Source organism: Clostridium beijerinckii (assembly GCF_036699995.1).
Taxonomy (GTDB): domain Bacteria; phylum Bacillota; class Clostridia; order Clostridiales; family Clostridiaceae; genus Clostridium; species Clostridium helianthi.
Genome location: NZ_CP144906.1, coordinates 3465687 through 3523357, shown reverse-complemented (window position 1 = coordinate 3523357; position 57671 = coordinate 3465687). Strand labels below are relative to the sequence as shown.

The following is a 57671-nucleotide window of genomic DNA, read 5'->3' as shown; positions in this document are numbered from 1 at the left end:
AATCAGGGAAAGTAATTGAGAATACAAAGTCAGATAAAAAAGGAGAATGGATAAGTGTAAAAAATTCATATACATACAATCGATGGTATAGAATAGGTGATTCTTGGGCTACTGGGTGGCAAAAGATAGATGGAAATTGGTATTATTTCAATTCAGATGGCTCTCCAGCAGTAGCTACACCAGAGCGAGGGAGTAGTTGGAAGCAAATAGACGGAAAGTGGTATAGCTTTGGTGCAAATGGAATTATGAAATCTAATTCAATAATAGTTGATTATCCTGATGAATATTATGTTGGAGCAGATGGAGCACTAACTCAAATGCCTACAAGCGGATGGGTAAAAAAACAGAATGCTCTTTTTGATAATTGGAGGTATAGGATAGATAATGCATGGGCAAAAGGATGGCAACTAATAGATGGAAAATGGTACTATTTCTATGTGAGTGGAGATATGATGACTAATTGTACTAAAGATGGATATCGTGCAGGAGAAGATGGTGTATGCGTACCAGTTTAAAGTGTGAACTATATAAACAGGGTTATATAATTATTTAACTAATTGCAATAATTTAGAAAACTTGGCAATGAGTTTTGATCAAGTAACTGATTTTTCTGCTTTTGAAAAATTAAATAATTTAAAGAAAATTTATATAATGGATTCAAAGGAAGAAGAAAAAGGTTTTCAAGAAAATATTAAGAAATATTTAAAATCAGATGATGTCAAATTTGGCTACTTTGATTAGATATCGGATTTTGTTGATTTCAAATTAAAGAATAATCATTTTTGAAAAAGTATATTCATGCATGGATGATGAAGGTGTATATGGAAAGCTTGGTTATTATGAAAATGGACAGACTGTTACTTAGTTATCCATGTAATAATTAAGTAAGAAAACAAAATAATGATGTTAAAGGGGAAATAATTAATGAAAACTACAAAATTAACAAAAATAATAGAAGGTTCATTAATTGCGCTTTCAGTATTGGCATTAAATTCAATAGGAGCAAGTGCGCAGTGGAGAGAAAATTCTACAGGTTGGTGGTATTCAGAAGGTAGCTCATATGCTAAAGGATTGACACAGATAGATGGAAAAAGTTATTATTTTGATTCTAATGGTTATATGAAAACTGGATGGATAAATGATAGAAATAAATATTATGATAATTGGTATTATTGCTATAGTAATGGTGAGATGGCGAAAGATACAGTAATTGATGGATATGTTATTGGAATATATGGAGAATGGGTAGAAGGTGTAACAAAAGATGAAGTTGAACAGTATAAGAAATTAATTTATGAAAAGATGGATATTAAATCTAATCAGGAAGTAAAAGTTAATTCATCCGGGAAAAACATGAGTATTGATTGGTATAAAGATTTTCATATAAATGATGGTATTTGTTTTAAACTTATAGAAACTCCACAAGATTATGAGCCTAGCACAATTTTTATTGACAAGGATAATAATAAGGTTTATGAACTAGATGGTGGGAGAAATTTGGTGGAATGGAGTAATAAGGAGAGAATAAAGAATTTTAAATATACTGACTAATCTTACAATACTATATTACAAACATATCTAATTAAGTCCTAGTGGATATATAGTTGCTTTTACGGCATTAAATCTAAGTTTTAAGTTATATTAAAATAGAAACCTGACTTTATTATAAAAGAAGGTTAACGTGAGTAAGGAGGATAATTCATGAAAAGATTAAAGTTAACAAAAATAATAGCAAGTGCATTAATAGTAGCTTCAGTATTAGCATTAAATCCAATAGGTGCAAGTGCACAGTGGAAAAGCGATTCTAAAGGTTGGTGGTATACAGAAGGTAATTCATATGCTAAAAATTGTTGGAGCTTAATAGATGGAAAATGGTATTATTTTGATTATGATGGTTATATGCTGCATGACATAATTATTGATGGATACTATTTAAATTCAAATGGAGCATATATTAATGAGCCTTCAGAAGAAATAAAGAAATATGAGAGTTTATTAAGTGATAAAGATTGGATTAAAAAAACTACAAATACAACTTCAATATATAACCCTATAATTTTGGATATAAATCAAGATGGTACTTCAGAGATGTTATTTAACTCAGAGTGTGGTTTGGGATTAGCTGGGGAATCATTATTTGTAGTTACATATGATAATGGAAATGTGAACGTAGAACAAATAGAAAATTCTCATGGTGGTTATTATGGATATAGTAGTTCAGAGAAAGTATTTTTCATTTGTGGTGGAAATCAAGGAAGTAATTATGCCAGAGGATATAAATTAGAAAATAATAAATGCAAAGAAGTATATTCATGTTGGGATAATGCAGGTAGATTTATAAATGGAGGTGCAACTTATTATGTAAATGGACAGGAAGTTTCTAAAGATGAATATGATTCTTCATTAAAAAGGTTTGGAAAAATAGATAAAGGGCAAGGCGCAGAGGGAATAGTGACAGCCAATATGGATGAGTTTGAATAATAATTAGCTGCATCATAAATGAAAAAGGTGCAAGCTGTAACAAGGCATTAGACTAATCCTTCATTTGGATGACCGATGGCGCATAAGGCTTCACTTATATTGGATAAATTACTTAAGTATGGTGACATTAAAGATACAAATGATGAATTTGAACTTAATCTGGAAGAATAGATTAATAGGATATAATTAAACAAATTTAAAGGCAATAAACATTGAAAATTAATGAAGTGTCCCCCAAAATATTAGAAATATGATACACTCATATTTAATATTTGGAGGGCACTTCATAATGTTTATTGCCTTTTTCTTAAGCTACGTTATGAGAATCATCATTAGGACTATCAGTATCAATAGCTACTCCAAGTTTAGCTGATATTATAGTATTTAACCTATTAATTGATGAGGATAAGTTATCAATTTGTCTTTCTAAGCGTATTAGCAAATATGCTGCTACAGCTATAGCAAAGCCATTGTTAGCCACAAGATTAATTAAATCAGTTACCTGCATATATATCCACCTCCTTTTAATGGATATATGAATGTACATAAACAATTTTAAAATAGTTAATGAAATTATTATATATACGTTGCAAAAATAATTCTTCATCATAATTATAAAAATATTACAAGAATTTTAGCCGCAATTGTGAATTGTGAAATGTGCATTGTGAATTGCAATATATATAAATAATTAGATATAAAATAAATTATTGAGCTTCACGCAGCTGATGGATACAACAAATAGTGAGAAGAAATGAGCATTATAGATAACTCAACTATAATATACTTATGCGTATGCATCACCGAAATCATAAATATTTTGTTCCGAAAAGCTATGAAAATATATTTATAATTTCTAGTAAAGATATGAACTCAAGTTTTAACAAATTTGTAAATGCATATTATATAATAGGTAAATATTATTAAAAGGAATACTTAAAGCAATAAGAGCTTTTGGTATTCTTTTTTTATTTTTATGAATGTACTAAGCTGCTAAGCAATAGGGCGCAAGAATTTTCATAAGGCTTTGTAAAATTTAGAGAGATATTTAAAACAAGCTCAAAACATTTAGTCAATATTCTTATATGGTAAAGAATATATATTCTCCACCATATTTATTCTTCAGAATACTAGAATATATATTCTGATATTCTAATATTCTGAAGAATATGCTGGAATAATACGGGTTTGAAGGCTGTTGGCTTAAAAAAGTTCGATTTTTATGTGGTTTAAGATAGGAAAATACGTCTTAAATATTAGTGGAGAAAAATTTTAATCGCGTAATGAAATTATAGAGTGTGTTTGTTAAATGATTAGGAGTGAAATAAGAATTGAATTAAAAAAGAGAGAAGACTTTTGTAAAAAATAGATGGATCTGTAATATTTATTATAGCCTTTGGATTGATAGCAATGGTTATTTTTTCAATAAACGTAGGTTACGTATTGTGATTACATTACATTTGATGGGGGAGGGCTTGGGATAATGAAAACAGTTTTGAAATTTGATTAACATGTATATTATTAAAACAGTAAATTATAATTGAGGAAAATATAGGAAAAATAATAAAAAATTGTAGTATAATAATGATATGATATTCTAGTACTATTCTGCGAAAAACATAGGTACTTTTTTTTCTCTAAGATAGGGTAATTATATCCATCAAATCTAGAAAAGGCAACATTGGTAGCTTTAAGTTTTATGTCATATAAGCTTAGATCAAGTAATTAAGAAAAATCTATGAGGTGATGTTATGAATACAAAGAATTATGTTTTGGATGCAATTGAATATTTAGAAAAACACTTGCTTGAGGGAGTTTCATTAGAACAACTTGCGAAGCAGTTTAATTTTTCTAAATTTCACTATGCTAGATTATTCAAAGCAGTGTTGGGAGAGAATATTGGGGATTATCAAATGAAGCGTAGGCTTACAATTGCAGCGATGAGATTATTAGAGACAAGAGATAGTATATTGAATATAGCTATAATGTGTGGATATAGTTCTCAGGAAAGTTTTACCCGTATGTTTAAGGCATATTTTGGTATTACACCAAGGGATTATCGTGACAATAAGATTGAATATTTAAATTTATATAAATATTCAATTACACAGGAAGACATCGAGAGGGTGATGTCATATGAAACAGCAACAGAATATCAAATAATACATAAAAATTCTTTTGAGATAACAGGATTATTGTATCATGGGGATAATAAAAAACATGATGTTGCACGTATTTTTAATCAAACTGCTCAAAAAGTGCAATTGGATAAAATATATAATCAAATTGATGGGGTTTACGGATTGGATTTTTGTAAAAATGAAGAAGTGAGGAGTTATGAGTTCGATTTTATCGCTGGAATTGATAGTCGATATTTTAGTCAGATTGACAGGAAAGATGCTCAATTAGTACATAAATATATACCGGAGAATGATTATGCAGTATATTCCTTAACAAATATAATCGAAAAGATACAGATTCAGATACAGAGAAACTGGTTTAGCTTACTTAATGATGAATTGTATGTCCCGTGCGATAATTACGCATATGAGTTTTATCCCAATGGTTTTGTACCTAATCAAAAAAATATTGATGCATATCTTTTTATTCCGATAACAGCAAGATAGGTCAAAAAATCTTTTACGCGGATTGTTATAATAAAGAAAAGTAAGAGGAGGTAATAATATGACTGAACTTGAAAATTTTATTCTGGAAGGTAGTATCAAAAAATTACTCTTTAAGTTTTCTATTCCTGCTATAAGTGTATTTTTAGCTAATGTATTGTATAACATTATTGATGCAATTTTTATAGGTAATCAGCCTAATGGTAGCTTGGGAATTGCAGCTTTAACTATAGTCTTTCCTATTCAGCAAATAATACTGGCGCTTTCTCAAATGATAGGAGTTGGAATTGCTTCTATAACGTCTAGAAGTCTTGGAGCAGGAGATAAACTAAGAGCAGAAAAGGCTGTGGGGACCGCATTAACATCCTCTGTTTTATTAGGAATTTTAATTATGGTTATAGGACTCGTTTTCATAAGACCTATGTTATATATCTTTGGTTCCTTGGAAAATATACTACCCTATGCTGTAACATTCTTTAGAATTACTTTATATTGCAGTGTTTTTTTCGTTTTTAGTATTGTTGCCAATAGCATCATACAATCAGAGGGACATGCTAATATTGCTATGATAAGCATGATAATAGGGCCTGTAATTAATATTCCGTTAGATTATATATTAGTTACAAGACTTCAATATGGGATAAAAGGAGCTGCAATTGCTACAGACATTTCGCAAATAATATGTTTCATATTTTTACTAGTATACATCTGTTTTAATAGCAAAATTTTAGGGGTGAAAGTTAAAAATTTAACAATTAATATAAAGTTATTAAAGGAAGCGATTTCCTTAGGATTATCTACGTTTATGACTCAACTGGCTTATGGAATTCTAGCCATAGTATTAAATAATTCATTAAAAGTTTATGGCGGATCTGACTTATATGTTTCTGCAATTGGTATATATAATCGTGTATTTGGGTTTATTACCATTACTATGTATGGAATTAGACAAGCCCTTCAGCCTATTATAGGATTTAATTATGGTGCTAAAAAATTCGATAGAGTAAAACAAAGCTTAAAGCTTGCAATTTTAGCATCAGTTATAATTTCATTGGTATTTTTAATTATAATTATTAGTTTTACAAATAAAATAGCGGGTGCTTTTACATCTGATAATCAATTAATAGCATTGACTGTTCCTATTTTAAGAGTAATGATATTTATGAGTCCTTTAGTAGGTGTTCAAGTAATTGCTTCAAGCTTTTTTCAGTATATTGGAAAACCTAAGCCAGCATTATTTTTATCAATAATGAAACCATTTTTGTTTTTAATACCATTAATTTTAATCATCCCAATATTTCTTAAAATCACTGGTATTTTTGTATCTGTTCCATTAGCTGATTTTCTTGCTGCAATGATATCTTTAATTTTTATATATCGTAAGATAAAAAAGATGAATAAATTAAACTTAATTCAAGGAGAAAATAAAAATTCACATTCCAAGCTTGGTTGATATTATGGTATTAAGTTTATTGTTGAAGCCCATAATCCATTAATTTGTTTTCTATTGAGTACCGCCTTCATTTACAATGTGATTATGGTAATAATCTATAGCAATATTAACTATGGTACTGACACATATGTTAATGTCTGGATGAATACTTTTTAATTTCATTTATAGCTTTAGCAATTAGAAATTCTACTTTTCAGGATGAGTTAAAATGTTCTTTGTTAGAGAATGGGATACTAGATAAATGTCAGGGCTGTAGCCTTAGATATATTTGTGATGGAATTGATCAAGTGGTTGATAGCTATGTGGAGGAAACTACTGAAGTTATAAATAATTTTAGTTTTGAATAAAGTGTATATTTAATATTTAAAACTATTGGAATATAATATAAATCACATTGTAATAATAACAGCTCCAAGGATAAAAAATTAACCTTGGAGCTGTTAGACGTTTAGCTTTAATAATAAAATGAAATATTATTGTGGATTTTTCTTAGAATATTTTTCTTTCTTACAATAGCAGTAGAATAGCACATATTTTTTATATGGGCATAATCCAGAACTGTATAATTTTTAAAGAATACAAAATCTATAAGTTCTTTCTCATCTTTAGTTAAATTTTTTAGAGCTAGTCTTAAGTCTTCATAATCACACATTTCACATAATGAAGTCTCAGGAGAGATTTCTTGTGACGGGATGTCCTTTTCAAAATTATCATGCAAACTTAGAGCATTATTACCTTCAGTAGAGCTTCTGGTTTTAATTCTCTTAATCAAATCATTTATATTATTTTTAATCGCATTGGTAGCATAAGCAACGAATCTATGCTTGTCTAAGTTATACATAGAAATAGATTTAAAAAGTGATTGATAGCACTCCTGAATAATATCATATGAGTTATATCCATCAATGAAAGTTCTTTTTGAGATATTATAAATTAATGGCCTAAATTCTTCAGCTAATTTTTCTTTTGCTCCTTCATCATTATCCTTGCACCTAGTAACTAAAGCTTCGATATAATTAAAATCCATATAAACCTCCTTCATACATAAAATCTATAAATTTAATGAATTATTTTACACATATTGTGTTTAATGTTAAATTGACCTCTACATATAGTATATATGGTTAAATTCTATATAACGTATATATGAAAGCAATTTGGAGAAGAAAAATTATTATAAAGGAAGTGCTAAGAATTGATAACGGTAATAGTTATGGTTGTGATTAGTGATATGAAATAGAAGATCAAGCTAATGAAATAACGAAACAAAAGATAGAAAACTTTATGTGGGAATTCATATTAATGTGGGGGGAGATAGTAGGTCAGAAGTATTAGTTTGGAAAAGATAAATTACGAAGGTACTGCTCGAGGCAAGTGAGAGATTGATGAAAGTAAGTTTGGATAAAATGATTAATTTTAATTGAGTTAGTCATAGAAATAATATATCCATATAATACAAGAAGGCAGCAGAGTATATATTTTATGATATTTGCTTTTTGGGATTTTAATTAGCACTTATTTATGAATAAAGTTGATATTGTAGAAAAATATAGAAAAAGTATATATAATTGTATAATGAGGGGGAGTTAAAGTGGATGACAAAATGGTAAGTTACTTGTTAGAAATAATAAGTAATGAAAATTTAATAAATATTGCTAAGAATGTTAAGTTAAAAATAAAAGGATTTAGAACAATACAATATAAAAATGGAGTTATGACACCTCCAAAAAAGCTAATAATTAAAGAGCTATCAAACGTTGAATATAAAGCTTCGATCAATGAATATTTTAGCAATGATTCTAAAGAAAATATAGAATTGGAAATAGAAGAAGCTAGTAGTTTAAATATTATGAGTAAAGAAGATAAGATTAAGATGGCTAAATTATTAGAGCAAATTCTATCTTTTAGCAGCAGTAATAAATTAAAGATAGGAGGCCGTGAAACTGATTTAGCAACAATTAAGGATATATTATTAGAAGATAATCAATTAGAAAAAGCGCAACTTAGAGAAGATAAAAATAACGAGAAATTAATAAATAATGATTATAGTGAACAGATAGAAAAATTAAATAAAGATATGGATGTTTTAAAAAAGAAAGTTCTTGAACTAGAAAAAAAACGAGCAACATTAGAGGATAATAATAAAAAAATGACATCTGATATAAAGAATTTAAAAAAAGAAAAAACAATGTTACAAGAAGAAAATGAAAAAGTAAAAAAAGAAAATCAAGTTAATATTAAAGAAAATGAAAAGTATCAAAATGAATTTTATAGTATTAAAAAGAAATATGATGAGCTTAAGGTAATAAACGCATCTCAAGAAAGAGATATAAATAGAAATTTATCTACGATAGAGCTTTTAAAGGACGCCAATGAGAAGTTAAAAACTAAGTTGAATCTTTTAGAAAATATTGAACAGGAAAGACGGAAAAAGGAGATAAAGAAAGTTGTAGTTTTTGGAGAAATATATTCAAAAGAAATAAAAGAAATAGATAATTATGATATTTGTACAGTAGAACCAAATAAATTAGAAAATTTTAAAGATATTATTAATAAGTGTAATGAGGTTTGGGTATTATCGTATGATATATCTTATTTAGATAAAATAAATGTTGAAGAAAAAATTGACTCAAATAAGATTAAAGAATTTACTTCGTATAAAAAATTAAGAGAATATTTGAAAAAGGAGAATTAAATAGATGAATAAAAATTGGGATATATACATGGTAGGAACTTTAGCAGATGCTGAAGAAATGTATGGAGGGGCGTGGAAGGATAGTGTTTTTATAAATAAGTATAATTCTTTACAATTTGCTATAAAGTTAATATCAGATCAACCAGAGAGTTTCCCAAATAATAGGTATTTTACAGTATATACATCTGATATACAAGATTGTGACTTTGAAGACGATATAACACTTTCAGAGGAAGAGAGAGTTTACCGATTAAAAAATTTCTTATCAACAAGATTATTAATATTTAAACCAGTCCAAAAAGGAGAGAATTTTGTAGTTAAAGATGTTAAACAAGTAAAAAAGCCTACTAATTATAAAAATGCTTCAAAATATATTCCGGTGCCATTATTTACTGTAAATAATTTTTACAGGAAATTTGATGAATTTATAAATTCAGTTAGTAGGAAGGAATTTATAGATCAGCTAGATGGAATTTCTAATGAAGTGTCAGATACACCATCAATAATTGCGTGGAAAGATGAACAAGATGTGAAGGTAATAGGGAATTTTAACGGTCATGTTTATTCAAGAGGAAAGGTTAAATTTGAATTTGAATATTTAAAGCATGCTGATATAAATCAGGAGCTTTTTTTGAACATAATCCAAAGTCCGGAAATTAGGAATATATTATTTGTTGGTACAGATGTTTACTTGGAAATGGAGCGTGCAATAGAACAAGGAATAGCATTTGAAGAGGAAATAGAAGAAACTAAAGTAAATTTAGAAGAAGAGCAAGAAGAGAAGGTAGAAGAAAAAAATTTTATTAACAATTTTATTAAGAGAACTAAAGAGGCTGGATTAGTATATTATGAAAAAGATTTAATTAATTTTCATACAGCTATGAAATCTTCTAACTTGGTAATATTATCTGGAATGAGCGGAACAGGTAAAAGTAAATTAGTACAAATGTATGGAGAAGCACTAGGATTAGATTCTTCTCAACTAAACATAATACCAGTTAGACCATCGTGGTGTGATGATAGAGATTTATTAGGATATGTAGACTCTATTCATAATGTATATAAACCAGGTGATGCAAGTTTAATTGATACATTAGTACAAGCAGATAAGAATATTGATAAGATTTATATTGTTTGCTTTGATGAAATGAATTTAGCTAGAGTAGAATATTATTTTTCTCAGTTTTTATCTATTTTAGAGATGGATTCAGCGAAAAGAAAAGTTACATTATATAATAGCGATTTAGAAAATAAATTATATAATGCAGATAAATATCCATCGCAGATTACAATAAGAGATAATATTTTATTTGCAGGAACAGTTAATATAGATGAATCAACATATCATTTTTCAGATAAGGTTTTGGATAGGGCAAATGTCATTACTTTAAGTGCACAAGAACTTACTAAAATAAAAGATGTGAAATTTGAAAAGCAAATAAGAAGTCCTGAAATTATGTTTACTGAATATAATCAATATAAAGTAATTCAATCAGAAGTTACATTAAAAGAGAGAGAATTAGATTTATTAAATATATTAAATATAGAAATAAATAAGACTAATAAAAATTTAGGTGTAGGTTTTAGAATAGTAAGGCAAATCGATTTATATTTGAAAAACATTCCTAATGATAGTATTTTAACTAGAGAAGAAGCATTTGATTTACAAATATTACAAAGGGTTTTAACTAAAATTAGGGGTTCACAAGAGCAAATGCAGGAGTTAGTGGGCACTTATAATAAAAATGATGATAATATAAGCAATAGCATAATTATTGATAAGCTGGATGAATATGAGGAAATATCAAATTTTAACAAATCTAGGAATTGTATAAAGCAAAAGGCGAAAGAGTTGAAAATTTATGGATATACAATATAAAGATAATAATGAATTTTTAATAGAAATTACACAAAATAACAGTCCACAACAAGCAAAATTTTTTGATCAAGAAATGGATTTTTATAATTTGGAAGATGCAATAGTAATAAAGGAGAATGTTAGTACTAAATTACTATTTAGATGTGAAGATAATAATGCCAAGCTTTATATTGATGGAATAGAAACACTTAATAATGATATTGTAAAAGAAGATGATGGGGATGTATATATAGAACCTTCTAATAATTTAATTGATCTATATACTGTTGATAATTTTCCATTAATACCTGGAACATTTAGAATAATTGTTGAAATACATAATAAAAAGTTTTATTCTAAAATGAAAGTAGATCCTAAATTATTTACAGAAAAGGAACTAGAAATAGTTAAGGATGATTTAGAAGAAGAAATTAATGGACTTGCATTTGAATTAATTAAAAAAAATATATCAATTGGTGAAGTTTTTATAGATGATTTGCCTATAGATTTGTACAAATTTTTTATTATAGAAAGCAAATTTTTTAATGTAATGGCAGCTTTAGAAGATTTGAAAATTAAACCGAATTATAAAATAAAAAAAATATATAAAACTGTAAGAGAAGATGAGGCTAAATCTATTGATGAGATAACTATAAGGGGTTATTTGCAAGGAGATTTAGAGGAAGGATTTTTAAAACAACCGACAATTGAATTGAATTATGACTTACCTGAGAATCAATGGATAAAAAAAATAGTTATAGAAATTGGAATGTTTTTAAAAGATTTTATTGAGGCCAGTGAAAATTTTGTATATAAAAAGAAAATCAATATAAAAAAATTAGAAAGATACAAAAATAATGAGAATAAAATAAAAGACGAAGAAAGAACTATTGAATATGTAAAAAAGTTAATGAATTTAGCCACAAAAATGAAGAATTCAATTAGTATATTAAATTCTGTAGAATGGTTCAAAAGTGTCTCAAATAAAATTGAAATTAATCTTCCACATACATTGTTTTTTGATTCAAGATATAATTTAATTTATAAATTATACCAACAATTAAAAGGAAATGAATTTACTATTACTTTAGATAATAAATTTGCATTTCAATGGAAAAGAACAGATAAATTATATGAAATGTGGTGCTTTGTGAAGATAAGTAGAATTCTAATAGGAGAGAAACTTGGATTTAGAATAGATAGTGGATGGTTATTTGATCAAACTATTGAATCCAATAAAGTTTTAATACCCGAATTAGAATCAAGTACAAGGCTTTCATTTAAAAAAGATGATATTTATATGAACTTAACATATGATGATAGCATGCCAAATTACAGTAGTGAATCATCAATATATAAAACACCATTATATATTACAGCTAGTAATAGACAACCAGATGGAAGAATAGATGTTTATAAAAGCGATGTCTATATAGGAAGTATAATTTTAGAGTTTAAATATAGAGATAGAAAAGGTCTTTGGGCTACAAAGTATATTAAATATCAAAGAGAAGCAAATTCAAATGTTATAAAACAATTAACAGCTTATGGAGATAATTGCTCAACACGATATTTATTTATAAAAGAAGGAGAAAAAGGATCTAAATATAAAAATTCTATTAGGCCAGTTATGAGAGTGTTGATATTTTATCCTAGAAGAACAGATCTAGATATTGAAATTGATGAAGTAGAAGATCATAATTTGAAATTTGTGAGATTTACTCCTGAAGTATTAAAAAATGCAGAAGAAAGTTTAGAGTTAGCTATACTCGAATTATTAGAACGTGCAGAAGAATATGGTATTAATTAAATTATTTTTTATGAGGCAGTAATCAAGGAAAAGATTATTGCCTCTTTTACTTTAATTTAAGATTTGATTTATTCTTAATGAAAAAGGGTCACAAAAAATATCTAAGTTATGACTTAATAAATTTATTCAACACACTCATCACATTGAAATAATAGAGAAATTAATAAGCAAATTATATTATGTTTTATTTTATAATTTGAAAAAATCTATATCTAAAGGCATAGGATTTTTTATGTTATGAAAATTTTATTTTTTAAAATTCATACTGACAGTTAATGTCAGTATAACAAAGTATAATTAAAGAAAAGTTTACAGTATAGAAATATTAAAGCAGAGATGTTAAGTGAAGTATGAAAATATAGACAAAGAAACTCTTATCAAAATTTTGATACAAAAGGATAACATTTTAAATAAACTGTATTTAGAAAAAGAAAAATTAAACTATTATGCCAGTACAGATGTGATGACTGGAGTATTAAATAGAAGATCAGGTTTATAAGTGTTAAGTGAAGAGTTTTACTCATCAAAAAGCAATGGGAAAAATATTGTATTGTGCTTTGTTGATGTAGATAGATTAAAGATTGCAAATGATACTTTTGGCCACGAAGAAGGGGACAACTTGTTAATAAATGTAACAAATATTCTAAAAGAGAGTATAAGAAAAACTGATTTCATAATCAGGTTGGGAGGAGATGAATTTTTGATAGTTTTCCCTAATATAACAATGAAAGAAGTCAATAATGTATGATATAAAATTTGTAGAGCTGTAGAGATGAACAATAAAAATAATGATAAATACAATTTAAGCTTAAGTTATGGATTTTATGAATACAGTCGAGAAATAAAAAAAGAAATGTCTATTAACGATTTAATAAGAAAGGCTGATGCAGAAATGTACAAAAATAAGATAAGGATTAGGAGATTTAAGGAAAAAGTGAATAATATACTATAAATAGCATATTATCATCAAATATGAGATGATATAATTTATCATAGAAAATAAATTGGTAAATTATGTTTCACCACACATGATGTAGAACTTTGGACAATCTGTGGCAAATTAGTAATGCGATAGAAAATCAAAAGATATTAAAGATAGGATATTGTAAGCCAGGTATAGATAAAAAGATGCAAGAAGAAATAGGAAAAGTTTATAGGTAATATTCTAATAGAGGTAGTGATGATGTGAATATGAGAAGTAATATGAATAGTCAAGAAAATGATCTTGATAATATTAATGAAGAAGCAGATAAGGAATTTATTGAAATCTATAATTTATACCAAAAGAATAATATAGATGCAAAAATGGAACAAGTTATTAAATTAAAATGTATGAATAACTATAGAAAGAAAAAAATACTCGAAAGGATTTTATTAAAATACTCTTTCTATGAAAAATATATACCATTATCAAGTCTTGGGTTATTCGTTGATTTTGTAGATTGCTATCTGTTAGGTAAGGAAGAAGAGTGTAATTGGAAGTGTCATTATATTGCTAATATATTGGCTGGAATGGATTTTTATAATACTGAATTTGAAGGTAGTAGTATTATATCATTTTTATATGAACTAGCTAAAAGCTTGAGAAATGAAATTTATCAGTATGTTTCTGAATAAGTGTAGAAGAAATGATTTTACAGATGAGAATTTTGCCATGTATAGGAATGAGTAAGATTTATGATATGGATAATCATTTAGAAGCTGCTCAGGATGCTATTGGAAACTATTTAAAAGAAAAAGATTATGGAATATTTAGTATGTCAATAATCATTAAATCGTATGAATATTTAAATTTTAGTAGAGTAAATGAAATTTTTGAATTAATTCAAGGTAAATTTAAATGTGAAGAGATATGCTGTAATATGAAGGAAGTGAAAGATGAAATTTTAAAAGATAAAATCGAAATAATTCTAATTGGAGAATAATTTAAACAAAGTATATACAGAAAATTAATAATTTAAGATATAAGGAGACATTATTATGAACCATATAAAAAATTTGGGTGAATTATTTGAATTATGGGAAAGAGAGTGGCAAAAAGAAGGAAGGGACAGAAATGTCTATGATGTTGAAAAATATGTTAAAGACGGAATAGTTGATAATGATACATGGGATGAAACAGGGAAGAAAATATTATTTATTTTGAAAGAACCTAACGGTGAGCAAGAAAAAGATGATGATGGAAATATGAATTTAGCTTTTGGGTTAAGAAAAGATGTTAAAAAACTAAATCAGTATGCTACCTGGAGAAATATATTTTTATGGTCACAAGGACTATTAAATACAGATATTAATAATATAACTGATTTTAATGAAATACATAAAAAGATAGAAAGTGGTAATTTAAAGAATATTGCTATATTAAATTTGAAAAAAACATTTGGAGCATCTGTATCAAATATGTCAGAGATTGAGGATTTTGCAAAGAAGGACAAAGATTTGATTTTGAAGGAAATAGAATTAATTAATCCTGATATTATTGTGACAGCTAATGTAATGTATATACTAGAAATGCTAATACCAAAAGAGCAATTGAACACAAATCTTAATTTAGATAAATACAATGATTGGATCAATGAATGGAACGTAGGACATAAGTCAATATGTATAATAAAGCATTATCACCCTCAGTGCTGGAATTTTAAAGATGAAACGAAGTATAATGATTGTTGCTTAAGCTATCAACAATATTTAGTAAAGAATAATAATAGCAGGATATGATGGTATTAATACTACAGTAATTATAACTTAAAATTTATCGAATAAGTTTTAAATAAGGATTTATGTTATTACATATACATCAAGTTATAAGAAATAATGCAATTAGGATTATTGATATTACTTAATTAATGAAATGATTATAGAAATTGAAAAGTTCACCATTATCATTAACATCAATAATACGGTTCATATTATTCAAAATACAAAAAAGATAGTAGTCTAAAGTAGAAGTTTATAGTTAAATAATTCTACTTTAGATTTTTTTATTTTTCTAATTCACACTGACAGTTATTGTCATCGCATTGTGTATAATTAAAGGTAAAGTTTAGCAAATATCAATGTTGAGGTAGGGATTTTGATTGGATTATGAAAATATGGATAAAAAAGCACTTATTAAATTATTAGTACAGAAGGATGAGATATTAAAAAGACTATATTCGGAAAGAGAAAAGCTAAGTTATTATGCAAATACAGATGTGATGACTGGAGTATTAAATAGAAGAGCAGGCTTAGAAGTGTTAAGTGAAGAGTTTTACTCATCAAAAAGCAATGGGAAGAATATTGTAGTGTGCTTTGTTGATGTAGATAGATTAAAGATTGTAAATGATACTTTTGGTCATGAAGAAGGGGACAACTTATTAATAAATGTAACAAATATTCTAAAAGAGAGTATAAGAAAAACTGATTTCATAATCAGGATGGGAGGAGATGAATTTTTGATAGTTTTCCCAAAAACAACTATGAAAGAAGTAAATAATATATGGCATAAAATCTGCAAAAAGGTAGATGGATTTAATGAAAATAATACCATTTATAATTTAAGCCTAAGTTATGGATTTTATGAATATAAGCAGGAAATAAAAAAGAAAATGTCTATTAATGATTTGATAAAAGAGGCTGATGCAGAAATGTACAAGAATAAACTAAAAAAAGATGAAATTTAAGGAGAAATGTGTAATAATATAATATAAATGGTAAAATAGGAAAGGTTAACGTATTTAATATGGAAGAATCTAAATCATATGTGTTGTTATTTATTTATAATGAATTAAAAGATGGGAAAGTAGTTACAAAGGATGATGTATTAAACAAATTTAAAATTAATGAAAGAACTTTTTATAGATATATAAAAGAAATTAAAGATTTTGTTTCTGAAGAATCTAAAGATTCTAATGGAGAGTTAATTGGAGAAGAAGTTATAGCAGAGAAAGATGGATATATCCTAAAAGGAAAGCATAGTAAAACTCTAAATGAAAAAGAAGTACTAGCAATCTCTAAAGTTTTGTTAGAAAGTAGAGGCTTTGTAAAAAACGAGATAAAAGGTATGATGAATAATCTGATTGATAATTGTGTGTGTGAAGGTAAAGAAAATATTAAGTTTATTATAGGAAATGAATTAGTGAATTACGTTTCACCGCGACATGGTACAGAACTTCTAGACAAGCTGTGGCAAATAAGCGATGCAATTAAAAAGCAAAAAATATTAGAAATAGGATACTGCAAGCTTGGTATAGATGGAAAGATGCAAGAAGAAATGTCAAAGAGAATTATATATCCACAAGGGCTTATGTTTTCCGAATACTATTTTTATCTTATAGGTTTTATAGAGGGAAGAAGTGACGAATATCCTACTATCTTTAGAGTAGATAGGATTAGGGAACTTATTACTACAGATAAAAACTATAAGGTAGATCACAGTAAGAGATTTGAAGATGGAGAGTTTAGAAAACTAATACAATTTATGCAGTCTGGAGAATTAGAACGAATAAAGTTTAGATTTAAAGGTGGTTCTATAGAGGCTGTATTAGATAGATTACCTAATGCTAAGATTATTAAAGAAGATAATGGCAAATACATAATTGAAGCAAAAATGTTTGGTAAGGGTATAAAGATGTGGCTATTGAGTCAAGGGAAATTTGTTGAGGTTCTGGGCCCAGATAATTTTAGGGAAGAAATGAAAGAAGCTATTGAAGGAATGAGAATGCTTTATAGGTAAGCTACTAAAAATTCATATCATCGAAAAAAGTGATATGAATTTTTAGTTTTATAGATTAGTTTTACCTTAAGTCTAGTCTAGATTAGTTAAAGAAGTGAATGGAGGAAGATATAAAGTGGGGGAAGAAAAAAAGAGGAAAATAAGAAAAGAGACAGTGACTTTAAAACCCATAGAATACTAGATATATATGAGAAACTTCATAAAGGTGAAGCTTTGACCAAGGAAGATATGTCTAAAGAATATAATGTTGTTTACAAAACAATACAAAGAGATATTGATGAATTAAGATACTTTTTAGAAAAAGACCTGAAAATGGGCAGAACTATAATAGTTGATAGTCATAAAAATAAGGCAAAACCAATATATAAAGTCACCAAACGTGGAGGGTTTAAGTTCGGAGATAGGGATATATTTGCACTAGCTAAAATTCTTCTTGAATCTAGAGCTTTTTCAAAGCAGGAAATAACAAGAATATTAGATATATTAGATAGTCAATGTGAAGACAGAGAATTATTTAGAGATACCATTAGAAATGAAGAATTTCATTATATTCCACCTACTCATAATAAAGATCTAATTGATTTTTTATGGGAGATTAATACTTGTGTTCGAAATAAAAGAAAAGCAAAAGTAAAATACAGAAGACAAGATGGAAAAATTAAAGAATATGTATTGTGGCCTCTTGGATTAATATTTAGTGAATTTTATTTTTATTTAATTTGTTATGTTGATGGAAAGAGTGGGGATAATTCGATCGTATTTAGAGTTGATAGATTTGAAGAATATCAGATTGTAGAAGATGGAAACAAATTTCCTTTATATGATAGAGATAGATTCGAAGAAGGAGAATTTAGAAAAAGAATTCAATTCATGTATACAGGTGAATTGATGAAGATACAATTTAAGTTTTGGGGAGATTCCTTAGAGGCAGTCCTCGATAGACTGCCAACGGCCAAAGTCATAGGATATGATGATGAAAATAAAAAAGCAATAATAGAAGCAGAGGTATATGGAGAAGGGGTAAAAAGGTGGCTGCTTTCACAAAAAGAGTTTTTAGAAGTTACAAGACCACAGCAATATAGGGATGAGATGAAAAAACAATAGAGAATATGCTGAAGAATTACCAATAGTTATTCAAGTATAGAATTAAGAATATTTTTAAAAGTAAAATAGAAAAAATATATTAAGGACAAAGTATGTCCATGCATATCCGTTATCATATAGTTATGAAATAACTTTTATAAGGAAGAGTTTTAAGGAATTAAAAATATTCATTAAAAATTATTAAGGAGATAAACATAAGAATGACAAAGTTATATAATAAAGCAATTGAGCTTTTGAGAGAAATATCTCAAAGTATAGATAGCGATTATGAAAAAGATATTGAAGAAATAGAGAATTTATTAAATGATGATAGTTATAAAATAGCAGTAATAGGTGAATTTTCTGTTGGAAAAAGTACATTTTTAAATTCAATTATTGGGAAAAGAGTACTATATTCATCAGCACAAGAGGCTACTGGAGTATTAACTATAATAAAAAACAGTGAAAAAATGCTGGCTGAAATAAGTTATGATGATATCAAGCCAAAAACTATAAATTTAAGTAAAGAAAATAGTTATTTAGAATTAAAATCTTACCTGGATAAGAATGGAAATGATAATAAAAATATTAAGAATGTAAATATAAGTTATCCTATAATTGGAATCGATAAAGAAGTTTTACTTATGGACACTCCAGGCCTTCAGGGGATAAGAGAAAAAGAGTTACTTATCACAAAAGAGGTATTGAAGGAAGCACATGCAACAATTGTATTAGTTGATTATAAAGGGTTAACAGGAACAGAACTTAACTTACTACAAGGAAATCTAAAAGAATTTGGAAGAATAAAAACAAAGGAAATCATATTAGTTATAAATAAAATTAGTGAATTATATTCTTCCAGGTCAAAAGAAGAAGCGCTAATAAAAATTAATAGAGTTGTAGAATCAGTTAAGACTACTTTAAAAGAAAATTCCATAGACAATATAAAGGTATTTGCATTAGATAGCAGAGATTATTTATGGGGACGAGATGTAAATTTATTTAATCAGGTAATTAAAGAGAGCGATTCTGAAGTAAATAAATTATTAACTCAAGAAGAGTATTTAGAAAGGTCATCTTTTAATGACTTTAGAGAATATTTAAATAGATTTTTAAGCAAGGATAATAGATCAAAAGCATTTTATGAAGACATAAAAGAAAGAATTTTAATATTATTAGAAGAATTTAAAAAGGAATTGCAGAAAAATAAAGCTGAAGGTTTGAAAGATATAGATGATGTTTTAAATAAGATTAATCTTCAAAAAGAATTAATTCTTGAAAATAGAAGAGCAATAATAAACTCTACCCTTAGACAGCTAATGGAATCCAATGAAGAGTTTGCAAGGACCATGGATTCTGATATAAAAGATGAAGTTAGTAAAGGTAAAAAACAAATACTTCTATATATAAACGATAATATTAAGTGTTATGAAGACTTAAACGATGGAATTGAAAAGAAATTAGAAAAGTATGTTCAGAATATTATTAATAACTGTATAGAACCTTATAGCATAAATGTTAATAAATATAAGGAAAATATAAATTCACTATTAAGCTATACCTTTAATAAAGAATTTAAGAAGATATTTAACAAAAGTGGAGAAATAAATTTCACCACAAAGAACGATGAAGTTAAAGTGAATTTGGAGTATACGAATAATAATAACGATAGCACTTTAATGGACTTAGAAAAAAGTATTAAGGATTTAGAACAACAATTAAGAAATAATAAGCAATTATTAAGTAAGTATAACCTTAATTATGGCAAAGAAATTCAAAACATAGAAGCAAAAATAAGAGTTGACAAAGTTGATATGGAAAATGAAATATCAAGATTAGGTAAGAGGCCTGACCCAGTTCAGAAATATAGGACAGAGACTAGGACTAGACGGAAATGGCTGCTTTTTACTGAAGAATATGATGTTAAAGTTCCTGATGGGTTAGATCACAGTAAAAGAATAGCCTGGGAGAAGAAACGTAACAATATAATTGATTACTATAGACAAAGAGAGAAAGAATACCAAGATAAGATTGATAGCTTACTTGAGGATAAGACAAAAGCAGAGAATATTAATAAAAAAATTAGTAAATTGCAGATTGGCATAGATAGCTTAAAAGCTAGCAGGAAACAAGCAGCTGAGAATATGGAAAAACGTATAAGTAATAGTAAACAGGTTTTTGTTGAAAACAAGAAAGAAGATCTTTACATATATTTTAGTAAATTATTAGGTAAATATTTTGGGATTATGCTAAGTAAGTTTAATGAAATATTAGGTGAGTATTATGACTATATTAAGAATGAAGTTACTGAGCAGGCAAATTACTATATTAATGCATTTGAGAAGACTCTCGATGAAAAATACAACCAGGTTGTAGAGGGGATAAATGAGTTAAAGATAGATAAAGATAAAAATTTAGATAAGCTAAATGATATGGAAAAATTAATTAACGCGGAGGGCTAAGATGGAACTAAAAGAGTACAAAGAGAAAAAAGATAAGGTTGTTGAAGCAGTAAAACTTATTAGAGAAAACATTAAAGATGAAGCTACAGTAAATTTTTTAGATGAAAAAATTAAAAACTTAGAAAATCATAGATTTGTAATATCTATTTTTGGGCATTTTAGTAATGGAAAAAGTACATTTTTAAATGCATTAATGGGATTTTCAGAAGAAATTCTTGTTGAGGATGAGCTTGCAAGTACAGCAACTATAACTAGACTTAAATATGCTCATACTGAAGCTTTAAAAAATAAGGCTGAAATAATATTTAAGGATGGTAGAGTTGAGGTTGTCGAAATTAACGAAATAAAAAAATATTCAGCTAGAAACAATGAGATTAAGGATGTTGAGGATAAGATTGCCGAAGTTGTTCTATATTTAGATTCTGAGATATTAAAAGATGGAGTTGAGATAGTGGACACTCCAGGATTTAACTCAACACACTATATTCATACAAAAACAGCAAAATCTCATGTAGCAAATTCAGATGCGTCTATATTCTTATTTTCTTATGATAAACCAGGGTCACAAAAGGAGTTTAACTTTTTGAGAGATGTTAATGACAAGATGGATAGAATTTTTCTTGTGTTAAACAAAATTGATATGGAGGACAAAACTGAAAGTACAATAGAAGATACTATAATTGACTTAAAACGCAAGATAAATATTGCTGGAGCAGATGTTAAAGATAAGTTTGTACATCCTATATCAGCTAGACTTGAAAAGCAAGGAATTGCTGAAAAAGACTCTCATAAGAGAGAAACAGCAAGGGTGCTGGAGTTTAAGAAAAAGCTGGCAGATTATTTAACAAGTGATGATAATATTAGGGACAGACTAGAAGCACCAATAAAAAGCATATTATCAAAATTAAATGAGTGCAGGGAATTAAAAAAAGAACAATTTGGGATTTACAATACAGAGAATGACAAGCTAGAACAGGATATTGCAAGAGCAAAGAGTGAACTAGAAGAGTTAGAAAATGATCTTAAGGAAAGAAAAAAGTCTATAAGGAAGCTTGTAAAGTCAGAAATAAATAATTCTAGAAATTTCATAGAATCAGAGGCAGGAAAATTGGAACAAGGAGTAGATGAAGATTTAAAGGATGTAAAATCATCATTTGCATTAAGAATCACAGATTTTAGCAATATGACAGAAAATATTACAAGTAAAATTAAAAATACTGTTGATGGAACTCAAAAAAAATTGATCAGAAAGTTTGAAGAGATAATTGATTTATATATAGATGATCAAAAAGACTTTGATATGATTAAGGGCAAACTTGTTAACGCAATCGAAGTAAAACTTAATATTGATGGGAAAAGTGTTGTATCAATAAATGAAATTGACAAGAGCTATTTTGATGATATTGAAGAGAAGATAGCAAAGAAAAAAGAAGAACTAAGTGAAAAGAGGCTTAAATGGGAAAGGCTCGCTAGAGAAAGCAGCGAAAACGATGAATTAAGACAAGAAGTTGAGAGACAGAGAAGAGCTTTGGAAAGATTAGAAAATGAAAAAAGAGATAGAATACTTCAAGTTGGAGAGGGACAAGTATATAGAGATAAGAGATTAAGAACAGAAAGAGTTTCAAGGGATGGTTTATTTGGAAAGGGTATTGATTTCTTTTTTGGGAAAAAGCCAGTTGAAAGAGAATATGAAGAATATGATGAGAGTGAAATTAATTTAAAAAGAAAACAAAAACTAGATATCAATGAAGAATATGAGGAAAAGATTAAGAAAAAAGAATCACTATTAAGAGAAAAAGAAAGAGATGTAAAGGGAAGCAAGATTTTGGATATTCTGCAAAGTGAAGCAGAAATTAATTTTAGAAAAGAAATGGAAAATTTCTATAATGGAGAAATTGACCTGCAAAAAGAGCGATTTAATAGAGAGCAGGAGTTAGTAAGTGTTAATTTAAGAAAGTATAAAAAATCTATTAAGGGATATATTTCAGATTTAGCTGAAGAAACTAAAACTTCATTAGATATGAATAGTGGCACTATATATAAAATAATTGAGATGGCTTTAATATCATTAGAAAGAAAAATAGAGACTAAAAATGAAGCTATTGAAAATTTAATATTTGCAGGCAAAGTATCACCAGAAGAATTAGATATGAAAATTAAAGAGATATCAGAAGAAATTGTTGCATTAAATGAATCAATAGATAATGTGAGAACAATAAGGGAGAGTGTAGTTTAGTATGGAAATTAATGATTTTTCTAAATATGGAATAAGTGAAGAACTAATAAGAGAGTACATTAATAAAATTAATAATGGCGATAAAATTATAGCAGTTACAGGTGAATTTAGTTCAGGAAAGAGTACTTTTATTAATGCATTGATAAATAAGAATAACTTTTTACCTAGCTCTAATTTAGAGTGTACACCAGTTTTTATAGACTTGATAAAATCTAATACAAAATACATAGAAGTTAAGTACAATGATGGAAAAGTTAAGCATATAGACGCAACAAATGAAAATGTTGAAAAGTATGCTAAGAATGTTGAAGACTATGATAAAAGTATACTAAGTATAACTATTCCAGTAGAAAGTGAATATCTATTAGATAATTATCATTTAATAGATACTCCAGGAACAAATACAACTTATGAAGAACATGAACTAATAACAAAGGAAGTAATTAGAAAATCAGATTTAGTTTTATATGTATTCAATAAAGCATTAACTGATTATGATATTCAAAAAATACAGGAAATCCAAAAGTACACAAGTGACATATTCTTTATATTGACTCACATTGATGATGAAATAGATGGAAAGTATATAAATAAAGAAACTGATTATATAAATAAGTTTGTTTTGGAAGCTGAAGCAGATTTAGAAAATAAACTTAATATTAAAGCCAGTGCACAACCAATTGGCTCAAAGGCTGCATATGAAGATAGTGCATTAATTGATGCTATAAGAGAGAATATTAATTTTGCAGTAAAATGCAATAATGAGAAGAAGATAAAGGAAAATGCAAAGAGACAATTAGGTGTAATATTTGAAAAAAGATTAGAGGAACTTTTAGAAGAACTAGATTTAATAAGAAGCTTATCTGAGGTTGATGGCGAGAAATTAAGTGCCAAAATTGAAAAATTAAATAACAAGATAAACACAATGAATATGGACGAAGAGGATATAACTAAAAACTTTAATAAGATTGTAGAAGAAAATAAAGTTAAGATTGAAAATAACATTAAAAATATATATCAGGAAGAAGAAGCAGAAATAGTAGAGGTACTAGTTTCTAGTGAAGAAATTGATGAAGAATTATTATCATTAACTTTTAATAAAGCATCTGAAAAAATAAATAATAAAGTCAAAGCCTATTTAGATAAGACAATTAATGAGTTAATAAATTACATTTATTTAGAGAATAATGTTCAACTAGAAGGTATAAATACTGAATTGGATCTTAAATTAGAGGCTAAGCTTCATTTACCAACCATTGAAGAATTAGATTTAACTTGTGATGATGATTTAAGACAATTAAGGGAAGATAGATTAAGAGCTGGTATTGAAATAGAAGCTATAAAAGATGAGGTGGCTGCTACATCAGATAAGATTGCTATGATAAAAGATAATATTAGTAAGAATGATGAAGAGTATAACCAAATTAAGGAACAGATTTTAACTAAGGGTGGTTATATTCCAGAGTATGATGAGATAGCAGAAGATGGCGGAGAAGAAACAGGTAGAATTATTGGTAGGACAATTGGAGAGATAGCTGATATAGCATTAATATTTTTTACTCCAGCAGCAGCAGCGCCAGCAGCATTAAAGGCTGCAGATATGGCTAAGGATTCTGTGAAATTGGCGCAGTATGCAACGAAGAGCATAAAAGTTGCTCAAGAAGGAATGAAGAAAGCAGGAAAAGTAATTGAATCTGCCAAAGGAAAAAAAGGTGGAAAGCTGCTAGAAATACTAGATTCCATTTCTATTGGTGGAATCGGTGAAAAAGTTGGAGGAGCTTTAGGGAAAAGTATAAAGCCATCAAAAGTTGCGTATGTAGAAAATGAAACTAAAAAACAAATATGGATAGATGAAATGGAAAGATTGGAAGAATCCAAGAGAGAAGTTAAAGGTAGACAAGCTAGATTAGAAGTTGAAATAGAGAATGGAAATATCTCAATAACTGAAGCAGCAAGAAGAAAGAGAGAAATAGAAAAAGAAATAGCAATAAGTGAAGAACGTGAAAAATTATTATTAGTGAGAAAAGAAAAAGAGTATTATGAAAATAAAAGCAAGGCATTAGAAGAACATTATAAGAATGAAGCAGGTAGAATTTTTACTGAAGAGGCAGAGAATACAATTATTAAGGTAAAGGATATTTTTAAATTTACGACACAACAAATATTGATTAAAAGTGGAAATGAGTTTAACAAAAGATTACAGGTTATGAAAGAATCAATCGATCAAAGTACTGGTGAAAGACAGGAAATAACTAATAAACTCGAAGCTAAGACTGCTTTGGTGGAGGAGCTTAAGAATTACAAACAATGGATTGATGAGTTGATAGTGTAATGGAGATTTTAAGAAATTTATTATATCAAAAGAAAAACTTTGAAAATATATATAAGACATATCTTAATGATGGTTTGAGTGAAGTAGCCGTCTCAGCAGAAAATGAAAAAATTGATGTTGATGGAACTAAATTTATAACTATTGTAGCTGATGAATATTATCCTATATTAAAGAAGTTGTTTTATGTAGAAGAGCCTTTAGAGGATTTAGAAGATTATGAATTAGTATATATAGAAAAAGAAAGTATAGATTCTTATGAAGTAAATTATAGCAGTGATGCACTTTCTATAAAGTGCATTCACCCTTATAGGATTAAAAATAATACTATTAGAATTATTAAGAGATTAAATAAGAAATACAGTGTGGACAATTCACTAATTATAATATTTAGAGAGAAGGGTCTAAGCGGTATTGAAAATCGTATTATTGATAATAAACTTCATAAGGTCAGAAAAGTAAATGACCTTAAAGAAATGAAAGATATACTGATAAAATTTAATAGTTATTATAATGAAAGAATCTTTATTGAAAGTAAGTTAATTCAAAAGGATAAGCAGATATTAGAAACTAATTTAATTGAAGATAGTTTTAGGATAGCCATTGCCATGGATTTTATAAATATTTTAAGTTCTAATGAACTACAGGAAGATAAAATAAATGAGCTTTTACACAGAATAGATCTGATGGCAAAATTAGAATATGAAAAAATAGCTAAAAAAATGGTTATAGATTATTTACAGCCGAATAATTTTACAGACAATTATTTGATTGTAAATAAGCTGTTATCATCAATTGATAGTGTGAAAAAGAGTTTAGATGATTATTTAATGAACAATTTTCAGGCAAGACTTATAAAAATTGTAGATATTAAAATAAAAAGTAAGAGATATATAGCATTAATGGATAGTGGAATATTAAAAATAGATGGCTTTTTATCAGATGAAATAAAAAAATTGAGTAAAGCATTAAGTAGTAGTGCGTTGGAGGAATAATGTTAAATATAGTAATCAAAGCAATAGTGACAGGGCTGATATCTACGGCAGCTGTTGAGATGACATATGATATAGGAAATAAATCAATATTAGCAGGTATAAATATAGTGATTATTATTGGTGCTTTTATGGCATTCAAAATTTATGAAGAAAATTTAAACAAAGAAAGAATTTATAAAGAAGAAAAACTTGAAAGGTTTAAAGAAGATTTGTTAAAAGAAGTAAAGGATAGAGCAGTACTGGAAAACATTCTAGCAGAGATGAGAGATAGGACAGTAGCAGAAAACATCTTAGCAGAAGTAACAGATAGAACTGTGGTGGAAAATATTCTGACAGAAGTAAAGGATAGAGCAGTACTGGAAAACATTCTAGAAGAAATGAAAGATATGACAGTAGCAGAAAACATCTTAGCAGAAGTAAGAGATAAAACTGTGGTGGAAAATATTCTGACAGAAATAAAAGATAGAGCAGTACTGGAAAACATTCTAGAAGAAATGAAAGATAGGACAGTAGCAGAAAACATCTTAGCAGAAGTAAAAGATAGAACGGTGGCAGAAAATATTCTGACAGAAGTAAAGGATAGAGTGGTACTGGAAAACATTCTAACAGAGATGAGAGATAGGACAGTAGCAGAAAACATCTTAGCAGAAGTAAGAGATAAAACTGTGGTGGAAAATATTCTGACAGAAGTAAAGGATAGAGCAGTACTGGAAAACATTCTAGAAGAAATGAAAGATAGGACAGTAGCAGAAAACATCTTAGCAGAAGTAAAAGATAGAACGGTGGCAGAAAATATTCTGACAGAAGTAAAGGATAGAGCAATACTGGAAAACATGCTATCAGAGATGAAAGATAGAACAATAATAGAAAATATCTTAGAGCAAGTAAAAGATAAAAGGTTATTAGAAGATATATTAATAAAAATTAAGGATAAATCAATCATAGAGGATATAAAGGCTGAACTAGAAGATACGAATGAAGCGCTATCAAGAAAATTAGATGATAATAAGGAAGCGATAAACAAATTAAAGAGTGAACTAGGATCAGGGTTAGACGATTTGATAGAAATAACTGAAGGAAATGTAGAGGAATATAAGGGAATAACAAATACTTATAAAGAATTAACAAATGAAACGGTTATAAAGTTAATTGAAATATCTAAATCAAATGAACGTTATTTAAATTTATTAAAGGATACATATAAAGTTTTAAATGTAATGATTGAAGGCTAAAAGTAGGTGATTATAATGTTAGAATTTGAAGATATACTTAAAAAATACTGTGTTTATAGTGAGCGAGATGTTGAAGTAATAGAAGCTTTGGATATAGAAGAATGTAGAAAATCATTAGATAAGAAAATTAAAAACCACAAGAATACTATTGTATATGCAATAAATTTAAGAAAAAAAGCAGAGGAAAAACAAATGCTTCTACTTAAGAAAAGTATTTCGGAGAATATAACTAAAAGGGTTAACAATAGAGATGGTAAGGATATTAATGAGATATTATGTGATTTAAAAACAAACAAACTTATTGTTGGAGAATCAGTAAATAAATTGAAAGATATTTTTAACAGTTTGGAGAAAGTTAAAGAGTATCATATTAAGGAAGAAAACACTATAATTGAAGAATTCAAAATACAATGCAAAAATAAATCTTTAGACAGCTTAGAAATTAAAATCTTAGAGAGATATGTAAGCAGTGACGAATTTAGAAATATAATGAATATATAAAATACTAAAAAAATATATATGTTTCAATTCATAATTATGGCTAAAGATTGCTTAGAAAGTTCTGCTGTCCAAACTCAAGATTTGGAGCATCACTTTTCATTACGTGATTTATAGAATTATGATGAAGAATAATTTTTGCAACATGTACAAATAAAAATACTTAAAAGGACAAAAAATGTCCATACTTATCCGTTAATATAAACTTATCAAGTCACTTCATATAGAAGGAAATTTGAAATGCAGAATATTAACGGAGGTAAAAAGAATGAAAAAACAAAGTTTAAAAAAAGTTATAGCTATGTTAGTAGCAGCAAAAAGTATTTTTGCATTATCTGCAACTGGGGCATCTGCAGTGTGGAGACAAGACAGCAGAGGCTGGGGGAATACTGAAGGAAACAGTTATTCAAAAGGATGGAGAACTATTGGTGGTACATGGTATTACTTTGACAGTAATGGCTATATGAAAACTGGATGGCTAAATAGTGGAGGGTGGTATTATTTCTCACCTAGTGGAGTAATGCAGACTGGATGGATTCAAGATGGAGGCTCTTGGTATTATCTTAAACCTAATGGGACAATGGCAACAAGTGCTGTAGTGACAGATGGAAAAATATCTAAATTTGATGCAGCAGGAAAATGGTTAGGATATGCTAGCAGCACTCAAACTAATACTAATAATACTAATCAAACAAGTGTCACTAACAATAGTAATAACAAAGGAAGCACAACGTCAAATACAATACCGAACAATAATACACTGAATGTTGACAATGAACAAGAAAATGACACCACTGTTAACAATCAAACAAATAATGCTCAAACAAGTAGTAGCAATACACAACAGGGTAATACTTCTAATAGCAGCAATACTGACAGAAGTACAAACTCAAATGACAGTTCTGAAAAGCACAACTCTAATAACAATCAAACAACTGAATCAAATGAAGTTAAAAAAGAATTTACAATAGAAGATGCACTAAAAATAATTTCTGAATACAAAGGAGCAGCGGCGACACTTACGCCGCCAGGTCCAACAAGTGGGATTGATGGGGCATATGAGAAAATACACAAGGATGGCAAAGTAGGTTACGATATTACCAGCTATTTATTTAATGGAAATAGAGTAAACAATTCAGGTGAAATACTGATTTTTGAAGATGGAAGCTACAAGCAATTTTTACAAGGGCATCATCCAAGCCAATTAAATTCAGATGAATGGATAGAAGAGAAATCGCTTGAAGATGTAGCGTTAAAAGATTTTTCAAGTCATGGACAACCAACTCATGATGGAAGTTACGAGTATTATTACCATGGAAAAAAATATAATTTTAGCATTATGCAAGGTATGGAGCAAGGGACATTATATAAAGCATTTCATCCATCAGAATTTGATAGGAACGGTTATAAAATAGAAACAGCTGTTGATTATATGGAAACTGCTAATATAAGAATCAGCTAGAAAGGAACAGTTTTATGATCAAAATAAAAACTCTCAATGAGTTAAAGAATGATAAGGGTTTGTTAAAAAAATGCGAAATCTGCCATGAAGGTGCAGCAGTAAAATCAAAAATAACATTTGCTGGCAAGAAGATACATTTATGTAAGAAGTGTTTTAAAATAATTGAATTCTAGAACATATATGTTGTAATTAGCCTTATACATTTTACGTTTGGATAGTTACTTAACCTAGAATCATTCCCAATATAATTTTATTATTGCAACATATATACTTATAATATTTGAAATATCAAGATATATATTTAGAATGGTTTGTTATTTATTAACGAATCATTCTTTTTTAAAATTCAATAAAGTTGTTTTGATGCAATTAGTAATCATAAGTTATAATATATACCATGGAGGTGAATACTTATGGCAATTATGATTCCTTTTGAATTAAACGAAGGAGATTACTTAAGTCAAAGTGAAAAGGAAGTATTTGATATTTTAAAAAATGAATTGAATGATGATTGGATTGTTATATATTCATTAAGATGGGTAACAGAGGACAAATTATGTATAAATAAATCTAACGGGGAATGTGATTTTATCATTTTAAATCATAATTATGGAATATTAGCCCTAGAAGTTAAAGGCGGAATAATAAATTTTGAAAATGGTGAATGGACAAGCATTGATAAAAATAATATAAAAAATACTATTAAAGATCCAGAAAAGCAGGCAAATACGACCAAATATCAGCTTATTTCAAGGCTAAAAAGAGAGAAACTAAATGCATATATTACAACAGCAGTATGGTTTCCAGATATTGAGCTAAAAAAGCTCAGATTACCTATGAGTATGCCTAAAGAAGTTGTATTAGATATGAATTCTTTTAAAAATATAGAAGAGAGCTTGATTAATATTTTTAAGTATAGAGCTGATAAAGAGCATTTTGATATTAATCCTATAATGCTATCTGATTATAATAAAATAAGGAAAGTGCTGGTACCTGATATTAAAGGGAGTATACCATTATCAAGAAAATGTGAAAAGCTAAATTCAAGATATATAACTTTAAACAATGAGCAATCCTTGTGTTTTGAACAATTAGAAGACAATAGATTTATATCAATAAAAGGGCATGCAGGTACTGGAAAAACTGTTTTAGCTATAAAGAAGGCATTAAAGGACAGCAAGGCTAAAAAGAAGGCTTTATATGTTTGTTATAATAATATGTTATTTAATAAAGTAAGAGAAGAGGCTCAAGGGGAATTTGAAGTATATGGAATTCATATATTTGCAGAAGAATATTTAAAAGAATATCATCCAAAGTATTATGATGAGTTTCAAGAAAATGGTGACTATGATGAAATGATGAGTCACTATCTTGAAGTTTGCAGTGAGAATAAAGAAAAGAAACATATATTGTTTGATACCATATTAGTTGATGAAGGACAAGATTTTAAAGAAGAATGGTTTAAATCTCTATATAATTTTTTAGATGATAATGCCAGCCTATATGTATTTTATGATGAATTACAAATGCTTTATGAAAAGTTTGGGCAAACTGATATAAGTTTTTTAGATATTGGTGTTAGATACAATTTAAAAAGAAACATGAGAAATACAGATGAAATTTGTTTAAGCTCTTTAAAAGTTATAGATGTAGATGAAAATAGTATTATATTAAATGGAATAAATGGACTTAAACCAGAAATAATGGTTGGAGAATCTCAAGCTGATGTTATGGAAAAATTAAAAAGCACATTAAAGGATTTGAGGCTTCAGAAAATTAAGGATGAAAATATTACAATACTAATGACTAACGCTAGAAAAAAAGTCAGCTATTCAAAAGCAGTCAGAGAATATAGCAATGTTATGGTAGAGTCAGTAAGAAAGTATAAAGGTCTTGAAAATGACATAATAATCATTCCAGATATCAAAGAAGATTTCTTAAATAATGATGAGATTAAGAAATTATTATACGTTGCTATGTCAAGAGCAAGAGTGCATGTAATCATGATAATAGATAGTGAAACTTTAAATAGAAAGCAGAGAGCGGCATTTAAGAAAGAGATGGAATATAGGTTGATTTAGGGGATTTTTCAAAAAGTTGAAACAATGCTTGATGAATTTATGGATAATAGATCTATGTAGATAGATGGAAAAGCTAAAGGAATGGTTGTTACTGCAAATAGGCTGCATGCTGTAAGATAAACATGTTTTAGGATGGTACAATTTGGACATGAGGTATTTTTTGGGGGAGGGACTGCTATGCCAAAGGATGAGAGCGCAAAAAAAGTAAGACGTGTATTTGATACTTATCGCTTAATCAATGAAGGTAAGTCGGTAACAAAAAGAGAATTAGCCGATGAATTCAATGTATCATTAGATACAATAAAGAATTATGTATCTGAACTAAAACGTTATTTTAATGTGGATATAGAGAATGATGGTAAAAGATACATAATTAAAGATGGTGGAGATTTTGAAGATCTTAAAAACGATAATAGAATAAGAACAGATGATTTGATAAGTGCAGATGATGTAGTACTTATAATTTCAGCTTTAATTCAGTCCAATGCCTTTATGGAAACTAAAATGTCTATTATTAGGAATAGTCTTTTAAAGGCACTTCCACCTAAAGAAGCTAAAAAGTTAAAGGCTATGTTGGTTTTCGATAAAACAGACAATGGTAAAGATAGAATTATAGAAGAGAATGTTAAAAAAATAAGGAGTGCCATTGCAAAAGAAAAGAAAATCTCTTTTACATATAAAGATTATGATGACAAAATTAAAAAGTATACAATGATTCCATATAGCTTTGCCTGTGATTTGGGCAAGTATTACATTATAGGAAAAAGGGATGATACTAAAACTTTAAAGCATATGAGAATTGATAGAATAATTCATAAATCATTTGGTACAGGTAGAATTATTGAAGTAGATTCTATGAATTCGTCTTATGTTATTAAATTTGATAATTCAGAAACGCATAGAAATATTTCTTTTTCTGCTCAGTTAGAAAAAGCAGATACTGATGATTTTGAAATAGAGTTTATTAATGAACAACATAAAGATACATTAGTAATGGAAGAACAACTTGTCTAAGAAGACAAAATAGAAAAAGAAAGGCTAGAAGTTGAAAGAAAAGAGAAAGAAAGACAAGAGTTAGGATGTTTAGAGGCCATAAAGGATGGGCAGAAAAAATTAGAGGAAAAGCGTTTGGAAGCTGAAATGATTTTGAAATTAAAAAATGAAATAGCGAAACAGGAAATCATAGTTTCAGAAAATAAGTATAAATTTTTGGGTTGAGGTGCAACGTTAAAAAAACAAGAGAAAGCTACAATAAAAGAACTGTATAAGAAATTAGATGAACTGTTTGACTAATAGCAAACACTCCTAAATCGTGCAGCGACCTCTGAGGTATAAATATTTCCAAGTACAAGTTGGTTGATTAAAGTATTGTCTCGGCAAAAATAAAGTGGAATAATAATTGCCTATTATCCTCATAAGTACAGATATTACTTAATTTAAGAAGTAATCGGAAGAATTAAAATTTTGGAAGTTAAATATCCCTAATTAGGATATCTAGGGTAATACTTGTGAGTTTACGAACGACTTGCAAATAGCTTAATTGATTAACCGCAAGTAACTAAAGTAATTCTCAAAGAATAAACCTCTATGGTTGTGTAAACTATAGAGGTTTATTTTTATTCTCACAAAGCTATTTTCATGAATATATATACCAGTTAATTACATATTAGTAATTAAGACTTATTTATTATAAATGAAGGTCAAAGCATTTTTGAGGGGGAGCAATGAGTGTCTATTTCATTTAATGAGATGAAAGAGAAGGCTATTCAATTTGCAAGAGAGTGGAAATTAGAAAGTAATGAAAAGGCAGAGGCACAAAGTTTTTGGAATGATTTTTTTCAGGTATTTGGTATTTCAAGAAGAAGAGTTGCAGCATTTGAAAAGTTTGTAGCAACAGAGAATGGAAATGGCTTTATCGATTTGTTTTGGAAGGGGAAATTAATAGTTGAGCATAAATCAAAGGGCAAAAACTTAGATACAGCTTATTCCCAAGCACTAAAGTATTTTTCAGGATTAAAAGAAAATGAGTTGCCTAAATATATAATTGTATCAGATTTTGAAAACTTCAAGTTATATGATTTAGATGAAAGTAAAGAATACGAATTTAAGCTAAATGAATTATATACAAAACTGCATTTATTTAATTTTATAAGTGATTACGATTCAATTAATATTAAAGAAGAAGATCCGGTGAATATTGATGCAGGAACTGAAATTGGTAAACTACATGATGCATTAATGAATAATGGTTATACAGGTCATAATCTGGGAGTACTGCTAGTAAGATTATTATTTTGTTTCTTTGCGGATGATACAGAAATATGGACAAAAGGAGCGTTTGAACATTATATAGTGAATAATACAAAGGAAGATGGTTCAGATTTAGGTGCTCAATTAAATAGTATTTTCGATATATTAAATACAGATAATGAGTTTAGGCAAAAAAATATAAACCCTAATTTAGATAAGTTGGTGTATATAAATGGTGGGTTATTTAGAGACAGATTACCTACAGCCTTTTTTGATTCAAGTACAAGAAAAATTTTAATAGATTGCTGTAGACTTAATTGGAGTGGTATTTCACCAGTAGTTTTTGGTTCAATATTTCAAAACTCTATGGATAAAGAGAAGAGACAAAGTTTAGGAGCCCATTATACAGCTGAAAAGGATATATTTAAAGTTCTAAATCCATTGTTTTTAGATGATTTATATGAGAGGTTCGAGAAGAGTGGAAGTGATCAAAATTTATTAAAAAGATTACTCATAGATATATCACAAATTAAAATATTAGATCCTGCATGTGGTTGTGGTGACTTCTTAGTTTTAGCTTATAGAGAATTAAGAAGATTGCAATTAGAAATAATTAAGAAAATTAATAGCATTAAAGGATTTGTTCAATTGCAGGATATAAATGTTATAGGATTACTAAATATTTTAGATGTTGATTCGATGTATGGATTTGAAATTGATGAATTATCGTCACTAATTGCAAAAGTGGCATTATGGATGTCTGATCATCAAATGAATATGGAACTATCAAAAGAACTTGGAAGATATTATGCAAGAATCCCATTGAAGAAAGCAGCAAATATATTTAATACTAATGCATTACAGATTGATTGGAAAGATTGCGTAAAACCGGATTATATAAGCTATATAGTAGGAAATCCACCTTTTATATCGAAGCAAGATAGAAATAAAGAGCAGGAAAAAGACATGAATCTGGTCTTTGAAAAAATAAAGAAACATGGGGTTCTTGATTATGTAAGTGCGTGGTATAAAAAGGCAGCAGATTATATTGAGGATACAAATATAGAAGTAGCATTCGTATCTACAAATTCCATTATTCAAGGAGAGCAAATTGAACCTCTTTGGAGCTATTTATTTAACAAAAACATTGTTATTAATTTTGCTCATAGATCATTTAAATGGAAAAATGGATTAAGTTATAATGCAGTAGTTTTTGTAGTTATTATATGTTTTTCAAAGAAGCCAAGAAGTAAAAAGTATATATATGATTACACTGATGTCTCATCCGAACCTCTGAGAATAAAAGCAAAAAATATAAATTGCTATTTAGTAGATGGTGAAAATTTAATAGTTAAAGGGACATTAGATAGATTAGATGTAGAGAATACACCATATGCAGCAATGGGAAATATGCCAAATGATAATAAGAGTCTTATATTAACAAAAGAAGAAAAGGATTTTTTTAATCAAGCTTACCCAGAGTATGGAGAAAAAATTATAAGAAGATTGATAAGTGCAAAAGAAATGATAAATGGAAGGTTTAGATGGTGCTTATGGATAAATGATGAAAATACACATCTTATAAATAAAATAGAATTCATAAGAAAAAGAGTTACGAATGTAAAGAAATATAGAGAAGCAAGTAGTAGAGAGGCAACAAGGAAATTATCAGAGATTCCTTATGCCTTTGGAGAGATAAGACAACCTAATAGGAATTATATATGTATACCACGACACTCATCTGAAAGAAGGAAGTATATTCCTATGTCATTATTCAGTGAAGCGGATATAGTACATGATTCTTGTATAGCTATTCATAGTAACGAACTTTATGTAATGGGAATACTTATGTCATCTATGCATATGGCATGGGTTAAAAGGATTGGTGGAAGAATAAAGGGAGATTACAGATACTCAGTTCAACTATGTTATAATACCTTTCCTTTTTGCAAACTAACAAACAAAAATAAATGTGATATAAGAGAAGTTGTTACGAAGATACTATCGATTAGAGATGAAAATAAATATAGAACATTATCTGAACTCTACGATCCAATTTCAATGCCTAAAAAGCTTCTTAAAGCACATAATGAGTTGGACAAGCTTATAGAAAAATTTTATTCAAATAAAGTATTAGATAATGATGATAAGAGGGTAGGCGTTCTTTTAGAATGTTACAAAGAATCATTGATTAATAATGCTTCAAAAGTACAGAAGTAGTAACAAACATTCATATGTACAAAGACACATGATGCATAAATGTTTCCGCGCACAAATTATCCAATTAAAATATCAAATAAAACAAGATTAAACCTTAATAATTATGACGATGTTGTTTTATTTTAAAGTATATTATAGCAAGGAAAAACAGATAAAATCAAACACTTCAGGGAATAATTTAATAAAGCAATTGAGAACACATATCTTATTATTCAATAAGATGCGTGTTCTTTGTTTAGATTAAAAGAATAAAAACTAGAAGTACCATTAGAGTTAAATTCCATATGAAAATTTATATGCTGATTAAATGAATAATTATCTTGAAGCTAATATGATGAATAATATTTTGAGTTTCTTGAATATTAATCGTTATAATAATCATCATATTTAGAACAATCAGACCATACACCACATTTATAAACATTTAACTTTTCGTCAAAGGAAAAGTCATCCCAAGGTTCCCACTCTTTACATATAAAGCAGTAAGCAAGGGGTTGAATATCTATGCAGTTATTGGTAATTGATAGAGAATCAAGTTGTTTATCTGTTAATTTAGATTTATATTGATTAAAACTTTCATAGTAAATTTTTTTTATGGCATGAGCTTGTCTTAATGTCTTTACATATAGCTTATCTATAGAGCAACCAAGTTCAGTACTGTTTTTGGAGTAAATACAAGAATAATGCAGATTTTCATAAGAAACACTTTTCATCTTCTCATGAAAGCATTTTAATATAATGCTATATATTTCATTTCCAACAATACTAAGTAAGTCATCCCAATAAATTATTACTGCACGTCTTAATTGTAATTTTCTTTCCATAAATATGTTGTGAATTTTATCATATAGTTTATCTAAGCTTTTAAGTTCAGTATAGATTTGTCCTTTATAAAAAAGTCCTTCATCATCTCCAAACATATCTGCAATGTAAGAAGTACTAAGATCATTCACTTCATTCTCTAATTCAAATCTATCATCAATATCATTAATACCAGATATTCTTGAGTCAATATCATTTATACTTTCAATAAGATTAAAGTATTCAGATGAATAGGCTTCATCTATTAAAGAATTTGGAATGCACCTTATGCTACAGTATTTTTTATTATTAGATCCAATTAAAGGCTTATTTTTAAATTTATTTTTGCAATGAGTACATGTATACATCTCTTTTACCTCTTTTCTATTTTGGGGGATTAATCAATAAATCTAGGTGAACGACTAAGTTGTTCTAATATAAATAAAACTAATCTTGGGTCACCCTCTTCAAGTTGAAATTCTTTCTGCACTTCCTTCATTGCTTCGGCATACACTTGTCGTTCAACTAAATAATCACTAGGATTTTCAGGTACAAAACCAAAAAGTTTTTTTAGTAAGTGATCGTGAGCTTCATAGATATATCTTCTATCATTATTAAAGTTTTCAATGTCTTCTTTAGATATATCAGAGATTTCAGATTCAGTATATTTCATGATATATTCTCCTTTTTATAATTATATTTTATTTCTTTTCTCTTTACATATAGAGAATACAAAGGGATTTTAAATTTGTGTACGGAATTATGTTATAGAACCTAAGCAACAATCTAAGATTTTGTAGCTATTTAGGATGAGATTTAATAGAAGTAATAATTTTGAAGGTGAAAATTACCCACAATATCTATTATTAAAGTTTGAATCTAGTAATTAATCTCTATAAAATTTCTTATACTCTAAGAAGTAATAAAAATGTAAAAATGAACCCCAATAGTTACTCAAACTATAGAGGTTATTTTTTTTACCACTAGCAAATTTTTAATACTAGACCAAGATTATTATTCTTAAATTTTAAGTATTAACATTACAGTAGTGTAGAGCAAAGAATAAATGAAAATATGAATATTCCAAATATCTCTCCAATGAAAGAAGAAAATCCGAAATATGTAACAGCGAACATTTTGTGATACACCTTATAAATTATAATTGTAAGTACTATTGCTAGAATAAGATTCATGGTAAAGGCCTCCTTTTATTGATTTGTATATATTTTTAAATTTATAGGATTAAATAAATCATTGTTTAAAGTTCCAGTTTTAGTTTCAATTAATATTCACCTCTTTGAAATTTCTATAATTAATTTATCTGATGTTTGACCACTGTAATACTATCATTCCTTCAAGTGGAGTTAACAACAGCGCGACTCTAGACGGGGTACCTCTTGAGGGTACATTGTGACCCTTGTGGTTATAAGTTCAACCAAGATTCAGATGGGAAATTAAAATCCACCTAAGTAAAGTTTTACTTGATGTGTTTAGTCTACTTTTGAAGAAGAATAAAGTAAATCCACTTGAATTCTAAATTTTATAAAAAAATTAGAATTCAAGTTAATTGTTCAAACAATCATAAAATGCTAATCTTGTTTCAAGCTAATTTTTAAAGGAAAAACAAATAAAACTTCTAATATGAATTTAAGCTAAAGTTAAGAAATGAATGATTATATATGCAATGAGGTAATTAGAATGAATGAGATTGAGAAGATTTTTAAAGAAGCAATTGGTGAAGAACCAACATTCAGAAGTATAAAATTATTAGAGCCATCCACATTGGAAGATAAAATTATAAATTATAATACTAAGCTATATAAAATTATAAAAAGGAATAAAATAGAGTTTCATAATGAAGTGAAATTTATGCTTAATATAAAAAAGCAGATATCAAATAAAGAGTTATTGCCATTAGTAATTTGCTTTTTGTGTGATAAAAACTATATTAATAGACTTAAACATGAGGATATAAGTTCCATAGTAAAAGGGGATATAGCAGCATATGTGCTATTAAGAACAAATATTGAGAAATTTATTGAGAGACTTAAATATATACAAAAAAAAGAAATACTTAAAGATTCTTATGAATGTAAAATTATAAAGCCTTTTTATAATTTAGAGTCTTTGGTAGCCGCAACATATGAAAATTGCAACTGCATCCAAATTAGTAGAGATGGTTTTAAACATAAAGCTTTATATGATAATAGTGAAAAATATGTTAGATGCTTTATTTACGATAATCTCAAATTTAAAACTATAGATTATAAAATCTATATGAAAAAACTATCTATAGGAGATGAAGATGGATCTAAATATTTAATTGATATTACAAAAAAGTTGCTTAGGTTTAATGAAGAAGCTTTCATAAAAGAAGTTGAACACGTTAGAGAATTTTATAATTTACTAAAAAAAATTCTAAATGAAGAAGTGGATAAAGAATTTGAAATTATAGTAAGTAATTACTTATATAACATAGTTTCTGCGCACAAATGAGTTCTAAATTACTTATAAACTGAAACTTATTAGGTGGAGTTTTATACTCTAGATGAATTTAGTTGAACTTATATAATCAAGTGCTCTCACTCCGTGAGTGTATGGCTGTTATTTCTAACTTGAGTGAGGGAGGACAAGATGCCAGCCATCGGATAAAAATTGTAATTAATTTTTGTTGAGAGTTTTTTGTCAAAATGGTAGGATTTATATAGAATGAGGTGAAAATATTGGGAAAAAATCAAGAATTAATATATAATGATAATAAAAACAAATTAACTGATGCAGAATTATTAAATTTAAATGAGAGTGAGTTTTTGGATTATTTATGTAAGCAAGATGAAGAAAAGCCTAGTGATAATGAAATAATCCTTAATTATAATAAAGGAATTGAGGAATTGATACAGGAAATAAAAGATTTTCATGATAAACTAGCGGCTTTAGCTGAAAATAATAACATATCATTAAAGAATAAATTTAATTTTATTATAAATTTATTAAATACCGACAACAAGAAAGAATGCTTACCTTTGCTAGCTTGTTTTATATGTGACATGGATTATATTTTTAATTTGAAAAAGATAAGTATAAGAGAAAAAAGCAAAACAAACTTAGCAAGATATATAAGATTAAAAGAAAATATGAATGACTTTTTAGAAAAATTAAAATTTATAAGTAATCAGGAGAATTCTTATGAAAGTTTTATAAAACAGGTATTAAAAAAAGATGAAATAATTAAAGGTGAAGAACTTTCAAGTGAAAAGAAAGAGATTTTAAAGAAGCTATTTATAAAGTATGTAGACAGTGATATAGACGAAGAATATTTCGATGAAAATCTAGAACATATTCACAAATTCTCAACTTCAACAGAAGAAAGAAATTCTATATATTCTAATCTTATATTTAGAATTTTTACAAAGTTTAAAAGTAAATTATCAACAGAAAGATTAATTATAACAAATAAAAACCTTTTGAATTATAAGGGGTATAAGATTGATGAGGATAATTATAAAAATTTCAAAACAAATGAAAATTATATAAGAATGTTTTTTGATTTATGCAATGAATTCTGTGAGGAAAAAGATCTTAAATTAAATTTATTTATATTTGAGAAATGTACTAACTTAGGTAAATGGTATTGGCTTCAAGATAATGAAAATACCGATTTTTGTTATAGCTATGAGTCACTTTTTGATACAAGTTATAGTAAATATAATACAGTTTTTCATGAAGACTCAATATATTATGAAAGTGAACAATCTTATAGAGGAATAAGGTACGTTGAAGAAAAGAATGGGAGAAAAGTAGAAAAAGAAATTACTGAGGATGAATATATAGATGGTTTTATTGAAAAACATTTAGAGGAAGTAATGAAGGATCCAAGAGATTACTTAAATGAATATATTAAAGGAAGAAGAAAAGCTGAATTGTATGTAGAAAAGAGTGCGCAGGAAATAATGAAATATGTTGATGAAGACTTTCACAAAGATTTTTATTTTATAAGACATTTTAACTGGTGCATGGAATGTGCTTTTAGGCAAATAAGTGATTGGAAGGTTCAGGAGGACATTGTAGATTTTATGAAATATGTGGAGATTTAATCGAATTTGAGTTGTACTAACATTAAAAGATATGGAGGATAAAAATGTACGAGATAAATATTAATTCTAAAATGATGAAGAAATGTGCCTTTTGTAGGAACTGGTATGATCCAACTAATTCAGCCATCAACCCTAAGACTCCAAACCTTGGAATCTGGCAATATGATGCAAATGTTAGGAAGAAGTGCTTACTAAAAAATACTAATCAAAATGGTGGGGAGTTTTGTAGTAAGTTTGAAATCAAGTTGTGAGCTTATTAGGAGTAAAATAAATTATTTAGAAAAGATATAAAAGCTTTACTTTTTATCAAGTTAGATCTAATAAGAAAATTGAATACTTGTAGAATTAAGAAATATTAGTACTATAAAAAATAATAGATTTAGTTATAAGTAAAAGAAAAAGGAGTTGCTCTATGAAAAACATATGCGAAAAGTTATATCAGATTGAAAATGTCGATAAAAAAGTAGTTAAACAGGTTGAAGATAAGATAAAGCAGTTAATAGAGGAAGAGAGTCGAATTAATATTGACAGTAAGATAAAAATATCTTGTGTAGGTATATACAATGCTGGGAAAAGTACATTATTAAATACAATTGTAGGAAAACAAATATTTAAAGAAGGGGATATACCAACCACTAGTACGGTGGATAGCTATGAAACAGAGGATGCAATATATTATGATACACCAGGATTAAATGCAAATAATAGAGATAACAAAAGTGCTTATAATGGGTATAAAGAATCTGATGTTATTTTATTTGTATCTAATATTCAAAGTGGTGGATTAAGTTCTGCTGAAGCACACTTCCTTAAACAAATTAAAAATATAATGGGAACTAATGATATTTTGAAGGATAACATAATATTTTTACTTTCAAATAAGCATAGAGTAGATGAAGAAAAAATTGAAAAAGTAGTGCAACAGTATAAAAAAAATATTAAAGAAGTATTAGATATAGAAATTGATCAAATATATACTTACGATGCAATTACATATCAAAATGGTATTGATACAAATGAGCAGTTGCTTATTGAGGCTAGTGGATTTATACAGATTAATAAAGTATTAAATGAGCTAATAAAATCTAAGAATAAAAATATCATTGATTCAAGAGAAGAACGCTTAAAGATAAAAAGAAATGAGGCCCAAAATGCTGTTGATAATATGATTTTACAAATTAAGAACGATATAGACAAGTTAAGAAATGAAGCAAATGATAATTACAGAAAAATTAATCAAATTGAGATATTGCAAGAAAACTATAACAATAACATAAAAGAATTTATAAATAATTTAGTAGCTTCAAACGAAGCACCTAGAAAAGCATATATTAGTTTTGAATACATTTCTTCTATATATGATAAGAAATCAAGATATGAAGTTGAATCTTATATAAAGTCCAAGGTAGAATCTAGATATAACAAGAGAGAATCTATGGTAAGAAGAGAAGTTAGTGATTTAGTTGATTATTACATAGAATACCTCGAATACAAGGAAAAAGAAGGGAATTACTATTATGATAGAAATTTGAGAGCAACAAAACTTATTCTTGATTATGCCTCTAAATTAAAGGAGTTTGGAATAAAATTAAATTCATATTTAGTTCAGGAAATACAAGCTATACCAAAAGATACTAAAGATATTGTATCAGAAATGAGCTCCAATTTAGCTGATGATGTCGTTAGATATGGTCAATATTATTCAGTTAGTTATTATACTGGACTTGTAGATATTGATGAATCAGAAGATTATAGTAGAAAAGGTATTTTTGGAGGAACAAAGTATAAGTATTCAGCATGGAATTTATATGCAGCCATAGATGAAATGCAGAAGGATATCAATGGTACTTTAAACAGTAATATAAATTGGGTATGGGGAAAAATTAAAAATGTTATAGATAAGTATAACGAAGAAGTTAAGTATCAATTGAAAAGTAGGACCTTGGAATTTAATAAGATTATGGATGAGCATAAAAAAATGTTACGTACCGATGAAAAATTATTAATAGCAAATATAAATGATGCTGTAAAATCACTAAGTTCATATGTAAATATTCCAGAAAGTTTATAAAATAGTGAGAGTGATAACGAAATGATGATAGAAAAAACATTTGATGATTTCTACAAAAGTATACACAAAGCTAATAAGTGTCTTTTGAATAGTAAAATATTAATTGAAGAAAAGCAAGAAGCAATTCAATCAGCTGTAGATATTCTTAAAGGACAAGCCGTAATTGAAAAAATAGATAAAGAAGAACATCTAAGTATTATTAAGCAGATGTGCCATAAACAAATAAATGAGTACAAGAAAACTATAGAGCAATGGATAAAAGAAGTTAACAGATATGTGCAAGGGAAAAAATTTGTTAATCAGTTTGAGAAAAGTGTTTTGCTAATAGTTTTTGGGGATGTTAAAGCTGGGAAAAGTGCATTGGGCAATTTTGTTTCAGGTTATTATTTAGAAGAAACTGAATTTGAAAAATTAAATTCTAAACCTCAGTTTTATGTTTATGATCATAGTAAAAAATATAATAATTCAATAGGTGAAAAAATACTGGGATCAGATCATTTTGAGGAGGATGAAATTGAAGCTACATCATCTATTCAGTATTTTACACTACTGAATGGATTAACATGGGTTGATACTCCAGGTATTCACTCACTAACTACTGAAAATCAAGAACTCGCAAATGAATATATAAAATATGCAGATTTAATTTTATTTGTAACTCCATCTAATAATCCATGTAAACAAGATGAAAACCAGGAAATAGACAAATTAATAAAGCTGGATAAACCTCTTTTAGTTACTATAACAAAATCAGATGATCAAGTATTAGGTGTAGTTAACGGGAAAATGGCTAAAATACTTAAGGCTAAATCAATGCAAAATAGAAAACAACAAGAAGATTTTGTTGCAAAGACAATAAGTGAAATGGGTAATGGAAGTATTTTAAGTAAAAATAAATATGTAAGTATATCCACAAAATTGGCTAAACAAGCATTAGAAATAAAAGATGAAGAAATGTTTAAAGAAAGTAATTTTCCATCTTTTTATGAGCAGATTAGCGATGTTATTTCTGAAAGGGCATTAGAGTTAAAAATGAAGCGCCCAAAAGATGAATTGAATTTTGTCATACATGAGCTGATAAATGGTGTGGAAGATAGAAAAATTTGTGGAATAATTCAGATGGAACAAAATATTCGATTAATTCTTAATGAAATAGAAAAGCAAAAATATACGCTTGATAAAATAAAAATTGAAATAATTAATGAAGTTAAAGCACAGTTGATAACAGATATTCATGAAATCATGTATAAAGCAAAAATAGATGGTAGAATAACAGATAATATCTATATTATGAATATAATTTCAGAGAAAATACATGAATGTATTGGGAAACTTGTAGCACAAAAGATATCAGATATTTTAACGGACTTTAGAAATTATGCAGTGCAATCACATAAAATATATACTAATATTGGCTATGAGAAAAAATATGAGACTTTTGAATATCCAATATATGATACTAAGACTGTTCGCAGAGATCCAAAAGGAATAATTGAACATTTTGAAAGTTGGATATTTGATAAAGAATTCACACAAACAAAAGTTATTAATAGAATTGCAAGTAAACAAATAGCAATGGGAGATAACTATAATGAAGTTGTTCAAAAGACTTGGAGTGAATTGGAAGGACAAGTTTGTGAAATTATTGATTTAGAAGTTAATCGTGTAAAGAATGAGTATTTCAAGGAAATTCAAGATACATTTGAAAATATGTTAAGTACACTTACACAATTAAATAATAAATTAACAAAATTAAAATTCTAGAAAGGAGAAATTAATATGTCAATTGACTTAAAAGACTATAAACATCAAGTGAAAAATATTAAAAATAAGGCTATAGAGATATTTAAAGACTATAATAAGTGTGGATTTATAGAAGTTTTTCAGATAGAGGTTGAAAAACAGTTGGAAAAATATAATCCATCAATAATGTTTTATGGAGTTTACAACGCTGGAAAAAGTAGTATTATAAATGCATTAGTTGGTGAAGAAATTGCTAAAGTAGGAGATATTCCTACTACAGCTACAATTCAATCAATAAACTGGAATGGATTCACATTAGTTGATACTCCAGGTATTGTAGCAAATGATGAGCATACTGAAATTGCAGAGCAAGAAATAAAAAGAAATGATGTAATTTTATTTGTAGTTGATGATATAGGAACTTTTGAAAATGTTGCAGTTTCAACAGCAATTGTTAAAATTATTAATACAGGCAAGCCAATTATAGTAGTTGTTAATCAAAAAGAAGCAAGTATAGAAGGCGCTTACTCAAATAAAATAAGTAAAAAAGTTATTCCAAAGATTATTGAAAATATAAAGAAATCAGCAGAACGTCAAGAGTATATAGGAGATCCTCTAAAGGCAGAAAATTTTTGTCAAATTGTGAGTGTGAATGCATTTAGTGCATATACAGCTAGAACACAATATGGAAAGGAATCCGACGAATTTAAAATTCTAATGCATTCTAGTGAGATAGAGTGTTTGGTAAGTATAATACAAGAACAATTAGCAAAGTCAGATGGAATTAATATATTAAAGCCTTGTATATCAATAATAAGAAATTATATTGAGCAGGGTATAGGTATTTTAGAAAATGAATTAATTGCTGAAGTAGATAAGTTATACTTCAAGTTATTAAAAGAAATAGAACAAAAAAAGAGTAATTTATATAGAAATATAACTTCTTTGGGTAGAAATGAAATCCATTCTTATGGTGATCAAATTTATGGTCGGATTATGAAAGGTGAAAATATAGATGAGTTGGCGACAATTTTAAAAAATAAATTATTAGAAATAATAAGGAATCAATTTGAAAATGCGAATATGCAATTGGAGAATACTTCTGATATTTATAAAATGCAGTTCGATGAAAAAATTAATTATAATATATTAGATATGGAAAAAATTAAGTTTGAAATTCCAGAATTAGAAGAAGCTGAAGAGTCTCAAATTTGGGATGTTTTAAAGAAGCTTCCACCAATACAAACTTCTTCCCTTAAGATTCCAACAGCAAATTTAATACCAGTTATTTCAAGTTATAAAATATGGATACCTATTATAAGTGAAATAATAAATCTTTTGAGTTATAAAAAGAAAAGAGAAGAAGAACAGAGATTGTTACAAGAGAAAATAGATGAACATAATGCTCAAGTTCAAAATGCAATAAATGAAAAAATTTCAGCTATTATTGAGGTTAATAATAAAATAAGAACAGAGATAATGAAATTAGAAAACTCTTTTGTTGATACTACAGAGTTACTAGTAGATTCTTCATTTTCTAAAGTGGCCGATGGTATAAAAAATAATTTTAATGTAAAAAAACAAGAAAATAATAAATTAGAACAAGATATTCAATCATTAAAAACATTGCTCCATGAAATTGATGTTATAGAAATTAGGTTTAATTAGCTTAAGATTAAGGAGCAAGATTGTTACAAATATTTTTCTGATAAATAGATTATAACTCTCTGTATACTCATCATAGAAAAGATCAGCGGAGCTGCAAATTAATTTTTGTATATTTTTAGGTTGTTCTTCTTTAGAATTTAGACATCACGAAAGGAATTGATATAATTACAATTATAATTGGAATCGTGTTTCTGTTATTTTATATAGTAGTTCCAATAAGAAATAAAATAGGATTATTCATAAAAAAGCACTCAAATACCTGTACGCATAGAAGAGAGATATAATAGCAGAGCCAATAGAATATGCTCAGAATTGTCCTTGCTTTAGGAGTTTTAACGAATAGGCACGGCTTAACTGATAATACAAGTATAGATTAATATTAATATAGGAGGAAGTTATGGAGAAAAAAGAAGAATTAAATGAATATTCAGAGGGGTCATTTTTTGACAAAATAATCAATGTAGCACAAAAAGCAGGAATAAATGTGATTTATGCAGGACTACTTTTATTTTACACTTTACAAAAACCTTTAACACCAGGATGGGCAAAGGCGACAATAATTAGTGCGTTAACATATTTTATTTCACCATTGGATGCAATTCCGGATTTAACACCAGTGGTTGGCTATACAGATGACTTAGGTGCACTAGCCTTAGCAATTGGAGCAGTAGCTATGTTTATTGACGAAGAGGTAAAACAAAAGGCAAGAAATAAGTTGAAAGATTGGTTTGGAGAATATGATGAAAGTTTATTAGATGATGTAGATAATAGAGTAAATAAAAATTAGATAAATTATTTATATGAAGAGAAATTATAACTGAATACCACTGGTGTAGAATAAAAACACTATATTTAGTAATGGATAAAAAATGCAATATATAAAGTTATGATTTATTAGTATAAGAACCCTATCTAATTATAGGAACTTTTATCAACTCAACATTAAAGAAGGTGGGAATCCATTAAAAGATTCCTACCTTCTTTATATTCAAATACATTTCATAAGAAAGTTAATATCCTCTAACAAATGTAATAAGGAAAACCTAAAACATTTCATGTATATTTAGACAATCAGAGTAGCTATATACCTTCTTGGATTTTTATTCTAAAAATAATTTCTCACAACCTCTTTTTTGCGATATTACGAATGAATCTCCGCTTTAGAATTTTTGACTAACAGTTTTTGCAGGCATATGTTTGTAGATTATTAGTAGTCAGATTTAAGAAAAGCAAAAGAGCCTTTAGCAAAGCATCTAATCACAAACTTATAAAAAACTTATTAACATAATAAAGCCATGAATTCATCTATTTAAATAAAGGTAATAAACATCTAATTTTAATGTTTATTACCTTTTTTAGGTGTTATCTAAATTATTTTCTCCTAGCACATTAAGATATAATTATTAATAACTTTGGTATATAATTATAAAGGAATTTAGACATATGAGAAAACAATTAACTATGTTGCAGAATATAGATAAAGCAATTATAAGCTAGATTTATACTATGAAATATATCTCAACTAGAAATAAGAATTATGCTTTTGTGAAGTGTTTCATTAGGAATTTGATGGTTCTGATTATTAGAGTAAAAGTTGTTCCAAATGTGCTAGTTCAAAAAGTGATGCTCCAAATTTTACATTTGGTAAGCAGAACTTTCTCTGTGAGCGCTTGTTCTTTGAGGCTAGCATCTTGGATGCAACTTGTACTCTTAGAATCATCCATCATAATTCCTTAGAAACTGGAACAACAGCATAATCCTTATTTCGGCGAGTTATACGCATAAGTATAGATTAGAGTTGGAATTTTGTTTTTGATTGTAACTTAAGAGAATAGGAGCAATATTTAATGAATATAAGCGATTTAATTATATATAATAAAACAATGCCTAAAAGAGAAGCAGCTTATGTTGATTACCCAAGTAATTTATCAGAGGAATTATGTGGGTATTTGTCTCAAAATGGGATCGATAAGCTGTATAGTCATCAAGCAGAAATGTTTGAAAAAGCAATGGATAGGAATAACATTGTAATAACAACTTCTACAGCAAGTGGAAAAACTCTTAGTTTTTTGATGCCAGTTATTCAAGAAATTCTATCAAATCCTTTGGCAAGAGCAATTTTTATATATCCTACAAAGGCCCTTGCAAGTGATCAGTATCGTGCAATTTTGCCTTACTTAGAATATTTCGGGTCTAACAGGATTTCAGCAGGAGTTTATGATGGGGATACTCCTGTAAATGAACGAAGCAGAATTAGAAAAAATGCTAATATTATTTTAACTAATCCTGAAATGATAAATGCTGCATTTTTACCTAATCACAGTAAATTTGGTTTTGACTTTATCTTTTCTAATTTAAAATATATCGTAATTGATGAACTTCATACTTATAGAGGTGCTTTTGGTTCACATCTTGCAAATGTATTTAGAAGGCTTGGCAGGGTGTGCAGATATTATAATTCTTCTCCTCAGTATCTATGCAGTTCAGCAACTATAGCAAACCCAGTTGAACTTGCAGAAGAGATCTGTGGACATAAATTTCTTGAGGTTTGCATAGATGGTTCACCAGCTCCAAAGAAAAATTATAAGCTTGTGCAACCACCAAAGATTATGGGCCATGACAAAAAATATTATGGGCAGGTGCAATCAACTTCAGTAGCTGCTGATTTAATACCTGATTTAGTGGAAAATGATAATAGTTTTATTGCCTTTGCAAAATCAAGAAGAAATGTTGAGGTTGTATTAAAAGAAGCAAGAGATAAACTAGAGACGGAAAATTTTTTTGGAGCTTCTTTAAAAGACAAAATATCTGGATACAGGGGAGGATATACTCCACTTGAGCGTAAAGAAATTGAAAATAAAATGATTACTGGAGTTCTGCGAGGTTTAGTATCAACAAATGCTTTAGAGCTTGGAATAGATATTGGTAAAATTGATACAACAGTAATTGTAGGGTACCCAGGAACTAGAGCGTCTTTTTGGCAGCAGAGTGGAAGAGCAGGTAGAAACGGAAAAGAAAGTACTAATTATTTAATCCTTGATAATCTGCCTTTTGATCAATACATAGCAATTAATCCAGACTGGCTTTTTGAAAGTGGAAGTGAAAATGCAGTAATTGATAAGAATAACCTTTTAATAGAACTTGCACATATACGTGCTGCAGCTGCTGAAATACCATTAACTTTAGATGATATTTCAATTTTCCCAGATTTAGGCGAAACAATTCCTGTTTTAATCAGAGCAAGTGAATTAACAAATCAAAGTGGAAAGTTTGCATGGTGTGGTAATTCATTTCCAGCAGGGGATTTTAGCTTAAGAAATATTGATAAAGCAAGGTACAAACTTATAAATAAAGATAACAATAAAGAAATTACAGAAATGGATGAAATGCAGGCTTTTCGTGAAATTCATAATGGAGCAATTTATATGCATGATGGAGTTCAATATCAGGTTGTAAAGCTTGATTTAGAAAGCAGAACTGCTTTTGCCATTCCCTTTAATGGAAATTACTATACAATGCCAGGAGGCACAACAAATATAAGGATAATTCAAGGCAGCAAGGATATGGAATATGAGCGTACTAAAGTGACTTTTGGAGATGTAAATGTTGATGAGATAGTTTATATGTATAAAAAGCTGCAATTCCATAATCATCAGAATTTAGGCTTTGAACAGTTAGAAAAGCCATTATCAAAGGATTATGATACAGAAAGCACTTGGATAAAGATTCCTGACAATGTTGTTACTGTATATAGAAGGCTCCTTCAAGAAAGTCAAAATGGAAACTTTATAAGAAATAATCATTTTGAAGGTATATGTTATGCAATTAAAAATGCAGCAATGATGGCTACAATGACAGAACAAGAAGACATAGGTGTTGTAATGTCTAACAATGCAATAGAAATAAGTCAAAATTATGATAGCGAAGTTTATATGTTTATTTATGATAAATACGTAGGTGGACTTGGCTATTCTGAGAAAGTATTTGATTTAACTGCAAAGATTATTGAAAATGCAATCAAGATGGTAGGCGGATGTACATGTGATAATGGCTGCGCTGCATGTATTGGAGATTATCAATTAAATAAAGCTATGGTTCTATGGGGGCTTAAGAATTTATTAGAGGAAATAGAGGCACCAAAGGATATTAAGTTAGCACAATATGCTCCAGCAACCTTTATTAAGAAAGCATTTAAGTTTAATGAATTACAGGAAAAATGGAAAGAATTCTGTGAGTATATGCAGGAGAATGGAGATGCATTTGCAAAATTTTTAAGTACAATCCCTAAGGTGGAAATAGATAATCGTACTTTAATTTTAGTTTTAAACAATGCATTTTATAGAGAATGGGTAATGGAAGAAAGTAATAAAAAGAGCATAATAAATATTATTTCTTTCCATACAGATGCTCCAATGGGAATTGAATTAAGTGTCAGACTTGAAGAGATAGATAAAGATAGAAATAATGTAAAAAGTAAATTACAAAGAAGATATGAAGATCTTACAGAATAGGAGAATAACATGCATTATGAAAAAGAGCTAGAAAGATTAAATGAATATCAAAGAGAAGCAGTACTTGATGAAAGTGATGCATGTGTTGTAAATGCAAATGTTGGAAGTGGAAAAACAACAGTTTTGATTTCAAAAATTGTGTATCTTCATTATGCAAAAAATATCAGTTATAAAGATATGATTGTATTAACTTTTACTAATAAAGCTGCAAATGAAATTAAAGAAAGATTAATGGCTTCTGATGAGAGTATAAAATCAGAGGAATTAGAGGGCTTTGGAACCTTTCATAGTGTTGCTCTTAATCTACTTAAAGAAGTATTGCCAATTGAAAAAATAAGATATGAAAAAGACTTTTTAGTAATAGAGCCAGATGAGGAATTAGACATTGCCTTGCAGATAATCCAAGAAGAAAAGCTCAAGATCAAATATAAGAACCGTTTAAAAAAGAGACTTGAGCAAGCTATGGTTATTGAGAAGGAAGAGGAAAAGATTTCGCCTTATGATGATGATATCTTTAAGCTTGTAGAGCTACTAAAGGAAGAGAAGATAAAACAAAATAAGATGTCCTTTTCAGATATATTGCAAAATGCAAATTTATTATTAGGTGAGCATAAAATAGAACCAAAATGGATTATTATCGATGAGGTTCAAGACAGCGATAAAATACAGCTTGATTTTATTGATAAGTTAAAAGGTGAAAATACTAAATTATTTGCAGTTGGTGATCCAAATCAGGTTATTTACAGCTGGCGTGGAAGTTCTTTAAATGTGGTTTATACCTTAAAGCATAAATATAATGCAAAGGAGCTTTCTCTTCCAATAAATTATCGTTCAAGTAATGCTATTTTAGAAGCTGCAAGATGTTTTCAGCAAAATGGAAGCCGCTTAATGGGTGCTAGAGAAACTGAAAATAAAATCATAGTTAAAAATCATTATAATCCTTTTAATGAAGCATGTTATTTGGCAGATAAGATCAAGGAAATACATAAATCAGGTGTGCCTTATAAGGAAATTGCAATTTTTTATAGACTGCAAAACCAGTCTCAGGTCTTTGAAGATGTGTTTTTAAAAAATGATATTCCTTTTGAAGTATCAATGAAGAAAACCATAAGTGACAGTCCAGTGCTAAATTGGATTATTAAACTATTTCGCTTTTGCGTAAATCCTAATGATTTTTCATCTGCAATTTATGTTCTTAGCAATAAAGAATATGGAGAGAAAATGACAGAAAAGACCGCAAGAAAAATAGTTAAAGAGCAGAACATAATTAAATCAGAACTACTAGAAAAGATGCATGAATTTATTAGTAAATGTTCTGAAATTAAGATGGCAGAAGAGATTTATAATTATTTTGAATTTGATAAATATATAAAGCCAACTTCAGCTACATATATAGATGATAAAGAAGCTATAAATGCTTTGCTTGATATAATCATAGAATATGTGAAAGAAAAACAAATTCCTTTTTTAGATGGACTCAGAGAGTTTATAAATTCATCAGCTTTATATGGGGTAAATATTTTAAAGAAAGATATAAATAGCGATATAGATTCCGTTAAGCTTATGACATTACATGCCTCTAAAGGATTGGAATTTTCCTATGTGTTTATTACAGGAGTTAATTATGGGCTAATTCCACTTCATACAAGGGATATGGAGGAAGAAGAGGAACAAAGATTATTTTTTGTTGGAATTACAAGGGCAAAAGATTACTTAGAGTTGTCTTATTATACAAATCCAGATTATCAAAAGGCAGCCCCTGGAGAAAGTAGATATATTCATATGATTCCAGAGAAATTAATCCAAGATGATAAGGTTAAAAATAATAATGTAAATCTTCAAGAACTTAAAAAACAAATTCAAGAAGCAAAGGCTCAAGGAAAGAAAGAAGAAGTTTCGGTTACTGAAGAAGTGGAATTACCAGTAGTTGAAGAAATAAATGAGACAACAACTAAAAAGGTAAGCCACAAGAAATACGGAACAGGAAAAGTCCTAAAAGAAGATGATATGATGATTGAAGTGGAATTTGAAAATTATGGAGTAAAAGAATTTGTGAAGGCTTTTAGTGAGTTGGAATTTTTGTAAATATATATAACAGGAAAATGCATTTATATGGCATTTCAAACTGTAAACAAATAGGGTTTTAGAACTTGTCCTTAAGTTTCAAAACCCTATTATTTTGCTCAATTTCAATTAAATTCATTGCTTTAGATGGATCTAAGAGTGTCTGTTAACATCTAGGTAATCAGCAAGTTCCTTTTGAAGAGGTAATTTATCATCAGATTTTAAGATTCCGTTTTTAATATTCTAAAGGGTAAAGCTAAATTCGGGAGAGTATTAAGTTCATGTATCTAGATTTTTTCTTTAGGATGTGATTTATAGTTAAAGAAACTATAAATCACATCCATATAGTTTAAGCTTCCATAGAATATTAAAGCACCAACAAAGAAGGTTACAAGAGATACGAAAATCATAATTTTAATTTTATTTACTTCACGATTTAAAATAAACTTGTAAATTAGAATTGAATATATCGGTAGCAGTATTATTGAAGTAAAAAGTGAACTAAAAATTGGTTCTTTAGGAATAGCTATCATTGCCATATGATTAGGCCTTGGATCAAAAAATTTTAATATTACTAAAAGTGGAATTATTGAAAATGCAAGCTTCCAATAAAAGTATTTTATATGGCCTTCAGACGCCTTACTTAGCATATGCCAAAATCCCAACCATATAATACCATAAAATAAAGCGATACTTATGTATGAAACAAAAGGAGAAATATCTGATGCAATTTTCCAATCTCCTAAAATTCCACCGATAACTTGATAACTAAGAATTTCAATAGGCAATTGTGCAATTGCTAAAATTCCAACCACAAATATTTGGAATATGCTGCATAAAATATTTGTAATAATAAAGTTAAGGGAAATAAGTAGTTTTTCTTTTACTGTTTCCAAATGTATGACCACCTCAAAATATATTTTATATTTGAACATATATTATTATATTATAGCATTTATACAGCTATTTTACATAGAAGGAATAATAAGTTTTTTATGTATGCATGTTACAATAATAAAATTATAACTTGGACAAATATTTGAATAACTCCGATATAGATCAGAAACTTTCTACCACTTTATTTCGATAATTTGCATTATACAGCAATATTTTTTGTAGCTAAAAACATGAATTTAAAGGAAATAGATGATTATATAAGAAAGTTTGGGAAGGGTAAGAGAAAAATTTTCTTTACAAGAGAACGTATGTTCAATATAATATATTCAAAAGAACATATGTTTGGAGATGGTTTTATGGATTTTAGTGAAGATAAATTGATTTTTCATATTGATGTGAATTCAGCATATCTTTCATGGACTGCAGTAAAGCTTTTGCAATACGGAAGTCAACTTGATATACGTGAAGTTCCTTCAGTAATTGGAGGTAGTGAAGAAAATAGGCATGGAATAATTTTGGCTGCTTCGATACCAGCAAAAAAGTATGGTATTAAAACAGGAGAACCAATATATTCAGCAAAGCTTAAATGCAACAATCTCATGATTTATCCTCCAGATTATAATTGGTATGTGAAATCAAGTGATGCGCTATATGAACTGCTTACTGAATATTCTCCAAAGATTCAAAGATATAGTATTGATGAATGTTTTATGGATTGTACACATTTAAAAGAGAATTATAAAAGAGTAGCCATGAGATTAAAAATGAGAATAAGTGAAGAGTTAGGTTTCAATTGCAATATTGGAATTTCAACAAATAAATTACTTGCTAAGATGGCTAGTGATTTTAAACCTAAAAACTGCATACACACTTTATTTAAGCATGAAATGCACACAAAAATGTGGAATTTACCTGTAGAGGATTTGTTTATGGTTGGTCGTGCAAGTGCAGCAAAACTTCATAAATTAAATATTAATACAATAGGGGAATTAGCAAATACCGATGTAAATTTATTAATAAGTAAATTGCATTCTCATGGGAAACTTATATATGAATATGCTAATGGAATCGATAATTCAGAAGTAAGGGATTCTAATTATTTAGAGGTTAAAGGAATAGGAAATTCAACAACTATTGCTTATGATGTAGAGACTATGGATGAAGCGTTTAAAATATTATTATCTCTTACAGAAAGTGTAGCTATGAGGCTTAGATCTAGTAATAGTTTATGTAGTCTTGTTGTTGTGAGCGTTAAAACTAATCAATTTAATTATTATTCTCATCAGAAGCCATTAAATGACTTTACAGACTCAACAACTAAAATCTTTGAGGGAATTAAAGAAGCATTTAAAGAAGCTTGGAAAGGTGAAAAAATAAGACAATTAGGAGTACGAGTAACTAAGCTTCGCAGCAATGTATATTATCAAGAGAATCTATTTGACTATGAAAAAAACGAAAAGCAAAGGAAACTAGATCAAACTTTAGATGATTTAAGGAATAAATATGGTAAGGAAAGCGTTATTAGATCAACTTTTCTACACTCAGGAGTGAGACCGATTAATGGGGGAACTGGTTCACATGAAGATTATCCAATGATGAGCAGCATATTGTGAGGAAGTGTAGGTAATGAAAGTTGTTTCAAAGAAGATTGAGATGATAGCACATTTCGAAGAAGATGGGAAAATAAAACCATTAAGATTCAAAATTGAGGAAGAAAATAAATGCGAAATTATTAAAGTAGGAAGAATAATAAGTATAGATTTAGAAAAGCTATGTGGTAATAGAATGTGGGTATTTACTTGCAGTTCAATCATTGAAGGAATCGAGAAAATATTTGAGCTTAAGTATGATATAGAAGGGTGTAAGTGGATACTATTTAAAATATAATGAAATTCATTTTGTGCTAATAAATATTGTGATAAAAGGAATGATAGTTATGGTAATAAAAGATAAAGAATTAGATATAAATTTAATAAATTCAGTAGAGAAATACTTAAAATTAAATTATAGTGATCTATATGATAAGAATGATTTAGGCGCAGTATTTGATGAAGCTAAGAAAGATGATGAGCTTAAGTTAAAAATATTTAATTCAATAAGAAGGTTTATAATGAATTAACTTTTTGATAGTTCCTAGATATGAGATAAAATGAATGTGGAGGAATAGAAAATGAAGAATACAGTATATCTTTATGTATTTGATACAATGGCAGACTGGGAAATAGGTTATTTAATCGCTGAAATAAATTCGGGAAGGTACTACAAAAAGGGAGTAATGCCGCTAAAAGTAGTGACTGTAGGAATTACCAAGACCCCTATTACTACAATGGGAGGTCTTACAATATTGCCAGAAATTGAACTTGATGAGTGTAGTATTGAAGATACTGCTGCTTTGATTCTACCTGGTGGGAATACGTGGACAGAAGCAATTCATGCTCCAATTATAAGAATGGCTGAAAAATATTTAGAGAAAGGTATTGTTGTAGGGGCAATTTGTGGTGCTACAATAGGACTTGCTATGGAGGGAGTACTGGATAAACGAGATCATACAAGTAATGACCTGGGGTATCTTAAAATGATTTGTCCAAACTATGATGGAGAGATGTATTATAAGCAGGAATGTGTAGTAACTGATGGAAGTTTGATTACTGCTTCTGGAATAGCTCCGCTTGAATTTGCTTTGCATATATTGAAAATTCTAGATGTATTCTCTCCACAAACCCTAGAGTCTTGGTACAATCTTTATAAAACCCAAGAGTCAAAATATTTCTTTGAGCTTATGAATTCAATTCAATAAAAGGTTGCTTAAAGTGGGTAAGATAGCTACTTTTCACTGCAACAATTGGGAATATGAAGTTAAGAAAAAGTACTTATTGTCATAAAATAAGTACTTTTTCTTAAGTGAAAATTGTCCGCTAATTTATTAATTCATTTGATATTTCAGGACTGTTTTTTACTTTTTATTCATTAGAATTAATCCTGCTATACTTAAACATATTCCTAGAGCATTCATAGGGGATAGTTTGGTTTTATAAACGAAAATACCAACGACAATTAATTTATTGGACACAAGTGGAAAGTTCTTATTTTAAGAAATTTACATGATGATGGAACACAAAGATTTAACCAACTTGAGAATGGAATTAATGGGATAAGTCAAAAAATGTTAACACAGCAGCTTCGACAAATGGAAGCTGATGGATTAATTATTAGAAAGGTATATCCTGAAGTGCCACCTAGGGTTGAATACTCACTTTCAGAACTAGGGAAGAGCTTAAAGCCAGTTTTGGATTCCATGAACATCTGGGGAGAAAATTATATAAATGCTAATAAACA

Annotated in this window: 47 protein-coding genes (2 of these 47 cut by a window edge); 42 read left to right on the top strand and 5 right to left on the bottom strand. The window is 28.1% G+C overall.

Annotated features, from left to right (window positions below; genetic code table 11):
- The 4 genes from PZA12_RS16175 to PZA12_RS16160 form a co-directional block, all read left to right on the top strand.
- Nucleotides 1-515 carry the 3' portion of a hypothetical protein gene (locus PZA12_RS16175; RefSeq protein ID WP_103698386.1) on the top strand. It extends 103 nt beyond the left edge of the window, so 515 of the gene's 618 nt are visible here — the last part of the coding sequence; its start codon lies beyond the left edge, outside the window; its stop codon occupies nucleotides 513-515.
- A gap of 67 nt (nucleotides 516-582) precedes the next feature.
- Nucleotides 583-741 carry a hypothetical protein gene (locus PZA12_RS16170; RefSeq protein ID WP_181006000.1) on the top strand — a complete coding sequence of 53 codons (159 nt, stop codon included), beginning with the start codon at nucleotides 583-585 and terminating at the stop codon, nucleotides 739-741.
- A gap of 183 nt (nucleotides 742-924) precedes the next feature.
- A complete protein-coding gene (locus PZA12_RS16165) occupies nucleotides 925-1551 on the top strand; it encodes a hypothetical protein (RefSeq protein ID WP_103698385.1) in 627 nt (208 codons plus the stop codon).
- 150 nt (nucleotides 1552-1701) lie between these two features.
- Nucleotides 1702-2481, top strand: coding sequence for a hypothetical protein (locus tag PZA12_RS16160; RefSeq protein ID WP_103698384.1), 780 nt, complete (start codon nucleotides 1702-1704; stop codon nucleotides 2479-2481).
- A gap of 307 nt (nucleotides 2482-2788) precedes the next feature.
- Here the strand turns inward: PZA12_RS16160 and PZA12_RS16155 are convergent, their stop codons facing one another.
- Nucleotides 2789-2989 (bottom strand): YvrJ family protein, encoded by a 201-nt coding sequence (locus tag PZA12_RS16155; protein ID WP_017212392.1) that lies wholly within the window; start codon nucleotides 2987-2989, stop codon nucleotides 2789-2791.
- A gap of 1243 nt (nucleotides 2990-4232) precedes the next feature.
- On the opposite strand from PZA12_RS16155, the gene PZA12_RS16150 reads away from it, so the two are divergent.
- The 3 genes from PZA12_RS16150 (at nucleotide 4233) to PZA12_RS16140 (ending at nucleotide 6905) form a co-directional block, all read left to right on the top strand.
- Nucleotides 4233-5108, top strand: coding sequence for a helix-turn-helix domain-containing protein (locus PZA12_RS16150; RefSeq protein ID WP_103698383.1), 876 nt, complete (start codon nucleotides 4233-4235; stop codon nucleotides 5106-5108).
- Between the two features lie 58 nt (nucleotides 5109-5166).
- A complete protein-coding gene (locus tag PZA12_RS16145) occupies nucleotides 5167-6558 on the top strand; it encodes an MATE family efflux transporter (protein WP_103698382.1) in 1392 nt (463 codons plus the stop codon).
- Between the two features lie 137 nt (nucleotides 6559-6695).
- Nucleotides 6696-6905 (top strand): hypothetical protein, encoded by a 210-nt coding sequence (locus PZA12_RS16140; protein WP_103698381.1) that lies wholly within the window; start codon nucleotides 6696-6698, stop codon nucleotides 6903-6905.
- 107 nt (nucleotides 6906-7012) lie between these two features.
- Here the strand turns inward: PZA12_RS16140 and PZA12_RS16135 are convergent, their stop codons facing one another.
- Nucleotides 7013-7585, bottom strand: coding sequence for a sigma-70 family RNA polymerase sigma factor (locus tag PZA12_RS16135; RefSeq protein WP_103698380.1), 573 nt, complete (start codon nucleotides 7583-7585; stop codon nucleotides 7013-7015).
- Between the two features lie 564 nt (nucleotides 7586-8149).
- Between PZA12_RS16135 and PZA12_RS16130 the strand changes: the two genes are divergently transcribed.
- The 21 genes from PZA12_RS16130 (at nucleotide 8150) to PZA12_RS16030 (ending at nucleotide 36486) form a co-directional block, all read left to right on the top strand.
- A complete protein-coding gene (locus PZA12_RS16130) occupies nucleotides 8150-9253 on the top strand; it encodes a hypothetical protein (protein ID WP_103698379.1) in 1104 nt (367 codons plus the stop codon).
- A 4-nt stretch (nucleotides 9254-9257) separates the two neighbouring features.
- Nucleotides 9258-11132 carry an McrB family protein gene (locus PZA12_RS16125; protein WP_103698378.1) on the top strand — a complete coding sequence of 625 codons (1875 nt, stop codon included), beginning with the start codon at nucleotides 9258-9260 and terminating at the stop codon, nucleotides 11130-11132.
- A complete protein-coding gene (locus tag PZA12_RS16120; RefSeq protein WP_103698377.1) occupies nucleotides 11116-12921 on the top strand; it encodes a DUF2357 domain-containing protein in 1806 nt (601 codons plus the stop codon). Before PZA12_RS16125 ends, PZA12_RS16120 begins: the two co-directional genes overlap by 17 nt.
- Nucleotides 12922-13420: 499 nt before the next feature.
- A complete protein-coding gene (locus PZA12_RS16115; protein ID WP_103698376.1) occupies nucleotides 13421-13669 on the top strand; it encodes a GGDEF domain-containing protein in 249 nt (82 codons plus the stop codon).
- Nucleotides 13670-13693: 24 nt separating this feature from the next.
- Nucleotides 13694-13873, top strand: coding sequence for a hypothetical protein (locus tag PZA12_RS16110; RefSeq protein WP_103698375.1), 180 nt, complete (start codon nucleotides 13694-13696; stop codon nucleotides 13871-13873).
- A 251-nt stretch (nucleotides 13874-14124) separates the two neighbouring features.
- Entirely contained in the window at nucleotides 14125-14538 is a 414-nt protein-coding gene (locus tag PZA12_RS16105) for a hypothetical protein (RefSeq protein WP_146047542.1), read from the top strand.
- 11 nt (nucleotides 14539-14549) lie between these two features.
- The gene (locus PZA12_RS16100) at nucleotides 14550-14846 is read left to right on the top strand and encodes a hypothetical protein (RefSeq protein WP_103698373.1); all 297 of its coding nucleotides are present in this window, start codon (nucleotides 14550-14552) and stop codon (nucleotides 14844-14846) included.
- Between the two features lie 55 nt (nucleotides 14847-14901).
- Nucleotides 14902-15642, top strand: a complete 741-nt coding sequence (locus PZA12_RS16095; RefSeq protein ID WP_103698372.1) for a hypothetical protein — start codon at nucleotides 14902-14904, stop codon at nucleotides 15640-15642.
- 359 nt (nucleotides 15643-16001) lie between these two features.
- Complete coding sequence (locus PZA12_RS16090; protein WP_103698371.1) at nucleotides 16002-16586, top strand: GGDEF domain-containing protein; 585 nt, start codon at nucleotides 16002-16004, stop codon at nucleotides 16584-16586.
- A 59-nt stretch (nucleotides 16587-16645) separates the two neighbouring features.
- Complete coding sequence (locus tag PZA12_RS16085; RefSeq protein ID WP_103698370.1) at nucleotides 16646-17638, top strand: helix-turn-helix transcriptional regulator; 993 nt, start codon at nucleotides 16646-16648, stop codon at nucleotides 17636-17638.
- A 213-nt stretch (nucleotides 17639-17851) separates the two neighbouring features.
- Nucleotides 17852-18742, top strand: coding sequence for a helix-turn-helix transcriptional regulator (locus PZA12_RS16080; RefSeq protein ID WP_103698369.1), 891 nt, complete (start codon nucleotides 17852-17854; stop codon nucleotides 18740-18742).
- 200 nt (nucleotides 18743-18942) lie between these two features.
- A complete protein-coding gene (locus PZA12_RS16075) occupies nucleotides 18943-21183 on the top strand; it encodes a dynamin family protein (protein WP_103698368.1) in 2241 nt (746 codons plus the stop codon).
- Between the two features lies 1 nt (nucleotide 21184).
- Entirely contained in the window at nucleotides 21185-23419 is a 2235-nt protein-coding gene (locus PZA12_RS16070) for a dynamin family protein (protein ID WP_103698367.1), read from the top strand.
- 1 nt (nucleotide 23420) lies between these two features.
- Complete coding sequence (locus PZA12_RS16065; protein ID WP_103698366.1) at nucleotides 23421-25751, top strand: dynamin family protein; 2331 nt, start codon at nucleotides 23421-23423, stop codon at nucleotides 25749-25751.
- Entirely contained in the window at nucleotides 25751-26743 is a 993-nt protein-coding gene (locus PZA12_RS16060; RefSeq protein ID WP_103698365.1) for a hypothetical protein, read from the top strand. The genes PZA12_RS16065 and PZA12_RS16060 overlap by 1 nt, the downstream gene beginning before the upstream one ends.
- Complete coding sequence (locus tag PZA12_RS16055) at nucleotides 26743-27975, top strand: hypothetical protein (RefSeq protein WP_206490947.1); 1233 nt, start codon at nucleotides 26743-26745, stop codon at nucleotides 27973-27975. The genes PZA12_RS16060 and PZA12_RS16055 overlap by 1 nt, the downstream gene beginning before the upstream one ends.
- A 15-nt stretch (nucleotides 27976-27990) precedes the next feature.
- A complete protein-coding gene (locus PZA12_RS16050; protein WP_103698363.1) occupies nucleotides 27991-28476 on the top strand; it encodes a hypothetical protein in 486 nt (161 codons plus the stop codon).
- Between the two features lie 265 nt (nucleotides 28477-28741).
- Complete coding sequence (locus PZA12_RS16045; RefSeq protein WP_103698362.1) at nucleotides 28742-29935, top strand: hypothetical protein; 1194 nt, start codon at nucleotides 28742-28744, stop codon at nucleotides 29933-29935.
- Nucleotides 29936-30348: 413 nt separating this feature from the next.
- Nucleotides 30349-32016, top strand: coding sequence for a nuclease-related domain-containing DEAD/DEAH box helicase (locus tag PZA12_RS16040; RefSeq protein ID WP_103698361.1), 1668 nt, complete (start codon nucleotides 30349-30351; stop codon nucleotides 32014-32016).
- 177 nt (nucleotides 32017-32193) lie between these two features.
- A complete protein-coding gene (locus PZA12_RS16035; RefSeq protein WP_181005999.1) occupies nucleotides 32194-33030 on the top strand; it encodes a helix-turn-helix transcriptional regulator in 837 nt (278 codons plus the stop codon).
- A gap of 714 nt (nucleotides 33031-33744) precedes the next feature.
- The gene (locus tag PZA12_RS16030) at nucleotides 33745-36486 is read left to right on the top strand and encodes a class I SAM-dependent DNA methyltransferase (protein WP_103698359.1); all 2742 of its coding nucleotides are present in this window, start codon (nucleotides 33745-33747) and stop codon (nucleotides 36484-36486) included.
- 362 nt (nucleotides 36487-36848) lie between these two features.
- On the opposite strand, the gene PZA12_RS16025 is transcribed toward PZA12_RS16030, so the two are convergent.
- Nucleotides 36849-37655, bottom strand: a complete 807-nt coding sequence (locus PZA12_RS16025; protein WP_103698358.1) for a hypothetical protein — start codon at nucleotides 37653-37655, stop codon at nucleotides 36849-36851.
- A 29-nt stretch (nucleotides 37656-37684) separates the two neighbouring features.
- Entirely contained in the window at nucleotides 37685-37960 is a 276-nt protein-coding gene (locus PZA12_RS16020; protein ID WP_103698357.1) for a hypothetical protein, read from the bottom strand.
- A gap of 1025 nt (nucleotides 37961-38985) precedes the next feature.
- On the opposite strand from PZA12_RS16020, the gene PZA12_RS16015 reads away from it, so the two are divergent.
- The 9 genes from PZA12_RS16015 (at nucleotide 38986) to PZA12_RS15975 (ending at nucleotide 53459) form a co-directional block, all read left to right on the top strand.
- Nucleotides 38986-39783, top strand: coding sequence for a hypothetical protein (locus tag PZA12_RS16015; protein ID WP_103698356.1), 798 nt, complete (start codon nucleotides 38986-38988; stop codon nucleotides 39781-39783).
- A 227-nt stretch (nucleotides 39784-40010) separates the two neighbouring features.
- Nucleotides 40011-41381, top strand: coding sequence for a hypothetical protein (locus tag PZA12_RS16010; protein ID WP_206490945.1), 1371 nt, complete (start codon nucleotides 40011-40013; stop codon nucleotides 41379-41381).
- A gap of 44 nt (nucleotides 41382-41425) precedes the next feature.
- Nucleotides 41426-41632, top strand: coding sequence for a hypothetical protein (locus tag PZA12_RS16005; protein WP_103698353.1), 207 nt, complete (start codon nucleotides 41426-41428; stop codon nucleotides 41630-41632).
- A 161-nt stretch (nucleotides 41633-41793) separates the two neighbouring features.
- Nucleotides 41794-43452, top strand: coding sequence for a GTPase (locus PZA12_RS16000; RefSeq protein WP_103698352.1), 1659 nt, complete (start codon nucleotides 41794-41796; stop codon nucleotides 43450-43452).
- Nucleotides 43453-43473: 21 nt separating this feature from the next.
- Nucleotides 43474-45216, top strand: coding sequence for a dynamin family protein (locus tag PZA12_RS15995; protein WP_103698351.1), 1743 nt, complete (start codon nucleotides 43474-43476; stop codon nucleotides 45214-45216).
- Nucleotides 45217-45231: 15 nt separating this feature from the next.
- On the top strand, nucleotides 45232-46863 hold the full coding sequence (locus PZA12_RS15990; RefSeq protein WP_103698350.1) for a GTPase: 1632 nt from the start codon (nucleotides 45232-45234) through the stop codon (nucleotides 46861-46863).
- Nucleotides 46864-47260: 397 nt separating this feature from the next.
- The gene (locus PZA12_RS15985) at nucleotides 47261-47650 is read left to right on the top strand and encodes a YkvA family protein (protein ID WP_017212365.1); all 390 of its coding nucleotides are present in this window, start codon (nucleotides 47261-47263) and stop codon (nucleotides 47648-47650) included.
- 1060 nt (nucleotides 47651-48710) lie between these two features.
- The gene (locus tag PZA12_RS15980; protein WP_103698349.1) at nucleotides 48711-51374 is read left to right on the top strand and encodes a DEAD/DEAH box helicase; all 2664 of its coding nucleotides are present in this window, start codon (nucleotides 48711-48713) and stop codon (nucleotides 51372-51374) included.
- A 9-nt stretch (nucleotides 51375-51383) separates the two neighbouring features.
- Nucleotides 51384-53459, top strand: coding sequence for an ATP-dependent helicase (locus tag PZA12_RS15975; RefSeq protein ID WP_103698348.1), 2076 nt, complete (start codon nucleotides 51384-51386; stop codon nucleotides 53457-53459).
- 266 nt (nucleotides 53460-53725) lie between these two features.
- On the opposite strand, the gene PZA12_RS15970 is transcribed toward PZA12_RS15975, so the two are convergent.
- On the bottom strand, nucleotides 53726-54334 hold the full coding sequence (locus tag PZA12_RS15970; protein ID WP_103698347.1) for a hypothetical protein: 609 nt from the start codon (nucleotides 54332-54334) through the stop codon (nucleotides 53726-53728).
- A 357-nt stretch (nucleotides 54335-54691) separates the two neighbouring features.
- Between PZA12_RS15970 and PZA12_RS15965 the strand changes: the two genes are divergently transcribed.
- From PZA12_RS15965 to PZA12_RS15945, 5 genes are all read left to right on the top strand, one after another.
- Nucleotides 54692-55948, top strand: a complete 1257-nt coding sequence (locus tag PZA12_RS15965) for a Y-family DNA polymerase (RefSeq protein ID WP_103698395.1) — start codon at nucleotides 54692-54694, stop codon at nucleotides 55946-55948.
- Between the two features lie 13 nt (nucleotides 55949-55961).
- Nucleotides 55962-56222: a hypothetical protein gene (locus PZA12_RS15960; protein WP_078116149.1), complete on the top strand. Its 261-nt coding sequence runs from the start codon at nucleotides 55962-55964 to the stop codon at nucleotides 56220-56222.
- 49 nt (nucleotides 56223-56271) lie between these two features.
- The gene (locus PZA12_RS15955) at nucleotides 56272-56454 is read left to right on the top strand and encodes a hypothetical protein (RefSeq protein ID WP_077843287.1); all 183 of its coding nucleotides are present in this window, start codon (nucleotides 56272-56274) and stop codon (nucleotides 56452-56454) included.
- 51 nt (nucleotides 56455-56505) lie between these two features.
- Nucleotides 56506-57132 (top strand): type 1 glutamine amidotransferase family protein, encoded by a 627-nt coding sequence (locus tag PZA12_RS15950; RefSeq protein WP_103698346.1) that lies wholly within the window; start codon nucleotides 56506-56508, stop codon nucleotides 57130-57132.
- A gap of 264 nt (nucleotides 57133-57396) precedes the next feature.
- A protein-coding gene (locus PZA12_RS15945) for a winged helix-turn-helix transcriptional regulator (protein ID WP_103698345.1) crosses the window boundary here: on the top strand, nucleotides 57397-57671 show its 5' portion. 16 nt of this gene lie beyond the right edge of the window; only the first 275 of its 291 coding nucleotides appear in the window; its start codon is at nucleotides 57397-57399; its stop codon lies beyond the right edge, outside the window.

What these genes read in the sequence shown, in the direction of transcription:
- PZA12_RS15955 (WP_077843287.1), top strand. Translation starts at nt 56,272, where the DNA reads ATGGTAATAAAAGATAAAGAATTAGATATAAATTTAATAAATTCAGTA.
- PZA12_RS16000 (WP_103698352.1), top strand. Translation starts at nt 41,794, where the DNA reads ATGAAAAACATATGCGAAAAGTTATATCAGATTGAAAATGTCGATAAA.
- PZA12_RS16060 (WP_103698365.1), top strand. Translation starts at nt 25,751, where the DNA reads ATGGAGATTTTAAGAAATTTATTATATCAAAAGAAAAACTTTGAAAAT.
- PZA12_RS16150 (WP_103698383.1), top strand. Translation starts at nt 4,233, where the DNA reads ATGAATACAAAGAATTATGTTTTGGATGCAATTGAATATTTAGAAAAA.
- PZA12_RS16100 (WP_103698373.1), top strand. Translation starts at nt 14,550, where the DNA reads ATGATTTTACAGATGAGAATTTTGCCATGTATAGGAATGAGTAAGATT.
- PZA12_RS16160 (WP_103698384.1), top strand. Translation starts at nt 1,702, where the DNA reads ATGAAAAGATTAAAGTTAACAAAAATAATAGCAAGTGCATTAATAGTA.
- PZA12_RS15980 (WP_103698349.1), top strand. Translation starts at nt 48,711, where the DNA reads ATGAATATAAGCGATTTAATTATATATAATAAAACAATGCCTAAAAGA.
- PZA12_RS16050 (WP_103698363.1), top strand. Translation starts at nt 27,991, where the DNA reads ATGTTAGAATTTGAAGATATACTTAAAAAATACTGTGTTTATAGTGAG.
- PZA12_RS15990 (WP_103698350.1), top strand. Translation starts at nt 45,232, where the DNA reads ATGTCAATTGACTTAAAAGACTATAAACATCAAGTGAAAAATATTAAA.
- PZA12_RS16110 (WP_103698375.1), top strand. Translation starts at nt 13,694, where the DNA reads ATGAACAATAAAAATAATGATAAATACAATTTAAGCTTAAGTTATGGA.
- PZA12_RS16105 (WP_146047542.1), top strand. Translation starts at nt 14,125, where the DNA reads ATGAATAGTCAAGAAAATGATCTTGATAATATTAATGAAGAAGCAGAT.
- PZA12_RS16165 (WP_103698385.1), top strand. Translation starts at nt 925, where the DNA reads ATGAAAACTACAAAATTAACAAAAATAATAGAAGGTTCATTAATTGCG.
- PZA12_RS16045 (WP_103698362.1), top strand. Translation starts at nt 28,742, where the DNA reads ATGAAAAAACAAAGTTTAAAAAAAGTTATAGCTATGTTAGTAGCAGCA.
- PZA12_RS15995 (WP_103698351.1), top strand. Translation starts at nt 43,474, where the DNA reads ATGATGATAGAAAAAACATTTGATGATTTCTACAAAAGTATACACAAA.
- PZA12_RS15975 (WP_103698348.1), top strand. Translation starts at nt 51,384, where the DNA reads ATGCATTATGAAAAAGAGCTAGAAAGATTAAATGAATATCAAAGAGAA.
- PZA12_RS15960 (WP_078116149.1), top strand. Translation starts at nt 55,962, where the DNA reads ATGAAAGTTGTTTCAAAGAAGATTGAGATGATAGCACATTTCGAAGAA.
- PZA12_RS16065 (WP_103698366.1), top strand. Translation starts at nt 23,421, where the DNA reads ATGGAAATTAATGATTTTTCTAAATATGGAATAAGTGAAGAACTAATA.
- PZA12_RS16170 (WP_181006000.1), top strand. Translation starts at nt 583, where the DNA reads ATGAGTTTTGATCAAGTAACTGATTTTTCTGCTTTTGAAAAATTAAAT.
- PZA12_RS16055 (WP_206490947.1), top strand. Translation starts at nt 26,743, where the DNA reads ATGTTAAATATAGTAATCAAAGCAATAGTGACAGGGCTGATATCTACG.
- PZA12_RS16135 (WP_103698380.1), bottom strand. Translation starts at nt 7,585, where the DNA reads ATGGATTTTAATTATATCGAAGCTTTAGTTACTAGGTGCAAGGATAAT.
- PZA12_RS16070 (WP_103698367.1), top strand. Translation starts at nt 21,185, where the DNA reads ATGGAACTAAAAGAGTACAAAGAGAAAAAAGATAAGGTTGTTGAAGCA.
- PZA12_RS16085 (WP_103698370.1), top strand. Translation starts at nt 16,646, where the DNA reads ATGGAAGAATCTAAATCATATGTGTTGTTATTTATTTATAATGAATTA.
- PZA12_RS16035 (WP_181005999.1), top strand. Translation starts at nt 32,194, where the DNA reads ATGCCAAAGGATGAGAGCGCAAAAAAAGTAAGACGTGTATTTGATACT.
- PZA12_RS16155 (WP_017212392.1), bottom strand. Translation starts at nt 2,989, where the DNA reads ATGCAGGTAACTGATTTAATTAATCTTGTGGCTAACAATGGCTTTGCT.
- PZA12_RS15950 (WP_103698346.1), top strand. Translation starts at nt 56,506, where the DNA reads ATGAAGAATACAGTATATCTTTATGTATTTGATACAATGGCAGACTGG.
- PZA12_RS16095 (WP_103698372.1), top strand. Translation starts at nt 14,902, where the DNA reads ATGAACCATATAAAAAATTTGGGTGAATTATTTGAATTATGGGAAAGA.
- PZA12_RS16075 (WP_103698368.1), top strand. Translation starts at nt 18,943, where the DNA reads ATGACAAAGTTATATAATAAAGCAATTGAGCTTTTGAGAGAAATATCT.
- PZA12_RS16120 (WP_103698377.1), top strand. Translation starts at nt 11,116, where the DNA reads ATGGATATACAATATAAAGATAATAATGAATTTTTAATAGAAATTACA.
- PZA12_RS16020 (WP_103698357.1), bottom strand. Translation starts at nt 37,960, where the DNA reads ATGAAATATACTGAATCTGAAATCTCTGATATATCTAAAGAAGACATT.
- PZA12_RS16025 (WP_103698358.1), bottom strand. Translation starts at nt 37,655, where the DNA reads ATGTATACATGTACTCATTGCAAAAATAAATTTAAAAATAAGCCTTTA.
- PZA12_RS16145 (WP_103698382.1), top strand. Translation starts at nt 5,167, where the DNA reads ATGACTGAACTTGAAAATTTTATTCTGGAAGGTAGTATCAAAAAATTA.
- PZA12_RS16015 (WP_103698356.1), top strand. Translation starts at nt 38,986, where the DNA reads ATGAATGAGATTGAGAAGATTTTTAAAGAAGCAATTGGTGAAGAACCA.
- PZA12_RS16005 (WP_103698353.1), top strand. Translation starts at nt 41,426, where the DNA reads ATGTACGAGATAAATATTAATTCTAAAATGATGAAGAAATGTGCCTTT.
- PZA12_RS15965 (WP_103698395.1), top strand. Translation starts at nt 54,692, where the DNA reads ATGGATTTTAGTGAAGATAAATTGATTTTTCATATTGATGTGAATTCA.
- PZA12_RS15985 (WP_017212365.1), top strand. Translation starts at nt 47,261, where the DNA reads ATGGAGAAAAAAGAAGAATTAAATGAATATTCAGAGGGGTCATTTTTT.
- PZA12_RS16125 (WP_103698378.1), top strand. Translation starts at nt 9,258, where the DNA reads ATGAATAAAAATTGGGATATATACATGGTAGGAACTTTAGCAGATGCT.
- PZA12_RS16040 (WP_103698361.1), top strand. Translation starts at nt 30,349, where the DNA reads ATGGCAATTATGATTCCTTTTGAATTAAACGAAGGAGATTACTTAAGT.